Annotated in this window: 52 protein-coding genes and 1 tRNA gene (1 of these 53 only partly in view); 29 read left to right on the top strand and 24 right to left on the bottom strand. The window is 71.9% G+C overall.

Going from position 1 to position 55,978, the window contains the following annotated elements:
• The 3 genes in view from ACIP6W_RS03755 to ACIP6W_RS03745 are tightly spaced (each overlapping or abutting the next) and all read left to right on the top strand, a layout consistent with a single transcriptional unit that may run on beyond the window.
• A protein-coding gene (locus ACIP6W_RS03755) for a permease (protein WP_066651825.1) crosses the window boundary here: on the top strand, positions 1–91 show its final stretch. The gene continues 923 nt to the left of window position 1, outside the view; only the last 91 of its 1,014 coding nucleotides appear in the window; the start codon falls outside the window, past its left edge; it ends in the stop codon at positions 89–91.
• Positions 78–1,001, top strand: a complete 924-nt coding sequence (locus tag ACIP6W_RS03750) for a TIGR03943 family putative permease subunit (protein WP_066651826.1) — start codon at positions 78–80, stop codon at positions 999–1,001. Before ACIP6W_RS03755 ends, ACIP6W_RS03750 begins: the two co-directional genes overlap by 14 nt.
• Positions 1,001–2,425 (top strand): hypothetical protein, encoded by a 1,425-nt coding sequence (locus ACIP6W_RS03745; protein ID WP_400340486.1) that lies wholly within the window; start codon positions 1,001–1,003, stop codon positions 2,423–2,425. The genes ACIP6W_RS03750 and ACIP6W_RS03745 overlap by 1 nt, the downstream gene beginning before the upstream one ends.
• A 31-nt stretch (positions 2,426–2,456) precedes the next feature.
• Here the strand turns inward: ACIP6W_RS03745 and ACIP6W_RS03740 are convergent, their stop codons facing one another.
• The 8 genes from ACIP6W_RS03740 to ACIP6W_RS03705 form a co-directional block, all read right to left on the bottom strand.
• Complete coding sequence (locus tag ACIP6W_RS03740; RefSeq protein WP_066651828.1) at positions 2,457–3,416, bottom strand: helix-turn-helix transcriptional regulator; 960 nt, start codon at positions 3,414–3,416, stop codon at positions 2,457–2,459.
• A gap of 162 nt (positions 3,417–3,578) precedes the next feature.
• Positions 3,579–4,625, bottom strand: coding sequence for an NAD(P)-dependent alcohol dehydrogenase (locus ACIP6W_RS03735; protein WP_251161104.1), 1,047 nt, complete (start codon positions 4,623–4,625; stop codon positions 3,579–3,581).
• Positions 4,626–4,761: 136 nt separating this feature from the next.
• Positions 4,762–5,823, bottom strand: a complete 1,062-nt coding sequence (locus ACIP6W_RS03730) for a glycerate kinase (RefSeq protein ID WP_066651833.1) — start codon at positions 5,821–5,823, stop codon at positions 4,762–4,764.
• Positions 5,824–5,851: 28 nt separating this feature from the next.
• The gene (locus ACIP6W_RS03725) at positions 5,852–6,967 is read right to left on the bottom strand and encodes an FAD-dependent oxidoreductase (protein WP_400428352.1); all 1,116 of its coding nucleotides are present in this window, start codon (positions 6,965–6,967) and stop codon (positions 5,852–5,854) included.
• Positions 6,968–7,004: 37 nt separating this feature from the next.
• Positions 7,005–8,126, bottom strand: a complete 1,122-nt coding sequence (locus tag ACIP6W_RS03720) for an AI-2E family transporter (protein WP_400428349.1) — start codon at positions 8,124–8,126, stop codon at positions 7,005–7,007.
• 92 nt (positions 8,127–8,218) lie between these two features.
• A complete protein-coding gene (locus ACIP6W_RS03715) occupies positions 8,219–8,488 on the bottom strand; it encodes a GlsB/YeaQ/YmgE family stress response membrane protein (protein ID WP_066651839.1) in 270 nt (89 codons plus the stop codon).
• Between the two features lie 203 nt (positions 8,489–8,691).
• Positions 8,692–9,009, bottom strand: coding sequence for a hypothetical protein (locus ACIP6W_RS03710; RefSeq protein WP_400428347.1), 318 nt, complete (start codon positions 9,007–9,009; stop codon positions 8,692–8,694).
• A gap of 44 nt (positions 9,010–9,053) precedes the next feature.
• A tRNA-Gly gene (locus ACIP6W_RS03705) sits at positions 9,054–9,127 on the bottom strand.
• Between the two features lie 217 nt (positions 9,128–9,344).
• Between ACIP6W_RS03705 and ACIP6W_RS03700 the strand changes: the two genes are divergently transcribed.
• Together ACIP6W_RS03700 and ACIP6W_RS03695 are read left to right on the top strand one after the other, a co-directional pair.
• Entirely contained in the window at positions 9,345–10,424 is a 1,080-nt protein-coding gene (locus ACIP6W_RS03700) for a DUF6177 family protein (protein WP_400428345.1), read from the top strand.
• Between the two features lie 25 nt (positions 10,425–10,449).
• Complete coding sequence (locus tag ACIP6W_RS03695) at positions 10,450–10,761, top strand: hypothetical protein (RefSeq protein WP_209684196.1); 312 nt, start codon at positions 10,450–10,452, stop codon at positions 10,759–10,761.
• A 45-nt stretch (positions 10,762–10,806) separates the two neighbouring features.
• Here ACIP6W_RS03695 and ACIP6W_RS03690 read toward each other — a convergent pair whose 3' ends face one another.
• Together ACIP6W_RS03690 and ACIP6W_RS03685 are read right to left on the bottom strand one after the other, a co-directional pair.
• The gene (locus ACIP6W_RS03690) at positions 10,807–12,852 is read right to left on the bottom strand and encodes a cytochrome c oxidase assembly protein (protein WP_400428343.1); all 2,046 of its coding nucleotides are present in this window, start codon (positions 12,850–12,852) and stop codon (positions 10,807–10,809) included.
• 86 nt (positions 12,853–12,938) lie between these two features.
• Positions 12,939–14,054 carry a GNAT family N-acetyltransferase gene (locus tag ACIP6W_RS03685; RefSeq protein WP_400428340.1) on the bottom strand — a complete coding sequence of 372 codons (1,116 nt, stop codon included), beginning with the start codon at positions 14,052–14,054 and terminating at the stop codon, positions 12,939–12,941.
• Positions 14,055–14,156: 102 nt separating this feature from the next.
• On the opposite strand from ACIP6W_RS03685, the gene dcd reads away from it, so the two are divergent.
• From dcd to ACIP6W_RS03670, 3 genes are all read left to right on the top strand, one after another.
• The gene (gene dcd / locus ACIP6W_RS03680) at positions 14,157–14,744 is read left to right on the top strand and encodes a dCTP deaminase (protein ID WP_209684193.1); all 588 of its coding nucleotides are present in this window, start codon (positions 14,157–14,159) and stop codon (positions 14,742–14,744) included.
• A 97-nt stretch (positions 14,745–14,841) separates the two neighbouring features.
• Positions 14,842–15,351 (top strand): helix-turn-helix domain-containing protein, encoded by a 510-nt coding sequence (locus tag ACIP6W_RS03675; RefSeq protein ID WP_400428338.1) that lies wholly within the window; start codon positions 14,842–14,844, stop codon positions 15,349–15,351.
• The gene (locus ACIP6W_RS03670; protein WP_400428336.1) at positions 15,348–15,767 is read left to right on the top strand and encodes a DUF86 domain-containing protein; all 420 of its coding nucleotides are present in this window, start codon (positions 15,348–15,350) and stop codon (positions 15,765–15,767) included. The genes ACIP6W_RS03675 and ACIP6W_RS03670 overlap by 4 nt, the downstream gene beginning before the upstream one ends.
• A 262-nt stretch (positions 15,768–16,029) precedes the next feature.
• Here ACIP6W_RS03670 and ACIP6W_RS03665 read toward each other — a convergent pair whose 3' ends face one another.
• From ACIP6W_RS03665 to idi, 6 genes are all read right to left on the bottom strand, one after another.
• Positions 16,030–17,145, bottom strand: a complete 1,116-nt coding sequence (locus tag ACIP6W_RS03665; RefSeq protein ID WP_066651861.1) for a sugar-binding protein — start codon at positions 17,143–17,145, stop codon at positions 16,030–16,032.
• 85 nt (positions 17,146–17,230) lie between these two features.
• Positions 17,231–18,523 (bottom strand): multiple monosaccharide ABC transporter permease, encoded by a 1,293-nt coding sequence (mmsB, locus tag ACIP6W_RS03660; protein ID WP_326496708.1) that lies wholly within the window; start codon positions 18,521–18,523, stop codon positions 17,231–17,233.
• Entirely contained in the window at positions 18,520–20,043 is a 1,524-nt protein-coding gene (gene mmsA / locus ACIP6W_RS03655) for a multiple monosaccharide ABC transporter ATP-binding protein (protein WP_209676583.1), read from the bottom strand. The genes mmsB and mmsA overlap by 4 nt, the downstream gene beginning before the upstream one ends.
• Positions 20,044–20,485: 442 nt before the next feature.
• Positions 20,486–21,505: a LacI family DNA-binding transcriptional regulator gene (locus ACIP6W_RS03650; RefSeq protein ID WP_066651865.1), complete on the bottom strand. Its 1,020-nt coding sequence runs from the start codon at positions 21,503–21,505 to the stop codon at positions 20,486–20,488.
• A gap of 104 nt (positions 21,506–21,609) precedes the next feature.
• Positions 21,610–22,695: a magnesium and cobalt transport protein CorA gene (locus tag ACIP6W_RS03645; protein ID WP_400428334.1), complete on the bottom strand. Its 1,086-nt coding sequence runs from the start codon at positions 22,693–22,695 to the stop codon at positions 21,610–21,612.
• A gap of 257 nt (positions 22,696–22,952) precedes the next feature.
• Positions 22,953–23,495 carry an isopentenyl-diphosphate Delta-isomerase gene (gene idi, locus ACIP6W_RS03640; protein ID WP_066651866.1) on the bottom strand — a complete coding sequence of 181 codons (543 nt, stop codon included), beginning with the start codon at positions 23,493–23,495 and terminating at the stop codon, positions 22,953–22,955.
• A 21-nt stretch (positions 23,496–23,516) separates the two neighbouring features.
• Here idi and ACIP6W_RS03635 point away from each other — a divergent pair, with 21 nt between their 5' ends.
• From ACIP6W_RS03635 to ACIP6W_RS03605, 7 genes are all read left to right on the top strand, one after another.
• On the top strand, positions 23,517–24,575 hold the full coding sequence (locus tag ACIP6W_RS03635; RefSeq protein ID WP_066651867.1) for a polyprenyl synthetase family protein: 1,059 nt from the start codon (positions 23,517–23,519) through the stop codon (positions 24,573–24,575).
• Complete coding sequence (locus ACIP6W_RS03630) at positions 24,572–25,489, top strand: phytoene/squalene synthase family protein (protein WP_209684186.1); 918 nt, start codon at positions 24,572–24,574, stop codon at positions 25,487–25,489. The genes ACIP6W_RS03635 and ACIP6W_RS03630 overlap by 4 nt, the downstream gene beginning before the upstream one ends.
• Positions 25,486–27,150: a phytoene desaturase family protein gene (gene crtI, locus ACIP6W_RS03625; RefSeq protein WP_400428332.1), complete on the top strand. Its 1,665-nt coding sequence runs from the start codon at positions 25,486–25,488 to the stop codon at positions 27,148–27,150. The genes ACIP6W_RS03630 and crtI overlap by 4 nt, the downstream gene beginning before the upstream one ends.
• Complete coding sequence (locus ACIP6W_RS03620; protein WP_066651873.1) at positions 27,150–27,512, top strand: lycopene cyclase domain-containing protein; 363 nt, start codon at positions 27,150–27,152, stop codon at positions 27,510–27,512. The genes crtI and ACIP6W_RS03620 overlap by 1 nt, the downstream gene beginning before the upstream one ends.
• Positions 27,509–27,994, top strand: a complete 486-nt coding sequence (locus ACIP6W_RS03615; protein ID WP_209684180.1) for a lycopene cyclase domain-containing protein — start codon at positions 27,509–27,511, stop codon at positions 27,992–27,994. The genes ACIP6W_RS03620 and ACIP6W_RS03615 overlap by 4 nt, the downstream gene beginning before the upstream one ends.
• Positions 27,991–28,917, top strand: a complete 927-nt coding sequence (locus ACIP6W_RS03610) for a prenyltransferase (protein WP_209684178.1) — start codon at positions 27,991–27,993, stop codon at positions 28,915–28,917. Before ACIP6W_RS03615 ends, ACIP6W_RS03610 begins: the two co-directional genes overlap by 4 nt.
• 114 nt (positions 28,918–29,031) lie before the next feature.
• On the top strand, positions 29,032–30,075 hold the full coding sequence (locus tag ACIP6W_RS03605) for a Gfo/Idh/MocA family protein (protein ID WP_251154163.1): 1,044 nt from the start codon (positions 29,032–29,034) through the stop codon (positions 30,073–30,075).
• 287 nt (positions 30,076–30,362) lie between these two features.
• Here ACIP6W_RS03605 and ACIP6W_RS03600 read toward each other — a convergent pair whose 3' ends face one another.
• Complete coding sequence (locus ACIP6W_RS03600; protein ID WP_271826950.1) at positions 30,363–31,103, bottom strand: MBL fold metallo-hydrolase; 741 nt, start codon at positions 31,101–31,103, stop codon at positions 30,363–30,365.
• Between the two features lie 63 nt (positions 31,104–31,166).
• Here ACIP6W_RS03600 and ACIP6W_RS03595 point away from each other — a divergent pair, with 63 nt between their 5' ends.
• The 3 genes from ACIP6W_RS03595 (at position 31,167) to ACIP6W_RS03585 (ending at position 33,545) form a co-directional block, all read left to right on the top strand.
• On the top strand, positions 31,167–31,688 hold the full coding sequence (locus tag ACIP6W_RS03595) for a hypothetical protein (RefSeq protein WP_400428328.1): 522 nt from the start codon (positions 31,167–31,169) through the stop codon (positions 31,686–31,688).
• Between the two features lie 3 nt (positions 31,689–31,691).
• Positions 31,692–32,753 carry a YihY/virulence factor BrkB family protein gene (locus tag ACIP6W_RS03590; RefSeq protein ID WP_066651884.1) on the top strand — a complete coding sequence of 354 codons (1,062 nt, stop codon included), beginning with the start codon at positions 31,692–31,694 and terminating at the stop codon, positions 32,751–32,753.
• A gap of 93 nt (positions 32,754–32,846) precedes the next feature.
• Positions 32,847–33,545, top strand: coding sequence for an SDR family oxidoreductase (locus tag ACIP6W_RS03585; RefSeq protein WP_400428325.1), 699 nt, complete (start codon positions 32,847–32,849; stop codon positions 33,543–33,545).
• A 26-nt stretch (positions 33,546–33,571) separates the two neighbouring features.
• Here ACIP6W_RS03585 and ACIP6W_RS03580 read toward each other — a convergent pair whose 3' ends face one another.
• Positions 33,572–35,146 (bottom strand): ABC-F family ATP-binding cassette domain-containing protein, encoded by a 1,575-nt coding sequence (locus ACIP6W_RS03580; protein WP_400428323.1) that lies wholly within the window; start codon positions 35,144–35,146, stop codon positions 33,572–33,574.
• A 312-nt stretch (positions 35,147–35,458) separates the two neighbouring features.
• On the opposite strand from ACIP6W_RS03580, the gene ACIP6W_RS03575 reads away from it, so the two are divergent.
• On the top strand, positions 35,459–35,884 hold the full coding sequence (locus tag ACIP6W_RS03575; protein ID WP_209676372.1) for a DUF3151 domain-containing protein: 426 nt from the start codon (positions 35,459–35,461) through the stop codon (positions 35,882–35,884).
• Between the two features lie 237 nt (positions 35,885–36,121).
• On the opposite strand, the gene ACIP6W_RS03570 is transcribed toward ACIP6W_RS03575, so the two are convergent.
• From ACIP6W_RS03570 to ACIP6W_RS03555, 4 genes are read right to left on the bottom strand one after another with little or no spacing between them, the layout of a single operon-like run.
• Positions 36,122–39,178, bottom strand: a complete 3,057-nt coding sequence (locus ACIP6W_RS03570; RefSeq protein WP_400428877.1) for a glycoside hydrolase family 2 TIM barrel-domain containing protein — start codon at positions 39,176–39,178, stop codon at positions 36,122–36,124.
• Positions 39,179–39,180: 2 nt separating this feature from the next.
• Positions 39,181–40,116, bottom strand: coding sequence for a carbohydrate ABC transporter permease (locus tag ACIP6W_RS03565; RefSeq protein ID WP_400428321.1), 936 nt, complete (start codon positions 40,114–40,116; stop codon positions 39,181–39,183).
• Positions 40,113–41,096 carry a carbohydrate ABC transporter permease gene (locus ACIP6W_RS03560; RefSeq protein WP_400428319.1) on the bottom strand — a complete coding sequence of 328 codons (984 nt, stop codon included), beginning with the start codon at positions 41,094–41,096 and terminating at the stop codon, positions 40,113–40,115. Before ACIP6W_RS03560 ends, ACIP6W_RS03565 begins: the two co-directional genes overlap by 4 nt.
• Positions 41,093–42,457, bottom strand: coding sequence for an ABC transporter substrate-binding protein (locus ACIP6W_RS03555; RefSeq protein ID WP_251160513.1), 1,365 nt, complete (start codon positions 42,455–42,457; stop codon positions 41,093–41,095). The genes ACIP6W_RS03560 and ACIP6W_RS03555 overlap by 4 nt, the downstream gene beginning before the upstream one ends.
• A gap of 370 nt (positions 42,458–42,827) precedes the next feature.
• Here ACIP6W_RS03555 and ACIP6W_RS03550 point away from each other — a divergent pair, with 370 nt between their 5' ends.
• Complete coding sequence (locus ACIP6W_RS03550) at positions 42,828–43,103, top strand: hypothetical protein (protein ID WP_400428316.1); 276 nt, start codon at positions 42,828–42,830, stop codon at positions 43,101–43,103.
• Positions 43,103–44,269, top strand: coding sequence for a Vms1/Ankzf1 family peptidyl-tRNA hydrolase (locus tag ACIP6W_RS03545; RefSeq protein ID WP_400428314.1), 1,167 nt, complete (start codon positions 43,103–43,105; stop codon positions 44,267–44,269). Before ACIP6W_RS03550 ends, ACIP6W_RS03545 begins: the two co-directional genes overlap by 1 nt.
• Positions 44,270–44,440: 171 nt before the next feature.
• Here ACIP6W_RS03545 and ACIP6W_RS03540 read toward each other — a convergent pair whose 3' ends face one another.
• Positions 44,441–45,661, bottom strand: coding sequence for an MFS transporter (locus ACIP6W_RS03540; protein WP_400428312.1), 1,221 nt, complete (start codon positions 45,659–45,661; stop codon positions 44,441–44,443).
• 77 nt (positions 45,662–45,738) lie between these two features.
• Between ACIP6W_RS03540 and ACIP6W_RS03535 the strand changes: the two genes are divergently transcribed.
• Entirely contained in the window at positions 45,739–46,479 is a 741-nt protein-coding gene (locus tag ACIP6W_RS03535) for a GntR family transcriptional regulator (RefSeq protein ID WP_251154156.1), read from the top strand.
• A 136-nt stretch (positions 46,480–46,615) separates the two neighbouring features.
• Here the strand turns inward: ACIP6W_RS03535 and ACIP6W_RS03530 are convergent, their stop codons facing one another.
• On the bottom strand, positions 46,616–46,771 hold the full coding sequence (locus ACIP6W_RS03530; protein ID WP_158407723.1) for a hypothetical protein: 156 nt from the start codon (positions 46,769–46,771) through the stop codon (positions 46,616–46,618).
• A gap of 205 nt (positions 46,772–46,976) precedes the next feature.
• On the opposite strand from ACIP6W_RS03530, the gene ACIP6W_RS03525 reads away from it, so the two are divergent.
• The 7 genes from ACIP6W_RS03525 (at position 46,977) to ACIP6W_RS03495 (ending at position 55,868) form a co-directional block, all read left to right on the top strand.
• A complete protein-coding gene (locus ACIP6W_RS03525) occupies positions 46,977–48,080 on the top strand; it encodes a LacI family DNA-binding transcriptional regulator (RefSeq protein WP_209684160.1) in 1,104 nt (367 codons plus the stop codon).
• A 233-nt stretch (positions 48,081–48,313) separates the two neighbouring features.
• Positions 48,314–50,095, top strand: a complete 1,782-nt coding sequence (locus ACIP6W_RS03520) for an ABC transporter substrate-binding protein (protein ID WP_400428309.1) — start codon at positions 48,314–48,316, stop codon at positions 50,093–50,095.
• Complete coding sequence (locus ACIP6W_RS03515; protein WP_066651916.1) at positions 50,092–51,072, top strand: ABC transporter permease; 981 nt, start codon at positions 50,092–50,094, stop codon at positions 51,070–51,072. The genes ACIP6W_RS03520 and ACIP6W_RS03515 overlap by 4 nt, the downstream gene beginning before the upstream one ends.
• Positions 51,069–52,019 (top strand): ABC transporter permease, encoded by a 951-nt coding sequence (locus ACIP6W_RS03510; RefSeq protein WP_400428307.1) that lies wholly within the window; start codon positions 51,069–51,071, stop codon positions 52,017–52,019. The genes ACIP6W_RS03515 and ACIP6W_RS03510 overlap by 4 nt, the downstream gene beginning before the upstream one ends.
• Positions 52,016–53,779, top strand: coding sequence for an ABC transporter ATP-binding protein (locus ACIP6W_RS03505; protein ID WP_251160509.1), 1,764 nt, complete (start codon positions 52,016–52,018; stop codon positions 53,777–53,779). Before ACIP6W_RS03510 ends, ACIP6W_RS03505 begins: the two co-directional genes overlap by 4 nt.
• A complete protein-coding gene (locus ACIP6W_RS03500; RefSeq protein WP_251160508.1) occupies positions 53,776–54,663 on the top strand; it encodes an alpha/beta fold hydrolase in 888 nt (295 codons plus the stop codon). The genes ACIP6W_RS03505 and ACIP6W_RS03500 overlap by 4 nt, the downstream gene beginning before the upstream one ends.
• Before the next feature lie 8 nt (positions 54,664–54,671).
• Positions 54,672–55,868, top strand: a complete 1,197-nt coding sequence (locus ACIP6W_RS03495) for a glycoside hydrolase family 1 protein (RefSeq protein WP_374109565.1) — start codon at positions 54,672–54,674, stop codon at positions 55,866–55,868.
• Positions 55,869–55,978 lie beyond the last annotated feature (110 nt).

Raw genomic sequence — 55,978 nt, 5'->3', positions numbered from 1 at the left:
GACGTTCCGCGCGCGCTTCCTGGTGCTGCTCGCCGTCGTCTGCGTCCTGTTCACCGCGGCGGTCGGGTTGGTGATGAATGTCCTCGTCTGAGAAGGCTCCCGCGTACCTCGGGCTCGGGTCGGTGCTCGCGGTGGCGCTGTGCACGCTGTGGCTCGCCCTGGTCGGACACCTCGACCTGTACATCAACCCGCGGTACGACCTGTTCACGATCATCCTCGCCGCGGTCGCCGTGCCGGCCTCGGTGGCGGGGCTCGTCGCGGTGGCGCGCGGGCACGGGCACGCCCACGACGACGAGCAGGACCACGCGCACGTCGCCCACGCCGACGAGCACGACCACGCGCACGCCGCGCACGCCGACGGGGGCGACCACGCGCACGGTGACGGCCACGCCCGCACGCCCGACGACGGGACCGCCTACGAGCACGGCTCCGACGCCGCCCGGGCGGTCCGCCGCCGCGCCCCAGGAGCCGCACGGGTCACCCGCGGTGTCCTCGGCGGCATCGCGGCCGCTGCCACCGTCGGGGTCACGGTCGCCATGCTCGTGCTCCCGCCGACCACCCTGTCCGCCCGCACCGCCCAGCAGCGGAGCGTCGACACCCCGACCCTGTCGAACGCCACCGGCACGCAGGACGTCGCCCTGCTGGGCAGCGAGGGCGTCGACACCTCGGAGTACGGCGTGAAGGACTGGGCGGCGCTCATCCGTCAGACCACGGACACGAGCGCGCTGGTCGGCAAGCCGGTCGAGCTCTCCGGCTTCGTCGTCCCGGGCGCGGACGGGTCCTTCACGCTGACGCGCTTCGTGATCAGCTGCTGCGCCGTCGACGCCCAACCGGTCGGCCTCGGTGTGGTCGTCGACGGCCCCGTGCCCGACGCCGACCAGTGGGTGCGCGTCACGGGCAAGCTCGCGGCGAACCCGGACCAGTCCGCCGACGCACGGATCGTCATCCGTGCCGCCGACGTCCGCGACATCGACCAGCCGACGGACCCCTACGAGTACTGATGCGCACGAGCACCGACACCGACGACACCGCACCGCTCCGCCGCCGCCCGCGCGACCGGTTCCGTCGCCGACTGGTGGCGTCGATCACGGTGTTCGTGCTCGTCGGCGCCGTCGCCGCGGTCGTCGGCTCGCAGCAGGGCCCCCGGCTCCGTGACGTCACCTACGACGCCACCGGTCTCGTGTCCCGGCCGGCGCAGCGCGTCATCCTCACCGCGAACCAGGCCCTGCAGCAGGTCCCGGCCGACGCCGTCACCGTGACCCCGTCGGCCCCGCACACCGTCACCTCGAGCGGCAACACGATCGCGGTCGAGTTCGCCGGGCCGCTCGCCTACGACCGCACGTACGAGATCGCCGTGCGTGACGTCCGCGCCCCGGGGCAGCCCGCCGCGTCCGAGCTCCGCACGACGATCACGACGGGCAGCACCGACGTGCTCGCCCTCGTGCCCGCTCCGTCCGGCGGGAAGGACCGGATCGTCCGGCGCTCCCTCGACGCCGGCGGCGCCACCACGGTCTTCGAGGCCGCGGGCATCACCGAGTACGCGCGCCTCGGCCGCTCGCTCGTGGTCGTCCGCGGTGCAGACGGTCGCTCGTCGGTCGAGATCGTGCCCCTGGCCGGAGGCGTGCAGGACGACAGCACCCCCGTCGAGCGGCTGACGCTCCCGACCGCGGCGGGCCGGGTGACCGCGCTGCACGTCGCCGACGACGGGGCGTCCTTCGGGTTCGAGTACGCCGACACGTCGACCGGCCAGTCGCGGGACGTCGGGCTGTACGTGGTCGACATGACCGGCACGCACCTGCCGACGGCGATCGCGGCCGACGGGAAGCCGACCGCCGGTGCCGAACCGATGACCGTCGGGCAGTGGGCGTACGTGCCCCGCACCGAGAGCGCCCTGGTGCGGACCGGCTCCGACGACCTGGTGCTCGTCGACATGAGCGGGCGGAACGACCCGGTCCGGCTCGGCAGCGCGACGTACCTGCACGGCTACGTCGGCAGCGGCACCACGGCGGTCGTCGAGACCGGCACGGGGATCGTGCGGCTCGACCTGACCGACGGGCAGCGCCAGGACCTGCCGGCCCCGCAGGGCAGCACCGATGCGCCGTACCTCGGTCGGATCGCCCCGCTCACGGACGACACGTACGTGCGCGTGGTGGGCGAGGTGCGGGCCGACGGCACCCTCGCCCAGCGGATCGTGCGCGTGGACGGGGGCCGCGCCTCCCGGCTGCCCGTGACGGTGCCGGAGGACGCGAGCGTCGCCGCGGTCTGCCCGTCCCCGAACAGTCAGTTCCTCGCGGTCACCACGCGGTCCGCGTCGGGGGACCTGGTGAGCGTCGTGGACGCCTCCTCCGGCGCCCTCGAGGCGAGCGTGCAGGCGTCCTCGGTCGACTGGTGCGGCGCGCTGCCGTCCGGCGACGAGGTCGGCTGACCGGCGACGAGCGACGAGCAGCGGCCCGGGGTCAGCGCCGCAGCGTCTGCTTCGGGTACTCCCCGAACCGCCGCAGGTACTCGCCCGAGAACCGCCCCATGTGGGTGAAGCCCCAGCGGGCCGCGATCGCGGCGACGGCGACGGAGCCGGGCTCGGCACGGAGCAGGTCGTCGTGCGCCCGACGCAGCCGCACCTCGCGCAGGTACTGCATCGGCGTGCGGTCGAGGGTCCGCTGGAAGGACTCCTGCAGTCCGCGCACGCTCAGACCGGCAGCGATGGCGATGTCGGACACCGTCAGCGGCTCGTGGGCCCGTGCGTGGACGGTCTCGACGGCGGAGCGGACGCGGGCGTTGCGGTGCTCACCCCAGCCGACGGGAGCGGGCTCCCCGTGGAACCGGTACAGGTCGAGCAGGGAGCGGACGACCTCGCGCTGGGACTCGTGCCACGCGAGCGATCCCGCGCCTCCGTCGCGCAGCGCCCGCACAGCCGATGCGACCGACGCACGCCACCGCTCGACGGCCGCCGTCGTGGGTGGCGTGAACCGGTCGAAGGCGAGCGTGCCGTCGACGAGGTGGCGCTCGGAGGCCACGTCGAGCACGAGGTCGCGGTCGAGGTGCACCAGTCGCTGGTCCCAGTCGCGGTACTCCATCTCGAAGCGCTGCTCGATCGGGAAGAGCACGGGGACGCCCGGCTGCATGCGGACGGCGTTCCGGCCGGTGTCGACGGTCGCGGTGCCGGAGTCGAGCCACTGGACGACGACCTCGCCCTCGACGGCGACGTCGCCGCGCAGTGAGCCGTGCATCTGCGACCGGCGGATGCTCATGCGCTCGTCGCCGACGGCGACGTAGCGGTACCAGTAGTCGTCGTCGACGTGCGCCGAGTGCCAGGCCTTGCCGGCGTACATCCCGGCGAGGTCGGCGATCGCGCCGTCGGTGTCACTGCCGGACACCGACACCAGGGAGCGGAGTCCCTCGTTCGTCGTGTCGTCCACCGAACCAGCCTCCCTCCTCGTGTCGGCGCAGCGGGCGCGTCGCGCAGCCCGGACTGCTGTCTCGCGTTCTGCGGACAAGGAGGGTGGTGCCACTCCGGACGGACGGACGGACGGGAGGCGCGGTGCCGGCCGGCACCGCGCCTCCCGTCCGTGGACCCGTCGTCAGGCCAGCGTGGCCGCGTCGATCACGAAGCGGTAGCGCACGTCCGAGGACAGCACGCGCTCGTACGCCTCGTTGACCTGGTCGGCGCTGATGAGCTCGGTCTCCGGCAGGATGTCGTGCTCGGCACAGAAGTCGAGCATCTCCTGGGTCTCGGCGATGCCGCCGATGGCCGAACCGGCCCAGCTCAGGCGGCGCGGGATGAGCGCGAACGCCGGGACCTCGAGCGGCTCGGACGGGGCGCCGACGTTGACGAGCGTGCCGTCGACCTTGAGCAGCCCGAGGTACGCCTTCATGTCGAGCTTGGCCGAGACGGTGTTGATGATGAGCTCGAACGACTGCGCGAGCTGCTCGAACGTGGCCGGGTCCTTCGTCGCGTGGTGGGCCTTCGCGCCGTAGCGGAGCGAGTCGGCCTCCTTCGACGTGGTCTGCGACAGGACGGTGACCTCGGCGCCCAGGGCGACGGCGATCTTGACGGCCATGTGGCCGAGGCCGCCCATGCCGACGACCGCGACCTTCGAGCCGGGGCCGACCTTCCAGTGGTGCAGCGGCGAGTAGGTGGTGATGCCGGCGCAGAGCAGCGGCGCGACCTTCTCGATGTCGAGCGACTCCGGCACCTTGAGGACGAAGTCCTCGTTCACGACGACGGCCTGCGAGTAGCCGCCCTGCGTGATCGAGCCGTCGGCGGGGTCGACGCTGGCGTAGGTGCCGGTGTTGCCCTCGAGGCAGTACTGCTCCTGGCCGGCACGGCACTGCTCGCACTCGCCGCAGGAGTTCACCATGCAGCCGACGCCGACCCGGTCGCCGACCTGGTGCTTCGTGACGTTCGCGCCGACCTCGGTGACGTGGCCGACGATCTCGTGGCCGACGACCTGCGGGTACTGGATCGGACCCCACTCGCCGCGGACGGTGTGGATGTCCGAGTGGCAGATCCCGGCGTAGGCGATGTCGATCATGACGTCGTCGGGGCCGACGTCACGACGGGTGATGGTGGTCTTGACGAGCGGCTCGGTGGCCGACGGTGCCGCGTACGCGTTGACGGTGCGCATTGGTCTCCTCGTGGGGGTGCTTCTCGGGTCGGGTGCGACCCGCTCCCCAGTGTGGTCCCGCGCCGCGGGGGCAGGGAGGTTGCGTCGGGGTACCCCTCGTGCGCCCGGGCGGGCGTGTCGGCCACGCCCCGGGCGCTCAGCCGACGAGCCGCGCCAACCGCTGCCCGGCGATCGTCGCGAAGCGCAGCGGGTCACGCAGGGCGTCGTCCGGCTCACCGGTCGTCTGCGTCGCGAGCACCACGAGCGAGGCCGCCGCCGCGAAGTCGTCCAGCCGCGCCTCGATCTCGCCCGCGACCAGCACCACCCGGGCCCCCGGCGCGTGCTCCGTCGCGAGCGCCCGGACGACCGTCGGCACCTTGCCCGCAGCGCTCTGCTCGTCGAAGCGTCCCTCGCCGGTGACCACGACGTCGGCGCCGTCGAGCAGCGACGGGAGTCCGAGCACGTCCGCGACCGCGAGCGCTCCCGGTGCGAGGGTCGCGCCCCAGGCGAGCAGCCCGAAGCCGACACCGCCCGCGGCACCGGCACCGGGCGTCGCAGGGTCGACCTCGGGCAGGCTGCGTGCCCAGGCGGCGAGCCGCTCCTCGGACGCCGGGGCAGCGTCCGGCGTGATGCCCTTCTGCGGTCCGAACACGGCCACCGCACCGGCCGGCCCGAGCAGCGGTGACGTGACGTCGGACAGGACGACCACCCCACCGGCGGGCAGGGGCCGGAGCCCCGACCGGTCGACCGCGCCGGAAGCACCGACGGCGAGCCCGAGCGCCTCGAGCACCGGGCGTCCGCCGTCGGTGGAGGCGCTGCCCCCGATGCCCAGCACGAGCCCGGTCGCGCCCGCGTCGAGCGCCGCCGCGATCGCCTCGCCGAACCCTCGGCTCGTCGCGGTCTCCGGGAGCAGTGCCCCGCCCAGGAGCGGCAGCCCGCTCGTCGCCGCGAGCTCCACCACGGCCCGGCCGTCGGGCAGGCGCAGCCAGTGGGTGTCGACGGGGGTGCCGGCCGGCCCGGTCACCGTCACGGGCACGTGTTCGGCCGCCGGGTACGCCGCGGCGAACGCGTCGAGCGTGCCCTCGCCGCCGTCGGCCATCGGCACGGTGACGACGTCGTCCTCCGGCCGTTCGTCGAGCCACCCGGCCCGGACCGCCCGCGCGGTGTCGGCCGCCGTGGCGGTGCCCTTCAGGGAGTCGGGAGCGATGACGACGCGCACCGGACCACCGTAGCGGGGCGGCGGGCGGTCAGAGGGCGAAGCGGGGGATCGGCTCGCCACCGGTCGCCAGGTCGGCGAGGAGCTCCCCGAGCAGCGGCGCGAACTTGAACCCGTGCCCGGAGAACCCGGTCGCGACGGTGAGCGGTCCGCGCCGGTCGATGACGAAGTTCTCGTCCGGCGTGGTGTCGTACAGGCAGCTGATGAACGTCGGGCGTGTGGCGTCGACGCCGGGGACGTACCGGGCGACGTAGGCCTGCAGCCGCGCTGCCTCCTCGGGCACGGGGCGCTTGTCGCGGGCGTCGGGGTCGACGACCGGGCCGGTGCCGTGGAACCCGACCTTGACGCCCTCGCCCGGGGTCAGCAACCCGTACACGTCGTCGCCGTCGGCCCAGTGCACGAACGACGGCCAGGCCTCGTCCGGCAGGTGGCTCGGGAAGTGGGCGGGCTGCTCCTGGGTGACGCGGACGGCCGGGAGGCGCGCCCCGCGTGCGGCGAGCACGTCACCCACCAGCGTGGGCGCCCAGGACCCCACCGCGGCCACCACGCTCGCCGTGCGGACCGCCGTACCGTCGCCGAGCGTCACGGTGACCGCGTCCCCGTGGTCCGCGACCGCCGCCACCCGGGTGCCGAACCGGAGCTCGGCGAGGCCCGTCCGCTCCGCCAACGTCAGCAGGAGCTCGATCGTGTCGGCCGACCGGATGCGTCCGGCCGTCGCGTGGGTCAGGACGTGCCCCTCGAACGCGATGCCGGGCCAGCGGGCCGCGGCGGCCTCCGGGGTCAGGGTCTCGTGGGGGATCCCTGCTCCGGCCAGCGCTGCGGCGATGGCGTCGACCACCTCGGGCCGGCCGTGGTCGACCGCGCCCGTCCGGTCGAGCAACGTCGTGCCGGTCGTCGACTCGAGGGCGTCCCAGAGCGCGAGCGCGCGGGTCGTCAGCGCGACGTACTCCGGGACGCTGTAGCCCTGCCGGAAGATCCGGGTCGCGCCGTGCGACGAACCCTCGAGGTGTCCGCGACCGTGCTGCTCGACGAGCAGGACGCGCTCGCCGCGGGCGGTCAGGGCCCGGGCTGCTGCGGCGCCGACCACGCCGCCGCCGATCACCACGTGCCCGTCGAACCGGGTCTCGTCCGGCTGTGTCCCGTCCATCAGGGCAGCGTAGTGCGGCGTGGTGACCGCCCGGCGCTCAGCCGACCGGTACCGTCTCGCGCCGCTTCTGCCGCCAGGGCCTCGCCGGAGCGTCCTCGCCGTTCCACACCTGCACGACGCCCCACCCGGCGGCGATGAGCGGCACCGCGAGCAGCGCGCCGGTCACCCCGCCGAGCACGGTGCCCGCGGTCAGGCCGACCAGGATGACGAGCCCGTGCAGCCGCAGCGTCCTGCCCATGAGCACGGGCTGCAGGAAGTTGCCCTCGATCTGGTTGACGAGCACGACGATCGCGACGACGATGACCGCCTTCACCGGCCCGAGTGCGACGAGGGTCACGAGCGCCGCGAGCGTGCCGGCGATCGGTGCGCCGATCATCGGGATGAACGAGGTCACGAACGCCACCACCGCGAGCGGGATCGTCAGCGGGACGCCGAGCACGGCGAGCCCGGTGCCGATCGCGACCGCGTCGAAGGCGGCGACGGCGGCCGTCCCGCGCACGTACCCGCCGAGGGTCGTCACCACGCGGTCGCCGATGCGGCGCGCACGGTCGTACTGCTCGCCGGTGAACGGGCGGAGCAGGAACTCCCACAGCGCGGGGCCGTCCTTGAGGAAGAAGAACAGGATGACCGCCATCAGCACGGCCCCGGTGACGACGTTCGTCACCGCCGAGATGCCGGCGACGGCCCCCGCCCCGAACCGGGCACTCGTCACGAAGTCGACGACACCGTCCACGGCGTCCTCGATCTGCCCGTCGGTGATGCGCACGGGCAGCTCGTGGAGCAGGTCCTGCACCTGCTGGAGCCCGTCGACCGCCGAGTCCTGCAGCGAGGACCACTGGTTCGCGACGGCGGCGACGAGGAGCCACAGGACCCCGGCGAGCACCGCGAGGACGGCCACGAACGCGATCGTCGTGGCGAGCACCGACGGGACTCCGTGCCGACGGAGCCAGCCGACCAGCGGGTGCAGGGCCGACGCGATGATGAGCGCGAGCAGCACCGGGATCGTGACGAGGCTCAGTGTGGTCGCAGCGGTGACGATCCCGCCGAGGACCACGACGATCACCACGGTCTGCAGGCAGCGCACCGCGAGTCGGCCGTACGGGTCGGTCCAGGTGCTCGGGCGGACGCTGGTCGGGGCGGGGGAGCGGCGCAGGTGCATGGCGGGGTCTTCCGGGTCGTGCTGACGGGTGGAACGACGGGAGGCGCGGTGCCGTCCGGCACCGCGCCTCCCGTCGTCGTGGAGCTCGTGGACTACGCGCGGCTCCCGCGGCGGCCCGTGATGAGGCCCCAGATCACCAGCACGACGAGCGCGCCGAGGATCGCGATGATCCAGGACTGGATGCTGAAGAAGCCGTCGTAGCCGACGTTGAAGACCGCGCCGCCGATCCAGCCGCCGATGAGGGCGCCGATGACACCGAGGACGAGCGTGGCGAGCCAGCCGCCGCCCTGCCGACCGGGGAGGATCAGCTTGGCGATGGCGCCGGCGATGAGGCCGAGGAGGATGAAGCCGAGGAAGCTCATGGGTGGTCCTTTCGTTGTGCGGACGTGCGTGATGTGTGGGTCCGGGACGCCGGAGGTGGGGTGAGCCACTCGGGACTGGAGCACGAGGGCCGCCGGCTCCGTCGGGAGCCCACACGGTGCATCGACCGTTGACGCGTTCGTCCAACGAGGTCTACCAGGCGCTGCCCGGGCGGGTTCGGAGCCGCGTGTACCTCACCGATTCGTCAGCCCTGCTCATCGGTGTCCTCCCGTGCGCGTCGCTGCTCCTCGGCGTGCTCGGCGCGGAGCCCTCGACGGCCGGCGAGCCGTTGCAGGAGCTTCCGGAGGAAGAACGCCTCCATGACGACGGCGATCACGAACCCGGAGAGCGCGAACACGACGTGGGCGGCGTCGGAGCCGCTCGTGAGGACGATCGTGGGGAAGCCGACCAGGAGCGCAGCGCCGCCGACGACGTTCCACCAGCACGCGACGATCCCGTCCGGCATGCGGTTCGACAGTCGCGGGTCGTCCGACGGATCGGTGCGATCCCACCAGGACGTCATGCACGCAGCGTAGCGAGGCTGACGACGGGCATCAGGAGGAGCAGTGGAGCGAGTGACGGGAATCGAACCCGCGCTACCAGCTTGGGAAGCTGGAGTTCTACCATTGAACTACACTCGCGCATCCCGCCGGACGGGACGCAACAAGCCTAGCGGATTCTCCGCTGGACGCCAGCCGAACGCGCGCCGCACGGTCCGTGGCGGTGGTGGGTCGGGCCTCCCGGTCGGTCCGGCCCGGTCGCCGTGTCTCCCCTGTGAGGTGCCCTGGCCGACGGACACGTGTCGTCGGCGTGTGTACCGTCCAGGGGGTTCCGACGCCCTACCGGAGGAGGACCCGGATGGTCAGGCATCCCCTCATCGACGACGTGGTCGGCCCCGCCATCGTGGTCCGCTCTGCATCGCCGGTCGTGTGGTTGACGGAGTCGCTCGCCTCGCTGCTCCGTCGTGCGTCCGAGTCCGGCCGCACGGTCGTGCTCCGCACCGGCCAGGAGGCATCCGTCACCCCCGCCCTGCGGCACGCGCTGGGCGTGCACCAGGCAGCATGGGCCGTGGACGGTCCCGACGGCAGCATGCGGGACGGCCGCACGGGCGTCGGCGCCTCGGGCATCGAGGACTTCGTCCGCCGCGGGCCGGAACTCGTCGGTCCGCCGGCGCCGGGACACCTCGCATCGCCGGACTCGGTCCGCCAGATCAGCATCGACCTGACCCTGCGCCACCACGCCGGTCGGTCGGTCGACATGGGGACCGCGATCGAGGCCCTGTGCGAGACCGTCGGCACCTGTCCCACGCACTGGGGCACCAGTGAGCCGCTCACGGTGCCGTGGGACCGCTGGGTCGTCACGCAGTACGCCAAGCACGAGGCCCCGGAGGTCTCGACCTCGTACGCGCACGGCGAGGGGTTCTCGGCGACCATGACCGCGCACCTGCTCGACGGCGTGGTCGTGGAGACGATGTCCGCGGTGCTGACGATCCCCGAGCACGGTGCCGACCCGGCCCTCGCGTCGCGGCTCCTGGACGCGGTGCACCGCGTCGCCGACCAGGTCGAGCCGGTGTTCGGCGTCGTGATGCAGCGCCGTGGTGACGCCGACCACCTGGTCCGCGCCGTTGCCCACGAGGAACCGACCCCGCTGGCCGTCGTCGTCGGTCCGGAGGCGGCGGAGTTCCTCGACCGTGCCGGCGAGTGGCCGCCACCGCGCACGTCGACCACGGGCTTCGGCGGCGGTGGGCTGGTCGTGCGCTTCGACGACGGGTGGGAGGCACTCGAGTCGTTCCTCGACCGCATCGACGAGGACCGCTTCCTGCAGCTCGTCGGCGGTGCTCCGCTCGACCCCGCACACGACGACGGCGCGCTGGACGGCCACGACCGCGGGTCGCACGCCACCTCCGGCCGGAGCACGGGCGGTCAGGGTGCCGCGTGACGTGACACTCCTCTGCCGTGGACCGGTGGAGACCCGCGACGTCGCCGAGGCGCTGCTGCTGCACGACGAGTCGTGGGGCGTCCGTGCACTCGACGACGGTCCGGTGCTGCAGGTCTGCCGCGACGCGACGCACCCGGTGATCACGGTGCTCGGTGTCCGACGGGTCGACTCGATCGACGAGGTCGCGCGGATCCTGCCGGACGCCCCGACGCTGTCCGCGCCGCTGTGGTGGGTGGACACGGTGACGCCGTTCGGCCCGGAGGGCGAGCCGGGTGTGACCGCTGCGCTCGAGGCGTCGATGGAGCTCGACGCCGTCTGCATCGTCCACGGCGACTGACCGGACGCAGGGTCCGAACCCCGCCCGGTGCCGGGGGGATCGGCGTCAGTCGCGCTTGCTCATGGCGGCGAGCCGCTCGTTGTACGCCTTGAGGTCCGCGTCGCCGTCGCGCTCGGCCTTGCGGTCGAGGCGCTTGGCGTCCCGCTTGTCCGTCCGCACCCAGTTGCGCACCACGAGCAGCGCGACGAACACCATCGGCAGCTCGGACGCGCCCCAGGCGATGCCACCGCCCGTGTGCTGGTCGGCGAGCAGTGCCCGGTCGTCGGTCTGGCCGAGGGCGTGGAACCAGTCGGCCGCGAACACGGACTGCGAGGTCATCACGGCGACGCCGAAGAAGGCGTGGAAGGCCAGGGTCGCCAGCAGCGCGATGATGAGGATCGGGTACTGCGGGCGCTTCGGACCCGGGTCGACGCCGACGAAGACCCAGAAGAACAGGTACCCGCTGAAGACGAAGTGCACGACCATCACGACGTGCCACTCGTGCGACTGCATCGCGTACTGGAACGCGGGGGTGAAGTAGAACACCACGAGCGACCCGGCGAAGATGACACCGGCGACGGCGGGCTGCGCGAGGAACTGCATCCACCGCGAGTGCGTGAAGAGCATGAGCCACTCGCGAGCGCCGCGCGACCCGTCGTTCCGCACCGGCAGGGTCCGCAGCGCCAGGAGCACCGGCCCGCCGAGCACGAGCGGCAGCGGCACGAACATCATGAGCAGCATGTGCTGGAGCATGTGCGACGAGAAGTGCACCATGCCGTAGACCGCCGGCCCGGCCGAGGTGGTCCAGATGAACAGCGCGCAGCCGAGCAACCACGCGATGGTCCGGCCGACCGGCCACGAGTCGCCGCGCTGCTTGAGCTTCCGCACCGACAGGAGGTACCAGCCGGCACCGACGACGGCGATCGCCAGGTACACCCAGTCGATGTGCCACTGCGTCAGGTAGGTCTGCACGGTCTGCGCCGGCGGGTACGTGTACCCGAGCAGGCCGGAGCGGGTGTCCTGCCCGGTCTCCGGCGTCTGCGGGATCGGCGGCTGCGAGCGGGACACGGCGACCGAGACGCCGATCGCGACGGCCATGAAGACGACCTCGGCCAGGGCGAACCGCACGAAGAGCTTCCGGTCGAGCGGTGCACGGAGCAGACCCGGCACGAGCTTCCGGCGCTGGGCGACCCCGGCGAGCCCGAGCAGCACGAGGATGACGGCCTTGACCGTGATGAGCCAGCCGTACGTCGTCGTGACGAGGTCGGCGGGGCCGGTCAGGCGGAGCGAGGCGTTGACGATGCCCGAGAAGGCCACCGCGGCGAAGGCCCAGCCCGCGAGCGTCGAGTAGCGGGCGACGACCCGGCCGGTGGCACCCTTCGTCCGGGTGCGGAGCAGCAGCACGGCGACGAGACCGCCCGCCCAGACGCACACGGCGACCAGGTGCACGGCGAGCGAGTTCACCGCGTTCGCGTGCTCGAGGGCGCCCGCGGCGTGCCCGGAGAGTGCGAGGGGCAGCAGCGCGAAGAGCGCGGCGACGGTGGCGACCGCGAGCGTGGTGACCCGGGTGGCGAACGCGGCGACGAGCGTCGCGACGAGGATCGCCGCGGCGGAGACGACGAGTGACTGGCCGATCTCGACCTGGAACGCGAAGAGCAGGAAGTTGCGGGCGAACACCGGGCTGGTGAGCGGGACGCCCAGGGTGTTGGCGCCGGTCAGCACGATGCCGACGACGGCCGCCAGGAACCACACGGCACCGGCTGCGGCACCCCACCGGGCGGCTCGGTGCTGCACGCTCGACATCGCACCGTGGTCCGTCTTCTTCGCGGGCAGCGCGAACGCGGCGACGATGAGCAGGCCGATGGCCAGCGCGGCGGTCGTGTCGTGCACCACGCGGGCGACCGGCAGGCCGTACTCGACCAGGTCACCGGCGGAGACGAGCTGCTGCGACGCGGTGAAGGCGCCGGTCACGGTCATGCCGAGCACGGCGCACGCCACGGCGAGGGGGATCGCGATGACCAGGACCGTCGCGACGGTGGTGGATCGCGCGGTGGTGGGGGCGGGGTCGGGTGCCGTGTCCCCGGGCTGCGTGGCGGCTGACGTGACGGTCATGACCGTCCAATGGTAGGTCGCCCGCCTGACACCCCGGTCCCAGTCCGGGACCGTCCCGCTCCCGACTCCCGACGTTCGATCGGCCGTCAGTCGCGGTGCTCCCAGATGCCCTCGCTGCCGACCCCGACGAACCCGACCGCCTCGTTGACGTCGAGCATCGGTCGGTTCTCCTCGGCGTTGAAGGTGACGATCGACGGCCGGCCCGGGAAGTCCCGCTCGACGGTCTCGATCCCGACCACCTTGAGGAGCCATCCGAGTCGGTGCCCGCGGTGCTCGCGGAGCACGAGCGTGTCCCACTGCATCACGGCCCGAGTGGGATCGTCCGGCACCTTCAGCTGACTGAAACCGGCTAGGGTGGTGCTCTCGACGTGTTCGACGGTGACGGTCAGCATGGTGTGCGGCCCGCTCGCGAGCTGCTCCTCGGACTCCCGGACGCGGTCGGCGGTCCAGACGTCCTCGGGCTCCTGCATGTCGCCCTCCGGCGCGTCGGTGCTCATCCGGGTGTGCAGCAGCGCGAGGTCGTCGAGCCACCGCTCGGGGGTGGCGCCGGTCCACGTGTGCACTCGGTAGGCCAGTCCGGCCGCCGTCGCGGCGCGGTCGTGCAGCTCCCGGACGACGGAGGCGTCGGCGGGGAGCCCGAGCCGACTGATGCGGTTCACCTGCCCGAAGCGCCAGCCGCGTCCGGTCAGGAAGCGCACCGCCGCCTCGTCCTCGGGGACGGCGCCGGAGCCCGTCGGGGCCTGGCGGTACCCGGGCCCGTCGCCGGGACCGACCTGTCGCGAGACCGCGTACGTCTTCCACTGCGTGCGGCCCTCGGTCCGGGCGAGCTGCTCGAGGTGGTCGGTGAGCAGCGTGCCGAACCCCCGGCGCTGGCGGTCGGGGCGGACGCCCACCGACAGCCAGCAGTTCGTCGTGCCCGGCTCGGTCTTCGAGTCGTACGAGCCCGCGGCCACGACGTCGCCGGTGTCGTCGCGCACGACGAACAGGCGGCTCGGCGATCCCGGCTCGTGGCACATCGGCAGGTACTCGGCCGGGGTCCACGGCAGTTCGGGCAGCCCGTGCACCGCGACCTCGGCGGCGTCGGACACCGCGAGCCAGTCCGAGAACGCCCGCACCAGCTCCGGGTCGTCGTCCATCGTCGCCGGCACGACGAGTTCCTCGACGACGAGCTGCCCGTCGACCGTGTCGGTGTGGTCGGCCATCGTTGCCCCCTGTGGTCGGCCGGTCGGACGGCCGTCGTCCGCCGCCCGGCAGGGCAGCCTCGCAGCATACCGGTGGCCGGACCCTGCCGCTAGGGTTGCTGCGTGCTGCTCTCCGACCGCGACATCACCGCCCAGCTCGCCGAGGGGCGGATCGGCCTCGACCCGTACGACTCCTCGCTCGTGCAGCCGTCGAGCATCGACGTCCGCCTCGACAAGTACTTCCGGCTGTTTGACAACCACAAGTACCCGCACATCGACCCGGCAGAGGACCAGCCCGAGCTCACCCGTCTCGTCGAGACCGACCCGGACGAGGCGTTCGTGCTGCACCCGGGGGAGTTCGTCCTCGGTTCGACGTTCGAGGTCGTGACGCTGCCGGACGACATCGCGGCACGCCTCGAGGGCAAGAGCTCGCTCGGTCGCCTCGGCCTCCTGACGCACTCGACGGCGGGCTTCATCGACCCGGGCTTCTCGGGCCACGTCACGCTCGAGCTGTCGAACGTCGCGACGCTGCCGATCAAGCTCTGGCCGGGCATGAAGATCGGGCAGCTCTGCTTCTTCCAGCTCTCGAGCCCGGCGGAGAAGCCGTACGGCTCTGCCGAGTACCAGTCGCGCTACCAGGGCCAGCGTGGTCCGACCCCGTCGCGCTCGGCGCTGAACTTCCACCGCGCGGACGTCTCGCAGCGCGACTGACCGCGGACGGGGCCGATCGCGCCCATCCGGAGGCCGCCGCGGAACCGGTGATGTACTACTGCGCGGCGAAATGTCGCACTCTGTGTATCGTTGCTGCATGGCCGAAGCACCGACCCGTGCGCCGCAGCCGGTGGTGGCGTCCGAGATCATCCGCGACGCCCGACTGCGCGCCGGACTGACGCAGGTGCAGCTCGCCGCTCGCGCCGGGGTCACGCAGAGTGTGATCAGCACGTACGAGAACGGTCGGCGGGAACCGTCGCTCGCGGCGCTGCAGCGACTCGTCCGTGCTGCGGGGTTCGAGGCATCGGTCGACCTGCTCCCGGTGGACGCTCCGCCTCCCCTGGTCGATCGCATCGCGGCCGCGCGCGACGCCCTGGTCGCGGCGGTGGAGCGCAACGGCGGTGCCGCACCCCGCGTCCTGTGCACCACCGGCTCCCGGCGGCGAGCCGAGTCCGTCGGGCTGCTCGTGGACCTCGAGCCCGGCGCCGGGATCTTCACCCTCATGCGGATCCAGGACGAGGCGGAGCGGCTGCTCGGTGTCGACGTCGAGGTGCTCGACGCCCTGTGCGCCGGGCCGGACCTGCACCGTGCAGCGGTCCCGCTGTGACGGGTGCCACGGGACCGGAGGTGGACGAACGGCTCGACGCGGTCGTGCGTGCGTGCGAGGCGATCGAGCGCTACGTCGCAGGCGCCGCTCCGTCGGACGTCGTGCTCGACGCGGTCCGGATGCGGTTGGTCGAGATCGGCACGGTCGTCGCGGCCCTGCCCGGTGTCCTCACGGCCACCGAGCCCGAGATCCCGTGGGCGCGTCTCGCCGGCGTGGGGGACCGGTTGACCGGCCGACGCCGAGCGGTGACGCCATCGGTGCTGCTGTGGACGGCACGCGTCGACGTGCCACGGCTGCGGGAGGCGGCGGAGCGGCTGCGCGCGACGGGTGCGACCCACGTCCTTCCGGGCGATCCGGCGCACCCGGACGGCGAGCCCTCCGACCCGGCCGGCGAGCCCTCCGACCCAGCCGGCTGACGGACGGGAGGCCCGTGGCGGCCGCGCCCCGTGCCTCCCGTCCGGCGCTCCGTCCGTCCCGCGAGACGGGGGCGTCTGCGCGAGACGCACCGCGGCCACCGAGGCGCCCCCGGAACCGGAGGCGTCTCGCGGGCGTGGCGGCGTCTCGACCCGACGCCGGCGTCTCGACGCCGGTGCCCCGGGACGCGGGAAGGCCCCGTCTCGCCGGAGCGAGACGGGGCCTTCCTCGTGCTGTGGTGCTGTGGCGCTGCCGTGGAGGGGATCAGCCCTTCTTGGCGAGCTCTTCGAGGGTGTCGTTGCCCTTGTAGGCCTCGACCGCGTTCTCCTTGGTGACCAGGACCGGGGTCAGCTCGACGGCCGGCACGACCTTCTTGCCGTTGTCGTTGTTCTTGTCCTCGGTGGTCTTCGGGGTCTTGCCGTCGGCCAGGTCGGAGACCAGGTCGATCGCGGCCTGCGCCTCTTCGGTGGTGTTCTTGTAGATGGTCGAGTACTGCTCGCCCTGCATGATCAGCGGGATCGAGGCGGTCTCGGAGTCCTGACCGGTGACGACCGGGTTCGGCTTACCAGCAGCCTTGGTGGCGGTCAGGATGGCGCGGGCCAGGGTGTCGTTCGGCGACAGGACGCCGTCGAGCTCGGTGTTCGTGTACGACTTCGTCAGGATGTCGGTCATGCGCGACTGGGCGTTCTGCGCGAGCCAGCCCTGGGTGTTCGTCTTCGAGAACGAGGTCTGACCCGAGACGACCTTGAGGGTGCCGTCGTCGATCTTCGGCTGGAGCACGTCCATGGCGCCGTTGAAGAAGACCTTCGCGTTGGCGTCGTCGGGCGAGCCGGAGAAGAGCTCGATGTTGTACGGGCCGCTCGACTTCTTGGCCTTCATGCCGTCGAGCAGGGCCTGGCCCTGCAGCTGGCCGACCTTGAAGTTGTTGAACGCGACGTAGTAGTCGACGTCGTCGGTGTTCAGGATGTTGCGGTCCCAGGCGATGACGACGGCGCCGGACTTCTTGGCGGCGGCGACCTGCGTGCCGAGCTGCGAACCGTCGGCGGCACCGATGATGATCGCCTTCGCGCCCTTGGTGACCATCGACTGGATCTGGCCCTGCTGGTCCGGGACCGGGTTGCCGGCGTTGGCGTACTGGATGTCGGCCTTGAAGCCGGCGTCCTCGATCGACTTCTCGAACGCGGCACCCGCGAGGACCCAGTTCTGCGAGGTCTTGGCGGGGAGCGCGACGCCGATCAGGTCGCCCTTCTTGATCTGGACGTTCGAGGCGCCGCCCGACGAGTCCGAGCCGGCGTCCGAGTTGCCGCGGGCCGAGCAGCCGCTGAGGGCCAGACCCGCGACGAGTGCCAGGCCGATGCCGGCGATGAGCTTCTTGCGCATGAGATTGCTTTCTCTTCGTTGAGGAGTGGTGCTGTGTGGTGCGGGGATCGTGCGGGCGGCCACCGGAGCGGCCGCCCGCCACGTGTTACTGGACGTTGACCTTCTCGGGCTGGTCCTCGATGCTCCGCGGCTGCTGCGCGGCCACCGTGTTCTGTTCGGTGTCCTTGCGTTGGAACTGCTTCAACATCCCGCCGATCAGGGACGGACGCCCCTGCGACTTCGAGTAGACGTCGAAGGCGACGGCGACGAGCAGGACGAGACCGCGGATGATCTGGACGCGGTTGGACTCGAGGCCCACCAGCGACAGACCGTTGGACAGCAGGGCCATGACGAGACCACCGATGATCGATCCGGAGATCGTGCCGATGCCACCGGCGACCGCTGCGCCACCGACGAACACGGCGGCGATCGCGTCGAGCTCCCAGCCGGTGCCGTCCGCGGGGCCCGAGGCACCCGAGTAACCGACGAAGACCATGCCGGCGACGGCGGCCAGGACGGACATGTTCATCATGACGAAGAAGTTGACCTTGCGGGCGCTGACGCCGGACAGGACGGCGGCGTTCGCGTTGCCACCGACCGCGTAGACCTGGCGGCCGAAGATCGTGTTCTTGGTCAGGAAGCCGTAGACGATGGTCAGGACACCGAGGATGATCGCGACGATCGGGATCGACGTGCCGGCGGGGCCGGCGGCGAACAGGTAGGTCGCGACGAGGGTGACGGCGACGAGGATGCCCGTGCGGACGATCGAGACCCAGAGCGGGACGAGCTCGGCGTGCATCTTCTTGCGACGCTGACGGCCGCGGAACTCGAGGAAGACGAGCACGAGGCAGGTGACGATGCCGAGGATGAGCGTGCCGTTCGAGAACCCGAAGTCCGGGCCGAAGTCGGGCAGGAAGCCCGAGCCGATCTTCGCGTAGTCGTCCGGCACCGGCTGCGACGTCGAGTTGCCGATGATCTGGTTCGCACCGCGGAAGATGAGCTGGCCGGCCAGGGTCACGATGAAGGCCGGGACCTTCACGAACGCCACCCAGAAGCCCTGCCAGGCACCGACGGCTGCACCCACGGCGAGGCCGAGGATGATCGCGGCCCACGCCGGGAAGTTCCACTGCGCCATCGACTGGGCGACGATGATGCCGGTGAACGCCGCGACGGAACCGACCGACAGGTCGATGTGTCCCGCGATGATCACCATGACCATCCCCAGCGCCAGGATGAGGATGTAGGAGTACTGCAGGAACACGTTGATGATGTTCGTCGGCTCGAGGATGAGCCCGTTCGTCAGGATCGAGAACAGGATCAGGATCGCGATGAGCGCGATGATCATGCCGTACTGGCCGATGCTGTTGCCCTTGCCGAACAGCAGTTTCAGGTTCTTCATGAGATCAGTGCGCCCTTCCGCGCGGAGGTCATGCTGCGCATGAGGGTCTCGGGGTCGGCCTGGTCCGCGGGGACGTCGGCGGTGATCTGGCCCTCGAAGATCGTGTAGATCCGGTCGGAGAGGCCGAGGAGTTCGGGGAGCTCGGAGGAGATGAGGATGATGCCCTTCCCCTGTGCCGCGAGCTGCTGGATGATGCCGTAGATCTCGAACTTCGCGCCGACGTCGATGCCGCGGGTGGGCTCGTCGAGGATCAGCAGGTCCGGGTCGGTGAACATCCACTTGGACAGGACGACCTTCTGCTGGTTCCCGCCGGACAGCTTGCCGACGTTCTCCTCGACGGTCGGCACCTTGGTGCGGAGCATCTTGCGGTAGCGCTCGGCGACGTCGTACTCCTCGAGGGAGTCGACGACACCGGCCTTCGAGATCTTCGGCAGGTCGGCGGCGACCGTGGAGCGCTTCACCGTGTCGAGCAGGTTCAGACCGAGGGCCTTGCGGTCCTCGGAGACGTAGCCGAGGCCGTTCTGGATCGCCTGCTGGACGTTCGCGATCTTGATCTCGCGGCCGTCCTTGATGATCTGGCCGTCGATGAAGTTGCCGTACGAGCGGCCGAAGATGCTCATCGCGAGCTCGGTGCGGCCGGCGCCCATCAGGCCCGCGAAGCCGACGATCTCGCCGCGGCGGACGTGGAAGTTCGAGCCCTTCGCGACCAGGCGCGAGGCGTCCTGCGGGTGCTGGACGGTCCAGTTCTTGACCTCGAAGAAGACCTCGCCGATCTTCGGCGTGCGGTCCGGGAACCGGCTCTCGAGCGAGCGGCCGACCATCCCGCGGATGATGCGGTCCTCATTGACGCCGTCGCCCTTCACGTTGAGCGTCTCGATCGCCTTGCCGTCACGGATGATCGTGATCTCGTCGGCGATCTGCTCGATCTCGTTGAGCTTGTGGCTGATGATGATGCTCGCGATGCCCTTGGACTTCAGCCCGACGATGAGGTCGAGCAGGTGCTGCGAGTCGTTCTCGTTCAGGGCCGCGGTCGGCTCGTCGAGGATGAGGAGCTTGACGTCCTTGTGCAGGGCCTTCGCGATCTCGACGAGCTGCTGCTTGCCGACACCGAGGTTCTTGATCTGCGTGTCCGGGTCCTCGTCGAGGCCGACGCGGGCGAGCAGGTCCTGGGCGCGGAGCTGGGCGCTGGTCCAGTCGATGACACCGAAGCGGCCGGGCTCGTTGCCGAGGAACAGGTTCTCGGTGATCGACAGCTCGGGGATGAGCGCGAGCTCCTGGTGGATGATGACGATGCCGGCCTGCTCGGACTGCTTGATGTCCTTGAAGCGGACCTCGTCGCCCTCGTAGACGATCTCGCCGCTGTAGGTGCCGTACGGGTAGACGCCCGACAGCACCTTCATGAGGGTGGACTTGCCGGCGCCGTTCTCGCCGCAGATCGCGTGGATCTCGCCGGCGCGGACGCTGAGCGACACGTCCGAGAGCGCCTTGACACCAGGGAACTCCTTGGTGATCGACCGCATCTCGAGGATGGTCTCGGCGCTGGTGACGGACCTGGTGGCCAGGTCCGGTCCCTGTGGGGTTGACGCCACGGTGCATCTCCTTCTGCCGCTGCGGTGCGGCAGTCCTTCGGGTGGTGAGGTGCGGCATCGGGGGCGCAGGAGTGCCTGCGTGGACCTCGTTGTCGCGTCCGGTGTCCTGCTCGGTGTGACGGTCATGTGACCGTTCACATCGGCGGAACGGAGGTAATTTACGCACAGCCCCGTCGCGGCTGTCAATTCGGTTCGGTCGCGTTTTCGTAACGGCCCGCGTGATCCGGCGGAATCCGCGTCCTGACGCCCCCCGAGGTGGGGTGGTCGGGCGTCACGCAGGGCGGACGGGAGGCGCGGGGCGGGGCCGCGACGGGCCTCCAGGCCGACGCGTGGTCGCGGTCCGGGCCGCGCGGCGCGGACCCGCGTGGTCGCGTCAGCGGCGCCGGGGTGCGCCCGTCGATCCGCGCACCACGAGCTGCGGCACGAGGTCGACCGGGCGGAGCGTGTGCCCCTCGGACGGCAGGAGCAGTTCGACGCAGCGCCGACCGAGCTCGGGGAAGTCGACCTCCACCGTGGTCAGCGGCGGCCAGAGGTGCTTCGCCTCGGGGATGTCGTCGTAACCGACCACGGACAGGTCTCCCGGGACGTCGAGCCCGTACGACCGCGCCGCGTGCATGACCCCGAGCGCCATCGCGTCGTTCGAGCAGAAGATCGCCGTGCAGTCCCGGTACCGCAGGAGCTCCCGGCCCGCGTGGTACCCGAAGTCCGCGGTCCAGTCGCCCAGGATCGGCGGCACGACGGGCATGTCCCGGTCGGACATCTCGCGCAGGAACCCCTGCATGCGGGCCTCGGCCTCGATCCAGTCCTGCGGCCCGGCGATGTGCCGGACGTACTCGTGGCCGAGGTCGAGCAGGTGCGCGGTCGCCAGCCGGGCACCCTCCATCTGGTCGATGAAGAGCGTCGAGCGCTCGTCCCCGCCGCTCGTGCGGAGCGCCACGTAGGGCGTCCGCATCCCGAGCTCCTCGATGAGGTCGAACACGCGCTGCTGCGGCGCGATGACGATGATCCCCTCGACGTCCTGGTCGAGCAGGTGCCCGAGACCGTCCCGGACCGCCTCGTCGGTGGCCGCCGCGATGTTCGCGGTCGTCACCGAGTAGCCGCGCGTGACGGCGGCGTCCTCGATCGCCTGCATCGTCGCGGCCGGTCCGTAGTGGGAGCGCTGCGCGGTGAGCACGCCGATGGTGTGCGTCCGACTGGTGACCAGGGCGCGCGCGGCGCGGTTCGGCCGGTACTGCAGCTGCTCCATCGCGGCGAGCACGCGGTCCTTGGTCTCGGCGCGGATGGCGTCCGAGTTGTTGAGCACGCGCGACACCGTCTGGTGCGAGACGCCGGCGACCCGCGCGACGTCACGGATGCTGGGCGAGCGCGGTTGCTGTGTCCGCGGTGACGCCATCGTTGCTCTCTCCTGCTCGGGGCCGTGGCACCTCGATGTGCACGTTCACATTCCGAGCCAGATCATTATGCACGTCCCCGCGCTGCACGCCAGCCGTACCCGCGTCAGAGCCAGTTGCGCTTCCGGAACACCAGCCACAGGATCCCCGCCAGGGCGAGCATCGCCACGATCGCGACCGGGTAGCCGTACCGCCAGTGCAGCTCCGGCATGTGGTCGAAGTTCATGCCGTAGACGCCGGCGATGAGCCCCGGGGCGAAGAGGATGGCCGCCCAGGACGAGATCTTCTTGACCTCCTCGCCCTGGCGGTGCGCGGCCCGGGCGAGCTGCCGGCTCTCCTCGCCCTGCGCCAGGGAGGCGCTCGTCATCCGCCGCATCGCCTCGTTCTGCTCCTGCGTCACGAGGGTCGAGTGCAGCGTGAGGGCGTTCTCGAGCAGCGCCCGGAACGAGTCCACCCGCTCCGTCACGCGGAGGGCGTGGTCGAGCACGTTGCGCAGGCGGTGCTGCACCTCGTCGTCGACGCCGTACTTGTCGGCGCCCCGGAGCAGCCCGCGCACCATCGCCGGCACCGGGGCCGTGGCGCGCTGGAACCCGAGCACCTCGCTGAGCAGCTGGTAGATGCGCTTCGAGACGCCGGGGTCGACCTGGCCCGCGAACAGCTGGTCCTCGATGGCGTCGACCTGGTCCTGGATGACCTCGACGACCGGTGCGTAGCCGTCCACGATCTCGTCGAGCACGGCGGCGGTGACGGCTTCGGACCCCGTGGCGAGGAACTCCGGGTCGGCCTCGACCCGGCAGCGGACGGCGGCGAGGTCGGGCTCCTCGGCGTGCCGCACGGTCACCACGAACCGCCGACCGACGAAGAGGTGCACCTCGCCGAACTCGACCTCGTTCGTGTCGGCGCGGTGCCAGGCGGGTCGGAGCACCAGGAAGAGCGTGTCGCCGTACCGCTCGAGCTTGGCGCGCTGGTGTCCCTTGCGGGCGTCCTCGACGGCGTTCTCGTGCAGGTCGAACTCGGCGGCGACGGCCTCGAGCTCGGCGTCGTCGGGGCGCAGCAGGCCGATCCAGGCGAGCGTGCCGTCCGCGGCCGTCGCCGTGGTGGTGACCGGGTCGCTCTCCGTGGCCCGGGACAGGCTCGCGGGACCGCCGATGCGACGTCCTGCGACGTAGACGGCGTCGTCGATGCGTGCCATGTCGTGCTCCTCGTGCTCGGGATCAGGCAGGCGCGATGCTCCGCGACGGAGCAGGGCGAGCACGGGCACCGGTCGAGCCGGTGCGGAGCGTGCGTCAGCGAACGGGCACGGCGACGACCGGGGCGGTCGTCCGGCCCGATCGAGGATGGTCACCCGACATCGCGCCTCACCTGCCCTTCTCGTCGTCCGCGGTCGCCAGGGCGCGACCAGCGGGCCACGTTACCCGGAGGGTGGACGTGCGTCGAGTGAGCGATCGCTCAGCGGGTGACGCGCAGTCCCTGCTGCTCGAGCTCCGTGAGCTGCCACCCGAGCCAGGGGCTCCAGGCGAACGGTGCCGCGGCGACCGACGCCCGCAGTTCGTCCTCGGAGAGCCAGGCGTACTCGGCGACCTCGTCGTCCGCGGGGGCCGGGACGTCGTCGGTCACCGCGCGGAACACCGGGCAGACCTCGTTCTCGACGATGCCCGAGGCGTCGACCGCGCGGTACCGGAAGTCGGGCAGCACGAGCTCGACGTCGCGCACGGTGATGCCGAGTTCGCGGGAGGCGCGGCGGGCGACGGCGTCCTCGAACGCCTCGTCCGGTCCGGGGTGCCCGCAGAACGTGTTCGTCCACACCCCCGGCCAGGTCTTCTTCGACAGGGCGCGACGGGTCACGAGGACCTTGCCCTCGGCGTTCCGCACGTGGCACGAGAAGGCGAGGTGGAGCGGGGTGTCCTCGGTGTGCACCGCGAACTTCTCGGCGGTGCCGATGGGAGTGCGGTCTTCGGCGAGCAGGACGACGGATTCCGGGAAAGTGTTCATCTGCCCCGATAGGTTAGGCCAATGAGCGAGGAAGCGGCCACCGTGGCGCAGATCGACCTCGCACTGGTCGACGACTGCATCGAACGCTTCTTCGCGGTGTCGTCGGCCCGTGCGCGTCGGTTCGGCAGACCGTCCGAGGAACTCTGGCGGGTGCTCCGTCGAGCGAGCATGGGCGGCAAGCGCTTCCGCCCCCGCATGGTCCTCACCGCGTACGCCGGGCTCGGCGGCACGGACGCCCACGCCGCCGCGAACGTCGCCGCCGCGTACGAGCTGCTCCACACCGCGCTCGTCGTGCACGACGACGTCATCGACCGCGACTGGTCGCGCCGCGGGGAGCCGAACGTCGCCGGGTCCTTCCGCGACACCGGCACCACCGGTGGTCTCGCGCTGCCCACCGCTGAGCACCGGGGGGTGAGCGCCGCCGTCATCGCGGGGGACCTCGCCCTCGTCGCCGCCGCACGCTTCGTCGAGGCGTCCGGTGTCGTCGACGACCGTCGTGCCCGGCTGCTCGAGATCCTCGACGACGCGGTCTTCGCGAGTGCGGCGGGCGAGATGACCGACGTCGACCTCGCGCTGGGCGTCATGCCCTCCGTCGACGAGGTCCTGGCCATGGAGCGGGCGAAGACGAGCGTCTACTCGTTCGAGGCGCCGCTGCAGTCCGGTGCCGTGCTCGCCGGCGCGGACGAGTCCGTCGTGGCCGCCCTCGGTGCCTTCGGTCGCGAGATCGGCATCGCCTACCAGATCGTCGACGACCTGCTCGGGGTCTACGGCGACGAGACCGTGACCGGGAAGTCCGTGCTCGGCGACCTGCGCGAGGGCAAGCGCACCATGCTCATCGCCTACGCCGCGACCACCGACTGCTGGGACGACATCGCGCCCTACCTCGGCGACCCCGACCTCGGCGAGGAACGCGCGGCCGAGCTCCGTGCGACCCTGGAGACCTGCGGCGCGAAGGCGGCGGCCGAGTCCCGGATCGCCGAGCACGCCGCCCTCGCCCGAGCCGAGCTCGCGGCCCTGCCCTACGAGCTCGCCGAACGACTGGAGCACCTGGTGTCCGAACTGCTGGAGCGCGTGCGGTGACCCAGACCGCACCACCGCGTCTGCCCCTGTACGACGCGACGGCCGAGGCTGCCTCCGGGGTCGTCATCGAGCGCTACTCGACCTCGTTCGGCCTGGCGAGCCGGCTCCTCACCCGGGACACCCGCGAGCACATCCGCAACGTGTACGCCCTGGTCCGCGTGGCCGACGAGGTCGTCGACGGTCCCGCGACCGAGGCCGGACTCGACCACGACCTGGCGCGCACCGTGCTCGACGAGCTCGAGGCCGACACCGAGCGTGCGATGGCACTGGGCTTCTCGGTGAACCCGGTCGTGCACGCCTTCGCCCGCACCGCCCGCACGACGGGCTTCGGGCCGGAGCTCACGAAGCCGTTCTTCGCGTCGATGCGCATGGACCTCGAGCGGACCGAGCACGACCAGGAGTCGTTCGACCGGTACGTGTACGGCTCCGCCGAGGTCGTCGGGCTGATGTGCCTCCGCGCGTTCGTGTACCGGGCCGGTCGGCCGACCTTCGACGACGCCGTGCTCGTCGACGGTGCCCGCGCGCTCGGGGCGGCCTTCCAGAAGGTGAACTTCCTGCGCGACCTGCACGCCGACTTCGAGGTGCTCGGCCGCTCGTACTTCCCGGGGGTCGACGTCCGCACGTTCGACGAGGCCACCAAGGACCGCCTGGTCGCCGACGTGCAGGCCGACCTCGACCGTGCCGCGCTGACGGTGCCGCTGCTCCCCGTCGACGCGCGCAAGGCCGTCGGCCTCGCGCACGCGCTGTTCCAGGAGCTCAACGACCGGATCGCCGCGTGCCCGGCGGACCGCCTGGTGACGACGCGCGTGCGCGTGCCGAACCCGGTGAAGGCGCAGCTCGCCGCGCGCGTGCTCGCCGGACGCGCCCCGCTGTCGTCCCGCGCAGCCCACCACCGGTCTGGAGGCCGTGCATGACCCCGTCCCGTGCCTCCCGTCCGTCCACCCCCGCGTCGCGGCGCGCGGTGCCGGCCCGACGTGCCGTGATCGTCGGCGGCGGCATCAGCGGACTCGCGTCCGCCGCGCTGCTCGCCCGCGACGGCTACGCCGTCACCGTGCTCGAGCAGCGCGACCAGCTCGGCGGCCGCGCCGGGTCGTGGGAGCGGGACGGCTTCCGGTTCGACACCGGGCCGTCCTGGTACCTCATGCCCGAGGTGTTCGACCACTTCTTCCGGCTGCTCGGCACCACCGCCGACGCCGAGATGGACCTCGTCCGGCTCGACCCGGGCTACCGCGTCTACAGCGAGGGCGACGACGAACCGATCGACCTGCGCGCGGACCGCGAGGCGAACATCGCGCTCTTCGAGTCGATCGAGCCCGGTGCCGGTGCGCGGCTGCGGAAGTACCTCGACTCCGCCGAGGACACCTACGCGATGGCCGTCCGTCGCTTCCTCTACACGACCTTCCAGGACCTGACGAAGCTCGCCGCCCCGGACGTCCTCCGTCGTCTGCCGAAGCTCGCCCGGCTCCTGCTGCAGCCGCTGTCGTCGTTCGCGTCGAAGGCCGTGCGGGACCGTCGGCTCTGGCAGGTCCTCGGCTACCCGGCGGTGTTCCTCGGCACGAGCCCGTACGCCGCGCCGAGCATGTACCACCTGATGAGCCACCTCGACCTGGCCGACGGGGTGCTCTACCCGAAGGGCGGCATCACCGAGGTCATCGCCGCGGTCGAGCGCGTCGCCCGTCGCGAGGGTGCCGAGATCACCACGGGTGCGACCGTCGAGCGGATCGTCGTCGAGGACGGGCACGTCACGGGCGTCGTGCACCGCGATGACTCCGGTGCGGAGCACACCGTGCCCGCCGACCTCGTGGTGAGCGCCGCCGACCTGCACCACACCGAGCTGCACCTGCTCGACGCGGAGCACCGGACGTACCCGGAGCCGCACTGGCGGAAGCGCGACCCGGGGCCGAGCGCCGTGCTCGTCTACCTCGGGGTCGACGGCCCCGTGCCCGGGCTGCTGCACCACACGCTGGTCTTCACCGCCGACTGGGAGGCCAACTTCGGCGCGATCTTCGGCAAGGACCGACACGTGCCGGACCCGGCGTCGATCTACGTCTGCGCGCCCTCGCTCACCGACGACACCGTCGCGCCCGAGGGGTCGAGCAACCTGTTCGTCCTGGTGCCGCTGCCCGCCGACCTGTCCATCGGGAAGGGCGGCATCGACGGTGCCGGCGACGCCGAGGTCGAGCGCATCGCCGACCGCGCGATCGACGTCATCGCGGAGCGCTCCGGCGTCCCGGACCTGCGCGACCGCATCCGCGTGCGTCGCACGATCGGCCCGCAGGACTTCGCCGACGACTACAACGCGTGGAGCGGCTCGATGCTCGGGCCGGCGCACACGCTGGCGCAGAGCGCGTTCTTCCGCGAGGCGAACGTCTCCCGCAAGGTGGACGGCCTCTACTACGCGGGCGCCTCGACCACCCCGGGCATCGGCCTGCCGATGTGCCTGATCAGCGCCGAGGTGCTGCTCAAGCGCATCCACGGCGACACGTCGACCGAACCGCTGCCGACGCCACTGCCGGCACCGTCGTCGGGGCCCGCCGGGTCGTCGACGGCCGGGTCCGCCCGGACCGTGGGCTGATGCCGGGGGCGTACCTCGCCGGACTCGTGGTGTCGATCGCCGGCATCGCGGTGCTCGACGCCCGGTACCGGCTGTTCCTCTGGCGCAGCCCCCTGCGTGCCGCGGCGGTGATGGTGATCGGGCTCGTGTTCTTCCTCGTGTGGGACGTCGCGGGCGTGCACCTCGGCATCTTCTTCATCGGGCAGGGCGACCTGCTGACCGGGGTGCTGCTCGCGCCCGAGGTCCCGCTCGAGGAGGTCTTCTTCCTCGTGCTGCTCTGCTGGACGACGATGGACCTGTTCGGTGCCCTGCGTCCGGTCGTGGCCCGGCGGCTCGACCGTGCCGGGTCCCGGGTCGGGCCCGACGAGGAGCGACGCTCGTGACCGGCACGGCGACGTACGCCCTGCTCGCGGTGCCGTTCCTGGCCTTCGCGGCCCTCGTCGCCGTGGCGGCCGGAGTCGTGTCGGCCCGTCGCCGCGGAGCCGGTCGCGGACAGGCCGGTCGTGGGCGGGCCGGTCGTGGCCGGGCGGGGCGCCGGTGGGTCGGTGTGGGCGGTGTCGTCAGCGCCGTGGCGGCCGGCGTCGTCCTGCTCCTGATGACCGGCGTCTTCAACAACGTGATCGTGGGGCTCGGCATCGTCGCGTACGACGACGCGCTGGTCTCCGGCGCCCGGGTCGGGCTGTTCCCGGTCGAGGACCTGGCCTACTCGCTCGGTGCCGCCCTGCTGCTGCCGAGCTGCTGGGTCCTGCTCGAGCGGCCGCGGGCCCGGTCGTCCGCGCACCCCACCGTCCGCGGGGCGGGACGCGGGACCGGTACGGTCGGAACGCCGACCCAGCCACCCCGTCGACCGGAGGAGACCCCGTGACCGTGAGCAGTGCCTCCAGACCGTCGACCGCGCGCGCCCTGTTCGTGTCGTCGCGACCGATCAGCTGGGTGAACACCGCCTACCCCTTCGGTGCCGCGTACCTGCTCGGCAGCGGGGTCGGCGTCGACGGTGGCGGCGGCTTCTCGCTCGTCGCGTTCCTCGTCGGGGTCCTGTACTTCCTCGTGCCGTACAACCTGGCCATGTACGGCATCAACGACGTCTTCGACTACGAGTCCGACCTGCGGAACCCCCGGAAGGGCGGGGTCGAGGGCGCGCTGCTGGACAAGAGCGTCCACCGCACCACGCTGTGGGCGGTCGTCGTCACGAACGTCCCGTTCCTCGTCGCACTCGTGGTGCTCGGCGCGCTGAGCGGCAACGGGCCGTGGTCGTGGCTCGTGCTCGCGATCAGCGTCTTCGCGGTGATCGCGTACTCGGCACCGGGGCTGCGCTTCAAGGAGAAGCCGTTCCTCGACTCGCTGACGTCGTCGACGCACTTCGTCTCACCGGCGGTCTACGGGCTGGCGCTCGCCGGCCCGCACTGGACCGGGGCACTCGTCGCCGTCTGCGTCGCGTTCTTCCTGTGGGGCGTGGCCTCGCACGCGTTCGGCGCCGTGCAGGACGTGCTGGCCGACCGGGCCGGCGGCATCGGCTCCGTCGCGACGGTGATCGGCGCCCGGGCGACGGTCCGGCTGGCGTTCGTGGCGTACCTCGTGGCCGGCGTCGCGCTGCTGTTCTCGGACTTCCCGGGGCCGATCGCGGCGATCGTCGTCGTGCCGTACGCGCTCAACGTCCTGCCGTGGTGGAACATCACCGACGCCGGGGCCGAGGCGGCGAACGCGGGATGGAAGCGGTTCCTCTGGATCAACTACCTGGCGGGGTTCATCGTCACGATGGCCCTCATCGGCTACGCCTGGACGCACTGACGCAGGCTGCTGCGCGGGCGGTGGGTGCGGCTGCACGACACTCGTCGTCGGCCTGACAGACTGGACGCACGCGCCGCGGGAGTCGTGGCGCGCCGGTCACGAAGGAGTGCACGCATGACGGTCCGCATCATCCACGTCGGTCTCGGAGGGTGGGGCGGCAACTGGGCCCGCACCGCCATCCCGCAGGTCACCGAAGTGGAGGTGGTCGGGCTCGTCGACCCGGTCCCCGCGACGCTGGACGCCGTGCGCGAGGACCTCGACCTGCCGGCATCCGCCGCCTTCGCCTCGCTCACCGAGGCGCTCGCCGGGGTCGAGGCCGACGCCGTCGTCATCACCGCACCGGCCGTCACGCACGTGCCGCTCGCACTCGAGGCCCTCGAGGCCGGCAAGCACGTCCTGGTCGAGAAGCCGTTCGCGAACTCCACCGACGAGGCGCTCACGGCGGTCCGTCGGGCCGAGGAGCTCGGGCTCGTGCTGCAGGTCAGCCAGAACTACCGCTGGTACCCGGCACCCCGGGCGGTCAAGGAGCTGCTCGCGGCGAAGGAGCTCGGCGAGCTGTCCGCGATCAGCATCGACTTCCGGCAGTGGGACAACGACCAGCCCGTCGAGACCTACCCGCACTACCGGTTCCCGCACCCGATGATCAACGACATGGCGATCCACCACTTCGACCTGCTCCGGATGATCACCGGGCTCGAGGCGGTCCGCGTGTACGCCCGCGCGTCGTACCCGAGCCACAGCAAGTACCAGGACGAGGCCGTCACGTCGATGATCATCGAGCTCGAGGACGGTCTCGTCGTGAGCTACCGCGGCAGCTGGCTCTCGCGTGCTCCGCGGACCGCGTGGGCGGGAGAGTGGAGCATCCAGGGCGAGGACGGCGAGATCTGGTTCACGAGCCGCGACGGATCGCCGAGCGAGATCGCCGGGGACCGCGTGACGCTGCGGGCCGACCAGGACGCCGAGGCCGAGGCCGTCGACCTCCCGACGCTCGAGCACACCGACCGGCAGGGCGGGCTGCAGGCCTTCGCCCGGTCCGTCGAGGGCGGCCCGGCTCCCGAGACGAGCGGCCGGGACAACCTGCGGAGCCTGGCGTTGATGGAGGCCGCTGGTCGCTCGGCAGCCTCCGGCCGCCCCGAGGACGTGGTCCTGCCCGAGTAGGGCGCTCGCGAGCTCGGGTGCTTCCGGGCGTACCTGGTCGATCCGGGCGTACCTGGTCGATCCGTTCGACCAGGTACGCCCGTTCTCACCAGCCATCGCAACCGTTCCGGGAAGGAACGGGTGCGCGGGGACGCACGTCACGACGGACGGGAGGCGCGGGGCGGGGCCGCCGCGCGCCTCCCGTCCGACGTCCGCCCGGCACCACTGCCGCGGGACTCGCGCTGCGCGACGGTCCTCGTGCGCGTGCGTGCGAGGGCCGTCGCCAGGCCCGGGTCTCGGGCCCGGCGCTACGCGGCGCCGGCCACCCTCCTGGCCTGCGCGACCGCGGCGCGCACGCCCCGCGAGAACGCGGGGCCGTGCCCGGGCAGCACGTGCCGGGCCTCGGTGTCCTCGAGCCGACCGAGCGACGCGACGGCCTCGTCGACGTCCGCCGTCGCGGCCGGCGCGACCACCCGCGGCCCGATCCCACCGGTGTAGGGGTCGAAGGTGACCAGGGCGTCGCCCACGATCAGCGCGTCGCGGTCGGCGAAGTGCAGCGCGACGTGCCCGTCCGTGTGCCCGGGCGTCTCGATGATCCACGGGTTGCCGGGGACGTCGGCGCGGGACACCAGCGGCTGCGTCTCCGCGATCCCGTCCACCGTCGCCGCACCGGCGAGCAGCATCCGACCGAGCGGTGCGAGTCCGCCGGGGTGCACCGCGACGAAGCCGAAGCGGTTCGTCTGCGGCCGGTACGAGTACGGGTGAGCCGCCAGGTCGCGGTCGCCCGGGTGCACGAAGACGGGCGTGCCCCACTCGCGGTGCATCCTGGCGGCGGTGCCGACGTGGTCGAAGTGCCCGTGCGTGAGCAGCAGCGCCTCGACCCGAGCGGGCGTGTACCCGAGGTCGTGGACGGCGAGCAGCAGGTGCGGCCACGCGGCGGGCAGCCCCGCGTCGACGACGAGCAGGCGGTCGCCCGTCTCGACGAGGTACGTGTTGGTGTGTGCGATCTCGAGGCGGTGGATCCCCTCGGCGACGTCCCGGAAGAGCATGGGCTGCACCGTAGACCGCGGTCGCTCGGTGCCATGCCGGGGACCGCCTGGTAGGCACGAAGCATGGCCAAGGACAGCATCCCCGAGCTGGAGCTCGCGAACGTGCGGACCCGCGAACGCCTGACGGACAGCGTCAGCGAGATCCGGCGGCGCTCCGACGTGCCCGCGCGCACCCGGCTGGCGCTCGCGAAGGCCCGGCAGCGCTGGCACCGCGACCCGACGCCGCTCATCGCGATGGGCGTCACCGCGGCGACCGGCATCGCGGCGATCGTCCTCGGCACCCGCATCGGGCGGACCGACGCCGGGTACCTCGACCGTCCGGCGGCGTCGACCGCGTTCACCGCGCTCCTGCCCTTCGGCGCGCGCGGCGAGCTCGACGCCGACCAGGCGCGCGGCGGCCGGAAGGGGCGGAAGGCCCGGCGCAAGGCGGCCGAGGAGTCGCTCGAACGCGACCCGGTGCACAAGAACCGCGTGAAGCAGCGGGCCGGCATCGCCGCGGTCCAGCGCCGCGCGACGAAGAACCGGAAGCAGGCTGCGGCGCGGTCGAAGGCGGCGGCGAAGGCCCTCGCGAAGGCGAAGGGCTAGACCATGGCGCACAAGGACAAGACCCTCCAGCAGGAGATGCAGCACAAGCCGGCACCGGACGACCCCCGGAAGCCGGACAGCCCGACGGACCTCACGAAGCCGTCGTTCACGTACACGCTGAAGAAGACGCTCCGCGAGTTCACCAGCGACCAGTGCACCGACCTGGCCGCGAGCCTGACCTACTACACGGTGCTCGCGCTCTTCCCCGGTCTGCTGGCGATCGTGTCGATCCTCGGCCTGGTCTCGAACCCACGGGACACGATCGACACCCTGCTCGACGTCGTCACGAACGTCGGTGGCGGGCAGGTCGCCGAGCTCCTCCGCGACCCGGTCGAGGGCCTCGTGCGCTCGCCTGCGGCGCCGATCACGTTCATCGTCGGTGTGCTCGGCGCCCTCTGGTCCGCGTCGGGCTTCGTCGGCGCCTTCGGCCGGGCGATGAACCGCATCTACAACGTCCGCGAGGGCCGACCGATCTGGAAGCTCCGACCGACCATGCTCGGCGTCACGGTGTTCACCGTCGTGCTGCTCGTGCTGGGGCTCCTCGTGCTCGTCTCCGGACCGCTGGCCCGGGCGTTCGGCGACGTCATCGGCCTCGGCGACGCCGCAGCGCTCGTGGTCTCGATCGTGCAGTGGCCGATCCTGCTCGCGATCATGATCGTCGTCGTCGCGGTGCTGTACTACTGGGCGCCGAACATCCGCCAGTCCAAGTTCAAGTGGGTGAGCGGCGGCGCGCTGGTCGGCATCACGATCTGGATCATCGCGAGCGTCGGCTTCGGCTTCTACGTCGGGAACTTCTCGAACTACAACGCGACGTACGGCTCCCTCGGTGGCGTCATCGTCTTCCTGCTCTGGATCTGGATCACGAACAACGCGCTGCTCTTCGGTGCGGAGTTCGACGCCGAGCTCGAGCGCGGCCGCCAGCTGCAGGCCGGCATCCGGGCCGAGGAGGACATCCAGCTCCCCGAGCGCGACACCCGCCAGATCGAGAAGCAGGACGAGCAGCACGCCAAGGACGTGCTCGAGGGCATCAGGATCCGCGAGAGCGCCGGGCGCTCGAAGGACTGACCGGCTCCTGCACAGCGGCGGCGGCCGGCCCCGCCCTCCACAGCCGGGAGGCGCGGTGCCGGTCCGCCACGCCCGCTCCGTAGGGTGGGACGCATGACCCACACCGCTCCCGCCACCGCCCGCCCGACCGCGCTCGTCACCGGGGCCACCCGCGGCATCGGCCGCGCGATCGCGCTGGACCTCGGGCGGACCCACCACGTCCTGGTGGGCGGCCGCTCCGCCGACGCGGTCGCCGCGCTCGTGGCCCAGCTGCCGAGCGCGTCACCGTTCGTCGGCGACCTCGGCGCGGGTGACGTGCCGGACCTGCCGGGCTCGCTCGACGTCCTGGTGCACAGCGCCGGGGTCGAGCAGGGCACGCGGATCGCTGACACCCCACGCGACGTGTGGGAGCAGGTGTTCGCCACCAACGTCTTCGCGGTCGCCGAACTGACACGGCTGGCGCTCCCCGCGCTCCGGGCGGCGCGCGGCATCGTCGTGCCGATCAACAGCGGCTCGGGATTCACCGCAGGTCCCGGCGGCGGTGTGTACGCGGCGTCGAAGTTCGCGCTCCGGGCCTTCGCGGACGCGCTGCGCGAGGAGGAGCGGGCGAACGGCGTGCGGGTGTCGAGCGTGCACCCGGGCCGCACCGACTCCGACATGCAGCGCGCCCTGACCGAGAAGCTCGGCGAGGACTACGACACCGCCTACTACCTGGCGCCCGAGGACGTCGCCGCGGCCGTCCGGACCGTCGTCGACCTGCCGGAGCGCGGCACGATCGAGTCGGTCGCGATCCGGCCGACCCGGAAGCGGTAGCCACCAGCCGGGTCGGCGCGGAAGGGCTACCGCAACGCGATCCGACCCGTCAGGTCGAGCCGCTCGAGGAAGGTCTCGTCGTGACTGGTCACGACGAGGGCGCCGCGGTACGCCCGGAGCGCCGCCACGAGCTGGTCGACGCTCGTCAGGTCGAGGTCGTTCGTCGGCTCGTCGAGCACCAGGAGCTGCGGCGGCGGGTCCGCGAGCACCAGCGCGGCCAGCGCCACCCGGAAGCGCTCCCCGCCCGACAGCGAGCGGACGGGACGGTCCACCGTGTCGCCGCGGACGAGCAGACGCGCGAGTCGGTTCCGGAGCTCCCCGTCGGGTACGTGCGGGGCGTCCCGCCGGACGTTCTCGAGCACGGTGGCGTCGTCGTCGAGTCCGTCCCGACGCTGCGCGAGGTACCCGATCCGGTCGACGTGCGGCACCGCCGCGGTGTCCGGGACCGGGTGGTCCCGTGCGGTGGGGCTCCCGACGAGCTGGTCGAGCAACGTCGTCTTGCCGACGCCGTTGTCGCCCGTCACGGCGAGGCGTTCCGGGCCCTGCACGACGGTGTCCCGCCCGCGCACGGTGATCGTCGCGATGCGCCGTGACGCCGGCACGTCCGGGTCTGGCAGTGCCACGTGCAGGGGCTCGTCGTCGCGCAGGCGCAGTTCGGCCTCCCGCACCGCCGACAGGGCCTGCGCCTCCGCCGAACCGTGCGCCGTCCGGAGCCGACCAGCGGTCTCCTGCGCCTTCTTCCGCTGCTCGTTCGCCAGGATCTTCGGCATCGAGCGACCCGCCTTCTCGCCCGCCCTCGCCCGGCGCGCGATCGTCGTCTCGGCCTCGATGCGCTGCCGCTTCTCCGCGCGGTGCCGTTGCTCGGCGACGCGGACCTCGCGGGCGACGGCGGCCTGCTGCACGGCGAGGTGTTCCTCGTACGCGCTGAACGTCCCGCCGAACACCGTCGCCGAGCCGCTGCGGAGCTCCACGGTCTCGTCGACGTGCTCCAGCAGCTCCCGGTCGTGACCGACGACGACGAGGGTGCCGCGCCAGCCGTCGACCAGGTCGAGCAGGGCCGCGCGGGCCCGCCGGTCGAGGTTGTTCGTCGGCTCGTCGAGCAGTGCGATCGGACGTCCTCGCAGGCGGATGCCGGCCACGGCCGCCAGGACCGCCTGCCCGCCCGAGAGGGTCGTGACGGGTCGGTCGAGGTCGTCGCCGTCGAGCCCGGGGACGTCCGCGAGCGCTGCGGCGGCACGCTCCTCGACGTCCCAGTCGTCGCCGACGGCGTCGAGGTGTGCGGCCGAGGCGTCGCCGTCCAGGACGGCTCGGAGCGCCGCCAGCGTCGGGCGGATCCCGAGCAGGTCCGCCACGGTGTCCCCGGGGCGGGCGTGCAGCCGCTGGGGCAGGTGGTCCACCGGACCGGTCGTGCTGACCGAGCCGGACGTGGGCTGGAGCCGGCCCGTGACGAGCCGGACCAGCGTGGACTTGCCGGCGCCGTTCCTCCCGACCAGGCCGGTGCGTCCGCGGCCGAAGGCGGCGGTGAGGTGGTCGAGCGCGACGGTGCCGTCGGGCCAGGTGAAGGTGAGGTCGTGCAGGACGACGGACGGTGTTGCGGGCATGGGGGTGCCTCCCGGATCGTGAGCTGGGCGCACGACACCGGACCCGCGGCGACCGGAGGGGTCGGCACTCGGGCGCGCCCGAGGGGGCGCGACGACCAGGGCGCCCGACGGGGCGCGACGATCACGGTGTCAGCGCGAGGACTGCGCGGTACCGGTGATCGACTGCAAGGCTGCTCGTTCCGTCGGGGACCCCCGTGTCCGCCACCCGTGCTGCCGGTCGGTCTCCCGCCCCGGCGTCCCCGCGTGACGACGAGGTGTCACCCACCGTAGGGCGGACGCCGCTCCTCGGCAAGAGGTGACAGGCTGGGGGGCATGCCGGAGAACCTGCTGCCGAACCCGACCGCGAACCCCGCGACCCTGCTGCCGGAGGAGCCCGAGGTGACCGCCGCGCTCGCTGCCGACGCCCCGGTGTCGAGCGTCGTCGTGTCGCACCCGTCCTCGAGCCTGGCGTGGGCGCTCCTCGCCGACGAGGCCTGGGCGCGCGGCGCGACCCTCGAGTCCTACGCCTACGCCCGCGTCGGGTACCACCGCGGTCTCGACGCCCTGCGGAAGGCGGGGTGGCGCGGTGCCGGGCCGGTGCCGTGGTCGCACGAGCCGAACCGTGGCGTGCTCCGCGCGCTGTTCGCCCTGCGCCGCGCGGCGTCCGCGATCGAGGAGCCGGGCGAGCCCGAGCGCCTGACGGAGTTCCTCGACGCGTCGGACCCCGAGGCGCTCCGCGCCCTCACCGCGGGGGAGTAGCGGGCGGCCGTGGCGGCGCCGCTGCGCGGCTGCCGCCCGCTGCGGATGCAGTCCGACCGCGCGGCGCCGCGCACCGCGCACCGCGGTGTCGGCGCGACGCCGCCGCACAACCGGAAGCACCTCGCGCCACGGGAACCCGTGGCGCGAGGTGCTTCCGGTTGTGCGCGAGCAAGGCGCGCCACGGTGTGCCGCGGCGCGTCGGCGCGTCGGCGCGTCGGCGCCGCAGCGGCGCCGCCCCTACCCGAGCACCACGCTCCACGAGAACGCCTGCGGCCACAGCTGGTGCTCCGGGAGCACGTCGAGCCCGCAGGCCCGCGACCCCAGCCCGTGCTGCGCCGCGTCGAGGTACAGGTACGCGTGCTCCGGCGTCGGCAGCTCGTACGGGTGCATCGCACGCCCGAGCTCCTGCGCGGTCCACTGCGAGAGCGTGAAGCCCGCCCGGTGCGCCCCGACGGTCGACACCGTGAACGGCCCGACCGACAGCGTCCGCAGCCCCGGCCGGTGTCCGGTCTCCTGCGGCATCGAGTAGTCCACGGTCAGCGCCCGCGCCGGCGCACTGAACCGGCCGACCCGAGCAGCACGCGACGAGTCCGCGTACGACTCCGCCGGTCCGGTCCCGAACCACGAGGCATCGCCGTCGAGCAGCGACGCCGGCAGGTCGAACCGCACGCCGATCCGCGGCCAGGTGACGTCCCACGCCCCGAACGGCACCGCGTCGGTCTGCAGCAGCAGTCCGTCGTCGGTCAGGGTCCAGCGGTGCGTGACGTCGACGCCCCACCCGCTGTTCGCCGCCGCCACACGGACGCGCTGCTCGAGGCCGTGGTCAGTCCGCGACACCGACACGAGCCGGTGCGTCAACCGGTCGAGCCCGCGTTCGCGCCACCGGACCGCCGATGCGGGAGCGGTGGGGTCGCCGACGCCCTTCGTCAGCACCGGGTCGGCCGTCTCGTACCCGCCCTGCGAGGCCAGGCTGTCGTTGTCCGTCGGTGCGCGCCACAGCTCGAGCCGCGGCCCGGCGACCTCGTGCCCCTTCCAGGACACCAGGTCACCGCGGGCGGTGAAGGTCCCCTCGCCGAGACGGTCGCCGTCCCATCCCTGTCGGGAGGCCCGGGGCACGTCCGCCGCGCGGCTCGCCACGAGCCGCTGCGTGCGTGCGACGACGTGGCCGGTGTCCGCCCACGCGGTCGGCCCCGCCAGCTCCGCCGTCACGTCGATCCACAGCTCGTCGCCGGGGTCCAGGGACCTGGAGTCCGCGGCTGCCGCGAGCACCTCGTCGGGCACCGGGACCGTGGCCGACTGCCGGGCCGCGACGACGCCGGGGGTGAAGCGGCCGCTGGCCTCCTCGACCCCGTTCCGCGACAGGGTCCACCGGAAGCGCAGTCCTGCGGTCGATGCGGAGTGGTACCGGTTCTCGACGAGCACGGTGGTGTCCGACAGCGAGAACCGGATCGGGGCCACGACGGCCGCGAACTCCGCCAGCCCCGGCGTCGGGGAGTCGTCGGGCAGCACGAGGCCGTCCATCACGAAGTTGCCGTCGTGCACGACCTCGCCGAAGTCGCCGCCGTAGGCGTAGTAGTCCTGGCCGTCGGCGGTGCGGGCGAGGAGCCCGTGGTCCCGCCACTCCCACACGAAGCCGCCGTGCAGTCGCGGGTACTTGTCGACCAGGTCCTCGTACTCCTGGATCTGGCCGGGTCCGTTGCCCATCGCGTGGACGTACTCGCAGTGCAGGAACGGCTTCGTCCGCTGCCGCGCGGCCTCGGCCGGACCGCACCCGAGCAGCGGGGTCTCCGGGCCGCCGCCGATCGACTCGGTCTCCTGCAGCGTCGGGTACATCCGCGAGTACACGTCGGTGTAGGCGCCGGTGTAGTCGCCCTCGTAGTGCACCGGGCGCTCGTCGTCGCGGTCGTGCACCCACTGCGACATCGCGGCGAGGTTCCGGCCGGTGCCGGACTCGTTGCCGAGCGACCACATGACGATCGACGCGTGGTTCTTGTCGCGCTCGACCGTCCGGGCGATGCGGTCCAGGTACGCCTCGCGCCAGGCCGGGTCGTCCGAGGGGTTCCCGACCCAGTCGGTGAAGAGGAAGCCGTGGGTCTCGAGGTCGCACTCCAGGACCACCCAGAACCCGAGCTCGTCCGCCAGGTCGAGCACACGGGGGTGCGGCGGGTAGTGCGAGGTGCGGATCGCGTTGACGTTGTTCCGCTTCATGAGCGCCATGTCCGCGCGGGCGTGCTCCTCGTCGAAGACGCGGCCGCGCACGGGGTGGGTCTCGTGCCGGTTCACCCCGTGGAACACCACGCGCTCGCCGTTCACCAGGAACCGGTCGCCGACGATCGACACGGTGCGGAAGCCGAGGCGCAGCGCGACGGTCTCGCCGCCCGCGCGGCCGCCGGCGTCCGTGCCGGTGGAGACGGTCGCGTCGTACAGCTTCGGGACCTCGGCGCTCCACGGCTCGACGCCCTCGAGGGTGATCGGCGCGACCTCGTCGGCCGAGGCCCACGTCACGTCGACACCGAGGTCGGGCACCCGGAAGCGCACCGGGAACGCGGCATCGAGGGTCGGGAACGTGATCGTCCCCGTGCCGGTCTCCGGCCGTCCGGAGGCAGCCGTACCGGCCGTGGCGGCGTTGCCGAGCGTGGCGGTCCAGCCGGCGCGCACGAACACGTCGTCGATCGGCGCGGTCGGTCGGGCGAGCAGGGTGACGCTGCGGAAGATGCCGGGCAGCCACCACTGGTCCTGGTCTTCGAGGTACGAGGCGGCCGACCACTGGTGCACCCGGACGAGCAGCTCGTTCGACCCCGGCACGAGCAGCGAGGTCACGTCGAACTCGGTCGCGAGTCGGGATCCGGTCGACCAGCCCACGAGGGACCCGTTCAGCCACACCCGGAAGTGCGACTCGACACCGTCGAAGCGCAGCAGCACCCGGGCCGCGGCGTCGAAGGACGCGGGGACCTCGAACGTGCGGCGGTGGTCGCCGGTCGGGTTCTCCTCCGGCGGGTGCGGCGGATCGATCGGGAACGGGTACTGCAGGTTCGTGTAGCTCGGCGCGCCGTGCCCGTGCAGGACCCAGTGCGACGGCACGGGGAGGCTGCCCCACCCGTCCTCCACCCCCGGGAGCGGGACGTCCGCGACCGGCGACCACCGGAAGTCCCAGTCCCCGTCGAGCGACAGGGACGGGGCGTCGGTGTGCAACCAGGCCCGCGGCGCGAGCCGGGTGTCCGAGCCCGGTGCCGTCGAGGCGAGCGCGTCGAGCGCATCGGGCGTGGTGCTGGTGGAGGACGAGTGAGCAGCGATGGTCAACCCTTGACCGATCCTTCCGTGAGGCCCCCGCGCCAGAAGCGCTGCAGGACGATGATCGCGATCACCAGCGGGATCACCGAGACGAGCACGCCGCCGGTGGTGAGCTGGTAGAACTCTGGCAGACGATCGACCTGTGCCCGCCAGTTGTTGAGTCCCAGTGTGATCGGGTAGAGCTTCTGGTCTGCCAGCATGATGAGCGGCAGGAAGAAGTTGTTCCAGATGCCGACGACCTGGAACAGGAACACGGTCACGAGCGCCGGGGTCATCTGGCGCAGCACGATCGTGTGGAAGATCCGCAGCTCGCCGGCACCGTCGATGCGGGCCTGCTCGAGGAGCGCCGTGTCGACCGAGGCGGCGGCGTACACCCGGCAGAGGAACAGCCCGAACGGGGAGACGAGGCTCGGGATGAGCACGCTCCAGTACGTGTCGGTCAGGCCCATCGTCGAGAAGAGCAGGAACAGGGGCAGCGCCGTCGCGGTCCCCGGCACGAGCACACCGCCGAGGATCGTGCCGAACACCAGCTGCCGCCCGCGGAACTCGTACTTCGCGAGCGCGTACCCGCCGGCCGCGGCGAAGTAGGTCGCCAGGACCGCGCCGACGCCGGAGTACAGGACGCTGTTCGCGATCCAGCGGACGAAGATGCCGCCGTCGTACGAGAACACCTGCTGGATGTTGCTGAACAGCGCGAACTTGCCGCCGAACCAGAACCCGTTCGTCGCGAACAGGGCGCCGGTGGTCTTCGTCGCCGCGATGACGACCCAGTACAGCGGCACGAGGAAGTAGACCGCGACGATGACCAGGATGGCCGTCACCACGATCTGCGAGCGGGGGGAGCGGTCGAGCTTGCGGCGCTGGTGCGCCGTGATCGACGTGGTGTCGACGGGCTCGGCCGCCTCCTTGGTGACTGGCGCCTCGATGGCTTCGCTGGTCATGCTTCCGCCTCCAGGCCGTCGCGCTTGGCCCGCTTCTTCTGGTCGCGCTCGTTCTTCGGCGCGCGGTTCGTCAGCGCGAGGAACGCGAACGACAGGATGAACGCGGCCAGCGCGATGATCACGGCCTGCGCGCTCGCGACGCCGTACTCGTTGAACGCGAAGGCGTTCGTGTACGCGGCGTAGTTCGGCGTGTACTCGGTGTCGATGGCGGGCGCGACCGTCGACAGGATCTGCGGCTCGGCGAAGAGCTGCAGCGTGCCGATGATCGAGAAGACCGTCGTGAGCACCAGGGCCGGGGCGATGAGCGGGATCTGGATCCGCCACGCGACCTGGAAGGGGCCGGCGCCGTCCATCTTCGCGGCCTCGTAGACCTCGCCGGGGATCGACTTGAGCTGCGCCACGATGATGAGCATGTTGTAGCCCGTGTAGGTCCACGTGACGATGTTCGCGATCGACCACAGCACGCTGTTCGCGCCGAGGAAGTCCGGCTGCAGCCCCACCGACTGCAGCAGCGACACGATCGGCGACAGGCCGGGCACGTAGAGGAACGACCAGAGGATCGTCGCGATGACGCCGGGGACGCCGTACGGCATGAAGTAGACCGCGCGGAAGAAGGCGGGCCAGCGGGCGCTCGCCGACTCGAGCAGCAGCGCGAGGATCGTGCAGAGGACGATCATCACCGGCACCTGCACGATGCCGAACAGGAGCATGCGCCAGATCGAGCCGACGAACCCGGCGTCGTTCAGCGCGGTGACGTAGTTGTCGAAGCCGGCGAAGCGGCCGGTGACGCCGTCCTCGCCGAACAGGCCCTCGCGGTCGACGGTGGTGAAGCTCTGGAAGAGCGCGCTGATGATCGGGATGATGAACGTCAGCACGAACAGGGCGAGGAACGGGGCGAGCAGGATCCACGGGGCGCGCTTCTGGGCGCTCGTGGCCTTGGTGCTCGTGCGGAAGCCGGATCCCGGCTGGGTGGCGGTCATCGTGCGGTCCTGACGCTGAGGCCCTTGTCCTTGAAGGACTGGACGATCTCCCGCTGGGCGAGCTCGACCGCGTCCGTGAGCTTCAGCCCACCGGTGAGCTTGCGGCGGAACTGGTTCTGCAGGCTGGTGAAGGCCGACTGGGTCACGGGCGACCACGACCACTCCAGGTTCTGCTCCTGGGCCGAGGGGACGAAGACCTCCTCGTTGTAGTTCTGCCCGGAGAACCACTCGGACGGCTGCTGGCGCGCCTTGCCGATGTAGTCCTTCGCCGGGGACCACCCGATGCCGCAGTACTTGATCATCGCGTCGACGCCCTCCTTCGAGGTCGTCATCCACGTGATGAACTCGAGCGCTTCCGCCGGGTGCTTCGCGTTCGCCAGCACGGCGGCCGTCGAGCCGCCGATCGAGCTCGATCCGTAGCCGGTGTCGCCCCACGTCTGCATGGGGGCGACCTTCCACTTGCCCTCGCCGCCCTGCACGGACTGGATGAGGGCGTCGCCCCAGCTCGCGCTCGTGACCGCGGCGATCTTGCCGCTCGCGGCGGCGGCGTACCAGCCCGGGGAGTACGCCCCGGCACTCGTGTCGACCAACTTGTCGTCGATGACCCCGTCGAAGAACTCGGCGACCATCATCGTCTTGTCGTCGGTCATGTCGACGACCCAGGCGTCGCCGTCGGTCCGGAACCAGCGCGCGCCCGCCTGCTGCGCGTACGCGGCGAAGGGCGAGGCGTCGGCGACCGGGAACACCTCGAGGTAGTTGCCGTTGCCCGTGCCGCGCACCTTGTCGGCCAGGTCGCGCCACTCGTCCCACGTCGTCGGGGGCTGACCGCCGGCCTGCTCGAGGATCGCGGTCTGGTAGTAGAAGCCCATCGGGCCGGTGTCCTGCGGGATGCCGTAGACGCCGTCGACGAACTCGACCTGCGACCACGCGGCCTCGTCGTACTTCGACTGCACGTCCTTCGCGCCGTACCGGGCGAGGTCGACCAGGCCGTTCGCGAGCATGAACTCCGGGATCTGCCGGAACTCGACCTGCCCGATGTCCGGACCGCCGCCGGCCGCGAGCGCGGAGTACATCTTCTGGTACCCGCCCGCGTTGCCCCCGGGGATCCAGTTCGCGGTGACCTGGATGCGCGGGTTCTTCGCGTTCCAGACGTCGCAGACCTTCTGGAGGTCCTTGAGCCACGCCCAGTAGGTGATCTGGACGGTCTCGCCACCGGCGGCCGCGGGGACCAGCGCAGCCTTGTTGACGTTCGTCGATCCCGGGACGGCGCACCCGGCGAGCAACCCCGCCGCAGCTGTTCCGAGTCCGAGTCCGAGCAGGTTCCGTCGTGACAGGACGGTTCTCGATGGGATGGGTGTCATCACGGCTCCGGTTCGTCGTTGAGCGGGGTCGGAGCCAGCAAAGCACAAAACCGAGCGAGGCTGTGCATTCCTGAAGTATCCACAGAACGTCGTGACCGAACCGTGGCCCGGTGCCTCCGGCGAGCGCGGCGGCGCGCGACGGCGCGAGACTCGGTTCCGCGGACACGTTCGCGGTCGCGGCGACGCGAATCCGTCCGCTCACGCGAGCCTCGGAGCGAGCCGTCGGCGCCCCGTCCCGCGCTGGCTGCGTGTTCGCTCCGACCTCCGAACGTGGTCAGCGCCGAGCGCGCACCGTGGTCAGCACGCACAACACCGAAGCCGCAGGCGGCCCGACAGCGACGTCGGCGGCACCGACGCAAAGGGGCAGGCGATGACCGATCGCGGCAACAGCACGCACGGACCCGAGCTCGACGACCAGCTCGCGCACGAGGCGCAGAGCATCGTCCAGGGGCACGGCAGCAACGCACACGTCGAGGAGTTCCGGCAGTCCGAACCGGTGCCCGACGACACCGACGCCGCCGAGACGGTGACGGCCTCCGGGTACGACGGCGAGCTCGAGGGGTCGTTGCAGGACGACGGGTCGGGCGTCGGCGGGGGATCGGACGCCGTCTTCACGACCGAGACCGACGAGGAGGGCGAGCGCTGATGGCCCAGACCACCCGCGAGACCAGCGCCCTGCAGCCCGAGATCGTCCAGGCGCTCCAGACGCCGGGCACCTGGACGTGGGCCTACGTCGACGCGTCGGGCAACCGCGAGGACCCGCGCCGCATCGCCGCGCTCCAGCGTCGGACCGTCTCCGATGCGCTCGCGGGGCAGGGCTGCTCCGAGCGTGCCGCACAGATCATCGAGGAGGAGCTCGTCGAACAGCCCGGCGTGCCCGCACCCGTCGCCCGGTACGTGCTCGTCCGCGACGACGAGCTCGTGCTCAGCGAGGTGCTGCCCGGGCACCTGCACGGCCAGGAGTCGATCGGTACCGGCGCCGTCCCCGACCTGCTGCCCCTGCTCGCCCACCGGCCCTTCGACCTGCCGTTCCTCGTCGTCACCGTCGGACGTGAGGGCGGCGGCTTCCGCAGCTACCGACTCGGGCACGCCCCCACCGGCGCCGCCGAGGACGAGCAGCGCGTGCAGGGCCGGACCGACACGCTGCACAAGGCGAAGTCCGGTGCCGGGTGGAAGCAGCCGCACTGGCACCAGCACGCCGAGGAGATCTGGAAGCAGACCGCCGGCGAGGTCGCGGCCGCGATCGAGGAGACCGTCCGGGCGACCGCGCCCCGGCTGATCGTGCTCGCCGGGGACATCCGTGCCCGCGAACTCCTGCGTGGCGAGCTCTCGACGTCGACCCGGGCGCTGGTCACCGAGGTCGCGGTCGACCCGCGCGCCGACGACGCCTCCGAGAAGGCGCTCGTGCAGCACGTCGACCTCGCCCTCGCCCGCGTCCTGGCGTCGCGGCGGCACGACGTGCAGGACCTGCTCCGCACGCACGAGGGCCGCGGGGACAACGAGAGCGTCAGCGGGATCGGTGCCGTCGTGTCCGCGCTGCAGCAGGCCCAGGCAGCCGTCGTCACGCTCGACGCCGGTGCGCTCGGGGACCGGACGCTGTACGCGCTCGATGCCGCACCCTGGGTCGCCACCGCTCCCGGGCAGGCCGCGGGGGCGTCGGTGCTGGGGCAGGTTCCGGCGGTGTGCGCACTCGTCCGGGCAGTCGTCCTGACCGACGCCGAACTCGTCCTGGTGAACGCGGCGTCGCTGCCGAGCGGTGCCCCCGCGTCCGCGCTCCTGCGCTGGCCGGTCGGTCCCGCCGTCCCTGCCTGACCCCGTCCGCCGCGGAGGCCCCTCGCACGGACGCCCCTTCCGCGGGACGCAACGTCGGCGGTTGCTCGCAGCAGTACACCCCTGCGAGCAACCGCCGACGTTGCGTGTTGCGGGCGAGGCTCCTCCGGGTCGCGTGCCGGGCGTCGAGCTGCCCGGGGGCGGTGCTGGGCGTCAGTCGTGGGAGACGTCGTCGCGCGGGACGACCAGCAGCGCGAGCAGGGGCAGCGCGGCCACGATCGCGAACGACGCCGCGAAGCCGAGCACCCCGACGAGTGCACCGACACCGGGGCCGACGGCGCTCGCCGCCAGGAACTGCCCCGTGTTCTGCGCACCGAGCGCCCGGCCCGACCACGAGGGCCCCGCCGCCTCGGCCACCGACGTGTAGGCGAGGCCGTTGTCCGCCACGGTGACGCTCGTGGCGATGACGAGGAACACCGCCGCGGGCGCCCAGTGCGACACGTCGACGAGCGCGAGTGCGCCCATGACGGCCGCTGCGGCCACCGCGACGACGCGCAACGGCCCGACCCGGGAAGCGACGCGGTCGCTCCAGGCGCCGACCAGGATGCGCCCGACGGCCCCCACGAACTGCGAGGCGCCGACCAGCAGTCCGGCCGCAGGCGTCGACCACCCGAGGCCCACCAGCCAGACCAGCCCGTACGTCGAGAGCGTGAACTGCGGCACGACGAGCAGCACCGACACGAGGTGCACCCGCCACAGGAACCCGGACGCCCGGTACGGGTTCGCGGGGCCCGCGTCGATCGTCGCGGTCGCCGCCGCTGCCCGGGCCTGCCGAGGCCGTGGGGGATCGACGATGCCGACGGCGCAGAGCACGGTGAGCACCGCGCACAGCACGAACGGCAGCACGAGTGCGGTCCGGACACCGTGCGTCTCGGTCAGCAGCGGCACCGTCACGGCAGCGAGCGTCACGCCGAGCGGCTGCGACATCTGCCGGATGCCCATCGCGAGACCGCGGCGCTCCCTCGGGAACCACCCGACCACGACCCGTCCGCTCGCCGCGTTCGTCGAGGCACTCGTCATGCCCGCCGCCAGGAACGCGACCCCGAGCAGCAGTGGGTCGCCCGCCGTGACCCACGCCGCAACGACGGTCAGGGTGGTCAGCGCGAGTCCGCCGGCGATCACCACCCGTTCGCCGACGCGGTCGGTCACCGCGCCCCAGGCGATGAGGGTGAGGACGAGGCCGATCGTCGGGGCGGCCGCGAACAGTCCCGCCGACGCGAAGGGCATCCCCTGCGCCAGCAGGTGCGGGATGAGCAGCGCCGGGGCGGAGACGACGAGGGTCCCGGCGGCCTGTGCCGCGACGCCGAGCGCGAGCACGGTCCACGCCCTGGCGGGGACGACGGGCGGAGCGGCGGTGGTGGTCTGCGCGGGCACGTCGTCTCGATCGGGGAGCGGTTGGTGTACCAGGACGGTATACCAACACGCGTCGATCTGCACTACGCTGGTCCGCCGTGACCGAGACGACCGAGACTGCCGCGCCCGTCTCGCAGACGAGCCAGCTCTACGACAACCTGCGCGCGGCGATCCTGACCCTCGACATCGCCCCCGGAGAGCGGATCTCGGAGCGCGGACTCGAGGGACGCTTCCATGCCTCGCGGACCCCCGTGCGCGCTGCGCTGTCACGGCTCGAGCGCGAGGGGCTCATCCTCCACGAGGGGCGGTCGTGGACGGTCACCCCGATCGACCTCGACGAGATCGCGTCGCTCGCCGAGCTCCGCGGCGTGCTCGAACCCGCCGCGGCGCGTCTCGCCGTCGAGCGTGCCTCCGCCGAGCAGCTCGACGAGGTCCGTGCGCACCTCGACCAGCTCCGCAGCACACCCGACCGCGAGGCCGGGATCCGCATGGGCTCGACGTTCCACCTGGACCTCGCTGCGCTCGGGGGCAACCGCTTCGTCACCGACGCGATCGCCGACGCCCTCACCCGGCTCGAGCGGACGCGGTGGATCGAGGTCCGCACCGCCGAGGCGCGCGAGGCCGCGTGGGACGAGCACAGTGCGATCCTCGAGGCCGTCCGTGCCGGCGAGGCCGACCGCGCGGCCGAGCTGCTGGCGGCGCACGTCGCGGGGACCAACGACCGCCTGCTCGCGTTCATCGCGCAGGAGCGACGGCGCCTGCGCGGTGCCGGCATGGCGATCGTCGGCAGCCCGGAGCTGCTCGGCGACGGCGACCCGGCAACCACCCAGGCGCACTGACCACCCAGGCGCACCGGTCAGGAGCGACCGGCCGCACTCGCCACCCGGGCGCACCGGCCAACAGGCACCGGGGCGCACCGGCCGGGAGGCACCGGCCGGACCGACGAGGCGGACCCGACCCGTGCCTCCCGGCTGGTCAGGCCCTGGTCGTGGGTTCCTCGGACCCGTCGATCTCCTGGGCGGACAGCGTCGCGCCGTGCTCGGTGTGGTCGAGGAGCGCGTCGCGCACCTCGGCCTCGTCGGTGGTGAGTCGGATGGCGTGCTTGCTGCCGGACCGCGTCTGCTGGGACATCGAGAGTTCCTCCTGTGTGCGTGGGCACCGTCGTGGTGCGCTTCCTCACGGGACGTTCTGAGGTCGCAACAGTCTGCGCCCGCCCCTCCGCGGAGCGCAAGGGTGTCGGCCGGCCTGTGGAGGAGTCGGAGCCGGGCCCGTGCCTAGGATGGTGCGGCCGCGCACCGGTGCTGCGGCCGGGTGGACGTCGGACGGGAGGCACGGCATGAGCGCGCAGCGCACCGCACCTCCCACGGTCTACGACGTCGCGTCCCAGGCCGGCGTGTCCATCGCCACCGTCTCCCGCGTGCTCCGCACGCCGGACGCCGTCCGTGAGGGCACCCGCGACCGCGTGCAGGCGGCGATCCGGAGCCTCGGCTACGTGCCGTCCGGCAACGCACGCGCCCTGGCCGGCAAGCGGACCGGCGTGGTCGGCCTGCTGCTGCCCGGGTTCGACGTCGTCCCGGACGAGCGACCCGACCTCGTCACGGACGGTGGCGTCCGGGTGGTCGACGACCGACGCCACGTCACGCAACCGTTCTCGTCGAACCTGTACTTCGACGAGGTCCTGCGCGGTGCCGAGACCGAAGCGTGGCAGCGGGGGCTCGCCCTGATGGTGGCGGCCGGGCGCGGGTCCTCGCGGGACGTCATCGTGAACGACGTCGCGGGTCGGGTCGACGGCCTCGCGGTGCTCGCGCAGACGGTGCCCGACGACCTGCTCGAGCACGTCGCCCGGCGCATCCCGGTCGTGGTGCTCGCGGACGACCGGCGCTCGCACGGCTTCGACTCGGTGAGCGTCGACAACGCCGCGGGCATGCGCACGCTCGCCTCGCACGTGATCGGTCGGCTCGGGATCCGCTCGCTGGCGTACCTGGCGGGGCCGATCGACTCTCCGGACGACATCGAGCGTTCGGCGGGCTTCCGCCAGGCGCTCGCCGACAACGACCTGGCGGCGTCCGACGTGCGGGTGGTGCACGGCGACTTCGGGCGCGCACGGGCTCGTGAGCTCGCGTCGGCCCTGTTCGACGGAGTCGACGTCCCCCGCGGGGTGATCTGCTCGAACGACCAGTCCGCGCTCGGCGTGCTCGACGCCGCCGGGGCGCGGGGGCTGCGCGTCCCCGAGGACGTCGTGGTGACCGGCTTCGACGGCATCGACGCCGGGCGCTTCTCGACGCCGCCCCTGACGACGGTGCACCAGCCGATGGGGGAGCTCGGTCGTGCGGCCGTCCGGGCGATCGTCGACCGGTTCGAGCGGCGCGACGGGCCCCCGCGCGCTGTGCGGCTGCCGGTCGAGGTGCTGCTGCGCGAGAGCTGCCCGCCCTCGATGTAGGCGTCGCCGGGTCGGGATCTGGCCCTGGCTCAGGTCGCACGACATGCCGCCGACTGCCGCTCCGGTCGCACGACTTGCCGTCTGTACGGCGAACGGGCGGCATGTCGTGCGACCGGAACGCTCGTGGACGGCCCTCGGTCGTGGCGACCACCAGAAGGGACCGCAGTTGCGGAGCGCGATGTAAGCGCATACATTGGGCGGAGCACCCACTCGACACGGAGGTCGACCGAGCAATGACGCTTCCCCCACAGCGCACGCGCGGGCACCGCGACCCGCGCCCGGACGGACGGCGGACGCCACCGGCGCCGCACACCCCCGCCCGCCGGCGCGGCCGCATCGCCGCCGCCATCGCCGGACTCGCGGTCGTGGCCCTCGTGGCCACCGGCTGCAGCATCCAGGTCCGCTCCCAGCCGGACCCGAGCATCGGCAAGGACACGATGCTCATCAACGCGGACCGTGGCAACCCACTGTTCGACCGCAACTTCAACCCGTACATCCCGAACGCCCGCACCGCGAGCAAGTGGATGTACGAGCCGCTCATCGAGATCAACCCGCTCGACGGCAAGGGCACCCCGTGGCTCGCGAGCTCGTGGGAGCTGCCCGACGCGCGGACGATCGACATGACGATCCGCAAGGGCGTCGAGTGGTCCGACGGCACGCCGTTCACCCCCGAGGACGTCCTCTTCACGTTCGACCTGCTCAAGAAGTTCCCGGCGATGGACGTCAAGGGTGCCTGGCAGCACATCGACCGCATCGAGCGGGACGGCGACCACCTGGTCTTCCACCTCAACGGCGAGGACGTCCCGAGCCTCAACATCATCGGCGCGACCTACATCCTCCCCGAGCACCACTACGGGAAGGTGAAGGACCCGGTCACCTGGCGTGACCCGAACCCGGTCGGCACCGGTCCGTTCGTCCTGGGCAACTACTCCGACCAGCAGTACTCGATGGACAAGAACCCGACGTACTGGCAGGCGGACAAGATCGCAATCGAGCACCTCGTGCTCCCCGCGACGAACACGCAGCTCGACACCGTCACGCGCGGCTACGACTGGGCGTACTCGTTCATCTCGGACGTCAAGGGCACGTGGGGGGCCGCGTCCGACACGAACCAGTGGTGGTTCCCCGCCGGCGGCGTGATCGGTCTCATCCCGAACCTGACGAAGGCGCCGTACAACGACGTCAACGTGCGCAAGGGCATCTCCTACGCGCTCGACCGCGACGGCATCGCCGAGACCGCCTCCGAGGGCAACCTCAGCGCCGCGGGCCAGACCGGCCTGATCCTGCCGAACCAGGAGCAGTACCTCGACCCGTCGATCCCGGACAAGGGGATGATCACGCAGGACACCGACCGTGCCCTCGCCGAGTTCGCGAAGTCCGGCTACGAGCAGCAGGGCGGCAAGCTCGTCAAGGACGGCAAGCAGCTCGAGATCAACCTCATGACCGCGAACGGCTACTCGGACTGGCTCCGTGCCGCACAGCAGGTGCAGCGTGACCTCGGGAAGATCGGCGTGAAGGTGCAGATCCAGGCACCGCAGCCCGCCGGCTACCAGCAGAACATCAACAACGGCAAGTTCGACATGGCGATGGGCGGCATGGGGAACGGCGACGTCTTCCAGGCCTACAACTCGCTGCTGTCGAGCGACTTCTACCAGCCGGTCGGCAAGTCGACGGTGAACAACTTCGAGCGGTACAGGAACGCGGACACCCAGAAGCTCCTCGACGAGTACCGCGGTACGACCGACCGCGCCGAGCAGCAGCGGATCCTGGACCAGCTGCAGGCCATCGTGTACGACGACCTGCCCGTGATCGGCATGTACTACGGCGGGCTCTGGGGCCTGTTCAACACCGGCAAGTTCGTCGGCTGGCCGAGCGCCGAGGACCCGTACATGGCACCGCAGAACTACGACTCCGCCCCGCTGCTCATCTTCACGAAGCTCCGGCTCCGCGACAGCGCAGCAGGCAAGCAGATCCTCGAAGAGCAGAAGACGCAGCAGAAGGAGGCGGGCAAGTGAAGTACATCCTCCAGAAACTCGTCCTCTTCGTCCTCACCCTCTGGGCCGCGGTCACGCTGAACTTCGTGCTCCCGCGCCTCATGCCGGGCAGCCCGTCCGACGCCGCGCTCGCGAAGCTCAGCCAGAACGGTCCGGTCACCGACGCCACGAAGAAGGCCATCGAGGCCCAGCTCGGCGTCCCCAGCGGCAACCTCTGGGACCAGTACGTCAGCTACCTGCACCAGGTCGTCACCCTCGACTTCGGCACGAGCTACACGTTCTACCCGCAGCCGGTCGGTGACCTGGTCGGCCGCGCACTGCCGTACACGCTCGTGCTCGTCGGCACGGTGACGGTCCTGGCGTTCGTCATCGGCACGCTGATCGGTGTCGCTGCGGCGTGGAAGCGCGGCACGTGGCTCGACTCGCTCCCGACCCTGTCCGGCAGCTTCATGTCGACGTTCCCGTACTTCTGGACGGCGCTCCTGCTGCTGTTCTTCCTCGGCTACGTCCTGCACTGGTTCCCGACCACCGGGGCGTCGTCCGCGACGAGCGTCCCGGGCTGGAACGGCACCTACATCGGCGACGTCCTGCGGCACGCGGTCCTGCCGGCCGTGACGATCCTCGTGACGAGCCTCGGCGGCTGGATCATCGGCATGCGCAACGCGATGATCAACACCCTCGGTGACGACTACGTCACCTTCGCCGAGGCCAACGGCCTCCGCGGTCGCACGGTCGCCGTCCGGTACGCCGCGCGCAACGCGATCCTGCCGAACCTGACCGGCTTCGGCCTGGCGCTCGGTGGCGTGGTCGGCGGCTCGGTGCTGGTCGAGCAGGTGTTCGGCTACCCGGGCATCGGCTACCTGCTCTTCAACGCCGTGATCGGGCAGGACTACCCGCTCATGCAGGCCCTCTTCCTGATGATCACCGTGTCGGTGCTCATCGCCAACTTCATCGTGGACGTCCTGTACGGCGTCCTGGACCCGAGGACGCGCCGATGACCACGACGAAAGCACAAGAAACCACGGTCGCCGTCCGCACGCACGACGACCAGCAGGCCCCCTCCAAGCTCCGATCAGCAGGACGACAGATCGGCGTCGTCTGGAGCAACACGAAGGCCCGCATCGGCCTGTGCATCCTCGGCACCTTCGTCCTCATCGCCCTGTTCGCCCCGCTCCTCGCCCCCTACGGCGGCAGTCAGAACGGCTTCGCGCGGAATGCCGACGCCAGCTGGGCGCACTGGATGGGTACCACCGCCGCCGGCGAGGACGTCCTCTCCCAACTGATCTACGGCGCCCGGGTCTCCGTGCTCGTCGGCGCGGTCGCGGGCCTCCTGTCCACGCTCGTCGCCGTCGCGATCGGCCTGAGCTGGGGCTACATCCGCGGCTGGGTCGCCGAGGTCATCGGGTTCATCGTGAACCTGTTCCTCGTCATCCCGGGCCTGCCGCTCATGATCGTCATCGCGGCCTACCTGCAGAACGGCGGCATCGCGGTGATCATCGCCGTGATCGTCGTCACCGGCTGGGCCTGGGGTGCGCGCGTCCTGCGCAGCCAGACGCAGTCCCTGCGCAGCCGCGACTTCGTCACCGCGGCGCAGTTCTCCGGTGACGGTGCGACGCGCATCGTGTTCCGCGAGATCCTGCCGAACATGACGAGCCTGATCGTCGGCAGCTTCTTCGGCGCGGCGACCAGCGCGATCCTCGCCGAGGCCGGTCTGGAGTTCCTCGGACTCGGCGACTCGTCGATCGTCAGCTGGGGCACGATCCTCTACTGGGCGCAGAACTCGAACGCACTGCTCACCGGCCAGTGGATCCTGCTGTTCGCCCCCGGTCTCTGCATCGCCCTGCTGGCGATGAGCCTCACCCTCATCAACTTCGGCGTCGACGCCGTGTCCAACCCGCGGCTGCGCGAGGGCGCGCGCCGCAAGCGCAAGGAGGTCACCGCATGAGCGGCGCAACCAGCGACGGCCTGGAGGCCCGTGGCGGCACCGCCACGCGCCTCCCGTCCGACGGCACCCAGGCCGAGGTCCTGCTCGACGTCCGCGACCTGTCCGTCGTCTACGAGTCGGCCGGCCAGACGGCCGTCCAGGCCGTCGACCACGTCTCCTTCCAGCTGCGCAAGGGCGAGTTCGTCGGCCTGGTCGGCGAGTCCGGCTCGGGCAAGTCGACCCTCGGCTACGCGCTGACCCGGCTGCAGAAGCCGCCGGCGCGCACCAACGGCGGCAGCATCGTCTTCGGCGGGGCGGACATCCGTGACCTCGACGACGAGGCACTCCGGCAGCAGCGCCAGGGCGGCTTCGCGATGGTGCTGCAGTCCGGCATGAACGCGCTCAACCCGGTGCGCACGATCCGCAACCACTTCATCGACGTCTTCAAGGCCCACGGCCACGTGCCGCGCGAGCGCTGGGACGCCCGGATGCGGGAGCTCATCGGCAAGGTGAAGCTGCCCGAGACGATGCTCGCGCGGTACCCCGGCGAGCTCTCCGGCGGCATGCGGCAGCGCGTGTCGATCGCCCTCGCGCTGTCGCTCGAGCCGCAGCTCATGGTGTTCGACGAGCCGACCACGGCCCTCGACGTCCTCGTGCAGCACGCGGTGATGGACACGATCATCGAGCTGCAGCGGTCCGAGGGGTTCACGGCGATCCTCATCAGCCACGACCTCGGCATCGTGCTCGAGGCCACCGAGCGCGTGCTCGTCATGCACGAGGGGCGGATCGTCGAGGACGGCCGGTCGCTCGAGGTCCTCCGCGACCCGCAGGACGACTACACGAAGATGCTCCTGTCGCACTACGCCGATCCGCGCGCGGAGGTCGTGTCGCTGCCGGGCTTCCCCGATCGGTCGCAGCGGTCGGTCTCCCGTCAGGAGACGACCTCGTCGTTCGCCACCGTCGGGTCGCGTGAGCGCAGTGCCGCGAAGAACCCGATCGTCGTCGACCACCTCGTGAAGACGTACCCGGCGCCCCGCCGCGGTGAGCAGCCCGTGCAGGCGGTCCGCGACGTGTCGTTCACCCTCGAACCCGGGCAGTCGCTCGCCCTGGTCGGCCAGTCCGGCTCGGGCAAGTCGACCATCGCGAAGATGCTCACCGGCGTCGAGCAGCCGACCTCGGGCACGGTGCGCTTCGGCGACACGGACGTGGCGAAGCTCGGGCGGCGGGGGCTCAAGGACCTGCGCTCCGAGGTGCAGATGGTGTTCCAGGACCCGTACGCGGCGCTCAACCCGCTGCACACGGTGGAGTACATCCTGTCCCGGCCGATCGCGAACTACACCGGGCTCCGCGGGCGGGATGCCCGGCGCCGGATGCTCGAGATCCTCGAGACCGTGGGCCTGACCCCCGTCGAGCAGTTCGCGCAGAAGCTCCCGCACCAGCTCTCCGGCGGGCAGCGGCAGCGCGTCGTCATCGCCCGGGCGCTCGCGAGCGACCCGCAGGTGATCATCGCCGACGAGCCCGTCTCGATGCTCGACGTGACGCTGCGCGCCGGCGTGCTCGCGCTGCTCGAGGACCTGCGGGAGCAGTGGGGTGTCTCGCTCCTCTACATCACGCACGACCTGCTGAGCGCGCGGCTCATCACCGACGACATCATGGTGCTGCACGACGGCGCGGTGGTCGAGCGGGGCCGGACGGCCGACGTGCTGCAGCACCCGCAGGACGACTACACGGTCGCGCTGCTGGACGCGGTGCCCAACCCGCGGCGGACACTGCTCGCATGACCACGGTGCACGAGTTCCCGTCCGTCCCGGCCTTCGGGCACCTCCCCACGCCCGAGGGCGTCGACGTCGTCGGCATCGACCTGCCGGTCGGACGGCTGACCGCCTACCGGGTGGTCCCGTCCGGACCGTCGAAGGGCGTCGTGCTCGTCGTCCCCGGGTACACCGGTTCGAAGGAGGACTGGCGCACCTTCATGCCGCTCCTGCGCGAGGCCGGCTGGACCGCGGTCGCGATCAGCCGCCGCGGCCAGGCGGACTCGGCCGCGCCAGGGAGTCCATCGGACTACTCCCTCGACGAGGAGGCCGCCGACGTCGTCCGGGTCGCAGCCCTGCTCGACGACGGCGCGCCCGTGCACCTGATCGGGCACTCGCTCGGCGGCGTGATCGCCCGCGAGGCCGCCATCGCCTCGCCGCAGTCGTTCCGGTCCCTCGTGCAGTTCTGCTCCGGCCCCTACGGCTGGCCCTACCGCAAGGTCACGGAGCTGACGATCCTGCACGACACCGGCGGCAACCTCCGCCAGCTGTTCGACGCGACGAACCCGCTCTGGGCGTACCGACCCGACGAGGAACTCCCCGACGACGCCCGGATGGTCCGCGACCGCTTCGACGCCACGAGCCCGCTGAGCGTCGTCGCCGGCGGGCACATCCTCGAGGATCACACCGACTCGTCCGCCGAACTCCGCGCGACCGGGCTGCCGGTCCTCGTGGCGCACGGCGAGTGGGACGGCGCCTGGCCGATCCCGTGGCAGCAGCAGATGGCCGAGGACACCGGCGCCCGCTACGAGGTCGTCCCCACGAGCTACCACGGCCCCCACGTCGAGAACCCGACCGCGACCATCGCGCTCTTCGACGACTTCCTCGGCCGGCACGCGCCGGCTCGCACCTGAAAGGCACCATCATCACCACGCTGCAGTTCCCCGACGGCTTCCTCTGGGGTGCCGCCACCGCCGCCCACCAGATCGAGGGCAACAACGTCAACAGCAACTGGTGGGTGCACGAGCACGAGCCCGACACCACCATCGTCGAACCCTCCGGCGACGCCGCGGACAGCTACCACCGCTACCGCGAGGACATCCGCATCGCCGCCGACCTCGGCCTGAACTCCTACCGGTTCAGCATCGAGTGGGCACGCATCGAGCCCGAGCGCGGTCACGTCTCCCGCGCCGAGGTCGACCACTACCGCCGCATGGTCGAGGCGTGCCACGAGGCCGGCATCGAGCCGATCGTCACCCTCATGCACTTCACCGTGCCGCGCTGGTTCGAGCGCGACGGCTTCTGGCGCGCCGACGACGCGGCCGACCTGTTCGCCCGCTACACCGAGGCCGCGCTGCCGGTCGTGCAGGACGGCGTCCGCTACGTCTGCACGATCAACGAGCCGAACATCGCCGCGATGCTCGCCGGGGGAGAGGACGCCGCCAACCTGGTCGCCTACGGCCTGCCGAACCCGGACCTGCACGTGGCGGACCAGCTGCTCGCGTCGCACAAGCGGTCCCGCGAGGTCCTGTCCCAGGTCGCCGGGCTCCAGTCCGGCTGGACCATCGCCACGCAGGCGTTCCGCGCGAACGGCGAGCCCGGCTCCGAGGAGATGCTCCGCGAGTACGGCTACCCGCGTGACGACTGGTACCTCGAGCAGGCCGCCGGCGACGACTTCCTCGGCGTGCAGGCGTACACCCGTACCTTCATCGGGCCGGACGGGCCGCTGCCCGTGTCGAACGACGTGGAGACGACCCTCACCGGGTGGGAGTTCTGGCCGGAGGCGTCGGCCGACGGGCTCCGCAGCGCGTGGGAGCTCTCCGGCCACGTGCCGCTGATGATCACCGAGAACGGCATCGCCACCGCCGACGACTCCCGCCGGGTCGCCTACACGCAGGGCGCGCTCGAGGGCATCCACCGCTGCATCGAGGACGGCATCGAGGTCCTCGGCTACCAGCACTGGTCCCTCCTCGACAACTACGAGTGGGCCTCCGGCTACCGCCCGACCTTCGGGCTCGTCGCCTGGGACCGCGAGACCTTCGCGCGCACGCCGAAGGACTCGGCCCGTTGGTACGGGAAGGTCGCGCAGGCGAACGCGCTCGAGACCCGTCGCGACTGACGCGATCCCCTGACGGACTGGAGGCGGGGGGGCCGCGGGGCCCCCGCCCCCCCCCCCCCCCCGGGGGCCCCGCGGGGCGCGGGGCCGCGGGGCGCCCGGGGGCGGCGGGG

Source organism: Curtobacterium sp. NPDC088465, assembly GCF_044753165.1.
Taxonomy (GTDB): Bacteria; Actinomycetota; Actinomycetes; order Actinomycetales; family Microbacteriaceae; genus Curtobacterium.
Note: the sequence above shows the minus strand (reverse complement) of the source record. Positions and strands in the feature narration are given on the sequence as shown.

Coding starts and splice junctions, on each gene's coding strand:
- ACIP6W_RS03750 (WP_066651826.1), top strand. CDS start 78: ATGTCCTCGTCTGAGAAGGCTCCCGCGTACCTCGGGCTCGGGTCGGTG.
- ACIP6W_RS03745 (WP_400340486.1), top strand. CDS start 1,001: ATGCGCACGAGCACCGACACCGACGACACCGCACCGCTCCGCCGCCGC.
- ACIP6W_RS03735 (WP_251161104.1), bottom strand. CDS start 4,625: ATGCGCACCGTCAACGCGTACGCGGCACCGTCGGCCACCGAGCCGCTC.
- ACIP6W_RS03725 (WP_400428352.1), bottom strand. CDS start 6,967: ATGGACGGGACACAGCCGGACGAGACCCGGTTCGACGGGCACGTGGTG.
- ACIP6W_RS03720 (WP_400428349.1), bottom strand. CDS start 8,126: ATGCACCTGCGCCGCTCCCCCGCCCCGACCAGCGTCCGCCCGAGCACC.
- ACIP6W_RS03715 (WP_066651839.1), bottom strand. CDS start 8,488: ATGAGCTTCCTCGGCTTCATCCTCCTCGGCCTCATCGCCGGCGCCATC.
- ACIP6W_RS03710 (WP_400428347.1), bottom strand. CDS start 9,009: ATGACGTCCTGGTGGGATCGCACCGATCCGTCGGACGACCCGCGACTG.
- ACIP6W_RS03700 (WP_400428345.1), top strand. CDS start 9,345: ATGGTCAGGCATCCCCTCATCGACGACGTGGTCGGCCCCGCCATCGTG.
- ACIP6W_RS03690 (WP_400428343.1), bottom strand. CDS start 12,852: ATGACCGTCACGTCAGCCGCCACGCAGCCCGGGGACACGGCACCCGAC.
- ACIP6W_RS03685 (WP_400428340.1), bottom strand. CDS start 14,054: ATGGCCGACCACACCGACACGGTCGACGGGCAGCTCGTCGTCGAGGAA.
- ACIP6W_RS03675 (WP_400428338.1), top strand. CDS start 14,842: ATGGCCGAAGCACCGACCCGTGCGCCGCAGCCGGTGGTGGCGTCCGAG.
- ACIP6W_RS03665 (WP_066651861.1), bottom strand. CDS start 17,145: ATGCGCAAGAAGCTCATCGCCGGCATCGGCCTGGCACTCGTCGCGGGT.
- mmsB (WP_326496708.1), bottom strand. CDS start 18,523: ATGAAGAACCTGAAACTGCTGTTCGGCAAGGGCAACAGCATCGGCCAG.
- mmsA (WP_209676583.1), bottom strand. CDS start 20,043: ATGCGGTCGATCACCAAGGAGTTCCCTGGTGTCAAGGCGCTCTCGGAC.
- ACIP6W_RS03650 (WP_066651865.1), bottom strand. CDS start 21,505: ATGGCGTCACCGCGGACACAGCAACCGCGCTCGCCCAGCATCCGTGAC.
- ACIP6W_RS03645 (WP_400428334.1), bottom strand. CDS start 22,695: ATGGCACGCATCGACGACGCCGTCTACGTCGCAGGACGTCGCATCGGC.
- idi (WP_066651866.1), bottom strand. CDS start 23,495: ATGAACACTTTCCCGGAATCCGTCGTCCTGCTCGCCGAAGACCGCACT.
- ACIP6W_RS03635 (WP_066651867.1), top strand. CDS start 23,517: ATGAGCGAGGAAGCGGCCACCGTGGCGCAGATCGACCTCGCACTGGTC.
- crtI (WP_400428332.1), top strand. CDS start 25,486: ATGACCCCGTCCCGTGCCTCCCGTCCGTCCACCCCCGCGTCGCGGCGC.
- ACIP6W_RS03620 (WP_066651873.1), top strand. CDS start 27,150: ATGCCGGGGGCGTACCTCGCCGGACTCGTGGTGTCGATCGCCGGCATC.
- ACIP6W_RS03605 (WP_251154163.1), top strand. CDS start 29,032: ATGACGGTCCGCATCATCCACGTCGGTCTCGGAGGGTGGGGCGGCAAC.
- ACIP6W_RS03600 (WP_271826950.1), bottom strand. CDS start 31,103: ATGCTCTTCCGGGACGTCGCCGAGGGGATCCACCGCCTCGAGATCGCA.
- ACIP6W_RS03595 (WP_400428328.1), top strand. CDS start 31,167: ATGGCCAAGGACAGCATCCCCGAGCTGGAGCTCGCGAACGTGCGGACC.
- ACIP6W_RS03590 (WP_066651884.1), top strand. CDS start 31,692: ATGGCGCACAAGGACAAGACCCTCCAGCAGGAGATGCAGCACAAGCCG.
- ACIP6W_RS03585 (WP_400428325.1), top strand. CDS start 32,847: ATGACCCACACCGCTCCCGCCACCGCCCGCCCGACCGCGCTCGTCACC.
- ACIP6W_RS03580 (WP_400428323.1), bottom strand. CDS start 35,146: ATGCCCGCAACACCGTCCGTCGTCCTGCACGACCTCACCTTCACCTGG.
- ACIP6W_RS03575 (WP_209676372.1), top strand. CDS start 35,459: ATGCCGGAGAACCTGCTGCCGAACCCGACCGCGAACCCCGCGACCCTG.
- ACIP6W_RS03565 (WP_400428321.1), bottom strand. CDS start 40,116: ATGACCAGCGAAGCCATCGAGGCGCCAGTCACCAAGGAGGCGGCCGAG.
- ACIP6W_RS03560 (WP_400428319.1), bottom strand. CDS start 41,096: ATGACCGCCACCCAGCCGGGATCCGGCTTCCGCACGAGCACCAAGGCC.
- ACIP6W_RS03555 (WP_251160513.1), bottom strand. CDS start 42,457: ATGACACCCATCCCATCGAGAACCGTCCTGTCACGACGGAACCTGCTC.
- ACIP6W_RS03550 (WP_400428316.1), top strand. CDS start 42,828: ATGACCGATCGCGGCAACAGCACGCACGGACCCGAGCTCGACGACCAG.
- ACIP6W_RS03545 (WP_400428314.1), top strand. CDS start 43,103: ATGGCCCAGACCACCCGCGAGACCAGCGCCCTGCAGCCCGAGATCGTC.
- ACIP6W_RS03530 (WP_158407723.1), bottom strand. CDS start 46,771: ATGTCCCAGCAGACGCGGTCCGGCAGCAAGCACGCCATCCGACTCACC.
- ACIP6W_RS03525 (WP_209684160.1), top strand. CDS start 46,977: ATGAGCGCGCAGCGCACCGCACCTCCCACGGTCTACGACGTCGCGTCC.
- ACIP6W_RS03520 (WP_400428309.1), top strand. CDS start 48,314: ATGACGCTTCCCCCACAGCGCACGCGCGGGCACCGCGACCCGCGCCCG.
- ACIP6W_RS03510 (WP_400428307.1), top strand. CDS start 51,069: ATGACCACGACGAAAGCACAAGAAACCACGGTCGCCGTCCGCACGCAC.
- ACIP6W_RS03505 (WP_251160509.1), top strand. CDS start 52,016: ATGAGCGGCGCAACCAGCGACGGCCTGGAGGCCCGTGGCGGCACCGCC.
- ACIP6W_RS03500 (WP_251160508.1), top strand. CDS start 53,776: ATGACCACGGTGCACGAGTTCCCGTCCGTCCCGGCCTTCGGGCACCTC.